Origin of the sequence: Bacillus sp. FJAT-49711 (genome assembly GCF_018343715.1) — a bacterium.
GTDB lineage: Bacteria > Bacillota > Bacilli > Bacillales > Bacillaceae_C > Lederbergia.
The window spans coordinates 576715-634385 of record NZ_JAGYPL010000001.1 but is presented as its reverse complement, the minus strand read 5'-3'; the positions used below and the strand labels follow the sequence as shown (position 1 = coordinate 634385).

58 protein-coding genes, 2 pseudogenes and 1 riboswitch (2 of these 61 only partly in view) are annotated in these 57671 nt (G+C 36.1%); of the genes and pseudogenes, 4 read left to right on the top strand and 56 right to left on the bottom strand.

From position 1 onward, the window contains the following. Positions 1–394: the start of a 4-hydroxy-tetrahydrodipicolinate reductase gene (dapB, locus tag KHA96_RS03230; protein ID WP_213127846.1), read on the bottom strand. It extends 410 nt beyond the left edge of the window; 394 of the gene's 804 nt are visible here — the first part of the coding sequence; the start codon lies at positions 392–394; the stop codon falls past the left edge of the window. 1 nt (position 395) lies between these two features. Continuing rightward, positions 396–734, bottom strand: coding sequence for a nucleotide pyrophosphohydrolase (locus tag KHA96_RS03225; protein WP_213127845.1), 339 nt, complete (start codon positions 732–734; stop codon positions 396–398). Positions 735–883: 149 nt separating this feature from the next. Here KHA96_RS03225 and KHA96_RS03220 point away from each other — a divergent pair, with 149 nt between their 5' ends. Next, positions 884–1759, top strand: coding sequence for a YitT family protein (locus KHA96_RS03220; RefSeq protein ID WP_213127844.1), 876 nt, complete (start codon positions 884–886; stop codon positions 1757–1759). Positions 1760–2106: 347 nt separating this feature from the next. On the opposite strand, the gene purU is transcribed toward KHA96_RS03220, so the two are convergent. The 38 genes and pseudogenes from purU to KHA96_RS03030 all read right to left on the bottom strand — a co-directional run bounded on the left by purU (position 2107) and on the right by KHA96_RS03030 (position 36146). Next, a complete protein-coding gene (purU, locus tag KHA96_RS03215) occupies positions 2107–2997 on the bottom strand; it encodes a formyltetrahydrofolate deformylase (protein WP_213127843.1) in 891 nt (296 codons plus the stop codon). 89 nt (positions 2998–3086) lie between these two features. After that, on the bottom strand, positions 3087–3770 hold the full coding sequence (locus tag KHA96_RS03210) for a zinc metallopeptidase (RefSeq protein ID WP_213127842.1): 684 nt from the start codon (positions 3768–3770) through the stop codon (positions 3087–3089). Positions 3771–3827: 57 nt separating this feature from the next. Next, the gene (gene ypjB, locus KHA96_RS03205) at positions 3828–4616 is read right to left on the bottom strand and encodes a sporulation protein YpjB (RefSeq protein WP_213127841.1); all 789 of its coding nucleotides are present in this window, start codon (positions 4614–4616) and stop codon (positions 3828–3830) included. 64 nt (positions 4617–4680) lie between these two features. Then, positions 4681–5292, bottom strand: coding sequence for a lipoprotein heptaprenylglyceryl N-acetyltransferase LhaT (gene lhaT / locus KHA96_RS03200; protein WP_213127840.1), 612 nt, complete (start codon positions 5290–5292; stop codon positions 4681–4683). 61 nt (positions 5293–5353) lie between these two features. Then, positions 5354–6124, bottom strand: a complete 771-nt coding sequence (locus tag KHA96_RS03195) for a menaquinol-cytochrome c reductase cytochrome b/c subunit (RefSeq protein WP_213127839.1) — start codon at positions 6122–6124, stop codon at positions 5354–5356. A gap of 30 nt (positions 6125–6154) precedes the next feature. Next, on the bottom strand, positions 6155–6829 hold the full coding sequence (qcrB, locus tag KHA96_RS03190) for a menaquinol-cytochrome c reductase cytochrome b subunit (protein WP_213127838.1): 675 nt from the start codon (positions 6827–6829) through the stop codon (positions 6155–6157). 17 nt (positions 6830–6846) lie between these two features. Further along, on the bottom strand, positions 6847–7356 hold the full coding sequence (locus tag KHA96_RS03185; protein WP_213127837.1) for a QcrA and Rieske domain-containing protein: 510 nt from the start codon (positions 7354–7356) through the stop codon (positions 6847–6849). Positions 7357–7500: 144 nt separating this feature from the next. After that, positions 7501–7965 carry a YpiF family protein gene (locus KHA96_RS03180; protein WP_481748202.1) on the bottom strand — a complete coding sequence of 155 codons (465 nt, stop codon included), beginning with the start codon at positions 7963–7965 and terminating at the stop codon, positions 7501–7503. 114 nt (positions 7966–8079) lie between these two features. Next, positions 8080–8625 carry a ReoY family proteolytic degradation factor gene (locus KHA96_RS03175; RefSeq protein WP_213127835.1) on the bottom strand — a complete coding sequence of 182 codons (546 nt, stop codon included), beginning with the start codon at positions 8623–8625 and terminating at the stop codon, positions 8080–8082. A 28-nt stretch (positions 8626–8653) separates the two neighbouring features. Further along, the gene (locus tag KHA96_RS03170) at positions 8654–9913 is read right to left on the bottom strand and encodes a tetratricopeptide repeat protein (protein ID WP_213127834.1); all 1260 of its coding nucleotides are present in this window, start codon (positions 9911–9913) and stop codon (positions 8654–8656) included. 24 nt (positions 9914–9937) lie between these two features. Continuing rightward, on the bottom strand, positions 9938–10822 hold the full coding sequence (locus tag KHA96_RS03165) for a hypothetical protein (RefSeq protein WP_213127833.1): 885 nt from the start codon (positions 10820–10822) through the stop codon (positions 9938–9940). A gap of 81 nt (positions 10823–10903) precedes the next feature. After that, complete coding sequence (gene aroB / locus KHA96_RS03160) at positions 10904–11995, bottom strand: 3-dehydroquinate synthase (protein WP_213127832.1); 1092 nt, start codon at positions 11993–11995, stop codon at positions 10904–10906. Between the two features lie 332 nt (positions 11996–12327). Then, complete coding sequence (locus KHA96_RS03155; RefSeq protein ID WP_213127831.1) at positions 12328–13110, bottom strand: CheR family methyltransferase; 783 nt, start codon at positions 13108–13110, stop codon at positions 12328–12330. Between the two features lie 252 nt (positions 13111–13362). Continuing rightward, positions 13363–13809 (bottom strand): nucleoside-diphosphate kinase, encoded by a 447-nt coding sequence (gene ndk / locus KHA96_RS03150; protein WP_213127830.1) that lies wholly within the window; start codon positions 13807–13809, stop codon positions 13363–13365. A gap of 114 nt (positions 13810–13923) precedes the next feature. Further along, positions 13924–14886, bottom strand: coding sequence for a heptaprenyl diphosphate synthase component II (hepT, locus tag KHA96_RS03145; protein WP_213127829.1), 963 nt, complete (start codon positions 14884–14886; stop codon positions 13924–13926). 18 nt (positions 14887–14904) lie between these two features. Next, positions 14905–15621 carry a demethylmenaquinone methyltransferase gene (locus KHA96_RS03140; protein WP_283248430.1) on the bottom strand — a complete coding sequence of 239 codons (717 nt, stop codon included), beginning with the start codon at positions 15619–15621 and terminating at the stop codon, positions 14905–14907. Continuing rightward, positions 15615–16394, bottom strand: coding sequence for a heptaprenyl diphosphate synthase component 1 (locus KHA96_RS03135; protein ID WP_213127828.1), 780 nt, complete (start codon positions 16392–16394; stop codon positions 15615–15617). Before KHA96_RS03135 ends, KHA96_RS03140 begins: the two co-directional genes overlap by 7 nt. Before the next feature lie 122 nt (positions 16395–16516). Continuing rightward, complete coding sequence (gene mtrB, locus KHA96_RS03130; RefSeq protein WP_213127827.1) at positions 16517–16750, bottom strand: trp RNA-binding attenuation protein MtrB; 234 nt, start codon at positions 16748–16750, stop codon at positions 16517–16519. A gap of 19 nt (positions 16751–16769) precedes the next feature. After that, a complete protein-coding gene (folE, locus tag KHA96_RS03125; protein ID WP_213127826.1) occupies positions 16770–17336 on the bottom strand; it encodes a GTP cyclohydrolase I FolE in 567 nt (188 codons plus the stop codon). Between the two features lie 330 nt (positions 17337–17666). Then, entirely contained in the window at positions 17667–17939 is a 273-nt protein-coding gene (locus KHA96_RS03120; protein ID WP_213127825.1) for an HU family DNA-binding protein, read from the bottom strand. Positions 17940–18218: 279 nt separating this feature from the next. Then, positions 18219–19697, bottom strand: coding sequence for a stage IV sporulation protein A (spoIVA, locus tag KHA96_RS03115; protein ID WP_213127824.1), 1479 nt, complete (start codon positions 19695–19697; stop codon positions 18219–18221). Positions 19698–19853: 156 nt separating this feature from the next. Beyond that, positions 19854–20546: a hypothetical protein gene (locus KHA96_RS03110; RefSeq protein ID WP_481748201.1), complete on the bottom strand. Its 693-nt coding sequence runs from the start codon at positions 20544–20546 to the stop codon at positions 19854–19856. 69 nt (positions 20547–20615) lie between these two features. Beyond that, positions 20616–20816 carry a DUF2768 domain-containing protein gene (locus tag KHA96_RS03105; RefSeq protein ID WP_213127822.1) on the bottom strand — a complete coding sequence of 67 codons (201 nt, stop codon included), beginning with the start codon at positions 20814–20816 and terminating at the stop codon, positions 20616–20618. Positions 20817–21043: 227 nt separating this feature from the next. After that, a complete protein-coding gene (locus tag KHA96_RS03100; protein WP_213127821.1) occupies positions 21044–22099 on the bottom strand; it encodes an NAD(P)H-dependent glycerol-3-phosphate dehydrogenase in 1056 nt (351 codons plus the stop codon). A 15-nt stretch (positions 22100–22114) separates the two neighbouring features. Further along, positions 22115–23425, bottom strand: a complete 1311-nt coding sequence (der, locus tag KHA96_RS03095; RefSeq protein WP_213127820.1) for a ribosome biogenesis GTPase Der — start codon at positions 23423–23425, stop codon at positions 22115–22117. An 83-nt stretch (positions 23426–23508) separates the two neighbouring features. After that, positions 23509–24105, bottom strand: coding sequence for a YphA family membrane protein (locus tag KHA96_RS03090; protein WP_213127819.1), 597 nt, complete (start codon positions 24103–24105; stop codon positions 23509–23511). A gap of 542 nt (positions 24106–24647) precedes the next feature. Beyond that, positions 24648–25674, bottom strand: a pseudogene (locus KHA96_RS03085) (IS110 family RNA-guided transposase). A gap of 844 nt (positions 25675–26518) precedes the next feature. Continuing rightward, on the bottom strand, positions 26519–27652 hold the full coding sequence (rpsA, locus tag KHA96_RS03080) for a 30S ribosomal protein S1 (RefSeq protein ID WP_213127818.1): 1134 nt from the start codon (positions 27650–27652) through the stop codon (positions 26519–26521). 183 nt (positions 27653–27835) lie between these two features. Beyond that, positions 27836–28423, bottom strand: coding sequence for a lysophospholipid acyltransferase family protein (locus KHA96_RS03075; protein WP_213127817.1), 588 nt, complete (start codon positions 28421–28423; stop codon positions 27836–27838). Beyond that, entirely contained in the window at positions 28420–29100 is a 681-nt protein-coding gene (gene cmk / locus KHA96_RS03070) for a (d)CMP kinase (protein WP_213128659.1), read from the bottom strand. Before cmk ends, KHA96_RS03075 begins: the two co-directional genes overlap by 4 nt. A 94-nt stretch (positions 29101–29194) precedes the next feature. After that, positions 29195–29374, bottom strand: coding sequence for a DUF5359 family protein (locus KHA96_RS03065; protein ID WP_213127816.1), 180 nt, complete (start codon positions 29372–29374; stop codon positions 29195–29197). A 65-nt stretch (positions 29375–29439) separates the two neighbouring features. Beyond that, positions 29440–30090 carry a flagellar brake protein gene (locus tag KHA96_RS03060; protein WP_213127815.1) on the bottom strand — a complete coding sequence of 217 codons (651 nt, stop codon included), beginning with the start codon at positions 30088–30090 and terminating at the stop codon, positions 29440–29442. Positions 30091–30191: 101 nt separating this feature from the next. Then, positions 30192–31541, bottom strand: coding sequence for a germination protein YpeB (gene ypeB, locus KHA96_RS03055; RefSeq protein WP_213127814.1), 1350 nt, complete (start codon positions 31539–31541; stop codon positions 30192–30194). Between the two features lie 18 nt (positions 31542–31559). Beyond that, entirely contained in the window at positions 31560–32315 is a 756-nt protein-coding gene (sleB, locus tag KHA96_RS03050; RefSeq protein WP_481748218.1) for a spore cortex-lytic enzyme, read from the bottom strand. Positions 32316–32478: 163 nt separating this feature from the next. Further along, positions 32479–33168 (bottom strand): glutamic-type intramembrane protease PrsW, encoded by a 690-nt coding sequence (gene prsW / locus KHA96_RS03045; protein ID WP_213127812.1) that lies wholly within the window; start codon positions 33166–33168, stop codon positions 32479–32481. Between the two features lie 516 nt (positions 33169–33684). Continuing rightward, the gene (locus tag KHA96_RS03040) at positions 33685–34644 is read right to left on the bottom strand and encodes a YpdA family putative bacillithiol disulfide reductase (protein WP_213127811.1); all 960 of its coding nucleotides are present in this window, start codon (positions 34642–34644) and stop codon (positions 33685–33687) included. A gap of 85 nt (positions 34645–34729) precedes the next feature. Next, on the bottom strand, positions 34730–35302 hold the full coding sequence (locus KHA96_RS03035; RefSeq protein ID WP_213127810.1) for an adaptor protein MecA: 573 nt from the start codon (positions 35300–35302) through the stop codon (positions 34730–34732). An 82-nt stretch (positions 35303–35384) separates the two neighbouring features. Next, positions 35385–36146 carry a metallophosphoesterase gene (locus KHA96_RS03030; RefSeq protein ID WP_249315240.1) on the bottom strand — a complete coding sequence of 254 codons (762 nt, stop codon included), beginning with the start codon at positions 36144–36146 and terminating at the stop codon, positions 35385–35387. A 305-nt stretch (positions 36147–36451) separates the two neighbouring features. Between KHA96_RS03030 and KHA96_RS03025 the strand changes: the two genes are divergently transcribed. After that, positions 36452–38518: a catalase gene (locus KHA96_RS03025; protein WP_213127809.1), complete on the top strand. Its 2067-nt coding sequence runs from the start codon at positions 36452–36454 to the stop codon at positions 38516–38518. Between the two features lie 856 nt (positions 38519–39374). Here the strand turns inward: KHA96_RS03025 and KHA96_RS03020 are convergent. From KHA96_RS03020 to KHA96_RS03000, 5 genes are all read right to left on the bottom strand, one after another. After that, the gene (locus KHA96_RS03020) at positions 39375–39830 is read right to left on the bottom strand and encodes a DUF2663 family protein (RefSeq protein WP_213127808.1); all 456 of its coding nucleotides are present in this window, start codon (positions 39828–39830) and stop codon (positions 39375–39377) included. A gap of 63 nt (positions 39831–39893) precedes the next feature. Further along, positions 39894–40598: a LysM peptidoglycan-binding domain-containing protein gene (locus KHA96_RS03015; RefSeq protein WP_213127807.1), complete on the bottom strand. Its 705-nt coding sequence runs from the start codon at positions 40596–40598 to the stop codon at positions 39894–39896. A gap of 15 nt (positions 40599–40613) precedes the next feature. Next, positions 40614–41201 (bottom strand): CPBP family intramembrane glutamic endopeptidase, encoded by a 588-nt coding sequence (locus KHA96_RS03010; protein ID WP_213127806.1) that lies wholly within the window; start codon positions 41199–41201, stop codon positions 40614–40616. Then, positions 41198–42649 carry a RecQ family ATP-dependent DNA helicase gene (locus KHA96_RS22970; RefSeq protein ID WP_213127805.1) on the bottom strand — a complete coding sequence of 484 codons (1452 nt, stop codon included), beginning with the start codon at positions 42647–42649 and terminating at the stop codon, positions 41198–41200. Before KHA96_RS22970 ends, KHA96_RS03010 begins: the two co-directional genes overlap by 4 nt. Beyond that, positions 42646–43701: a YpbB family protein gene (locus tag KHA96_RS03000; protein WP_213127804.1), complete on the bottom strand. Its 1056-nt coding sequence runs from the start codon at positions 43699–43701 to the stop codon at positions 42646–42648. The genes KHA96_RS22970 and KHA96_RS03000 overlap by 4 nt, the downstream gene beginning before the upstream one ends. A 220-nt stretch (positions 43702–43921) precedes the next feature. Between KHA96_RS03000 and KHA96_RS02995 the strand changes: the two genes are divergently transcribed. Together KHA96_RS02995 and KHA96_RS02990 are read left to right on the top strand one after the other, a co-directional pair. Beyond that, positions 43922–44170, top strand: coding sequence for a ferredoxin (locus KHA96_RS02995; RefSeq protein ID WP_213127803.1), 249 nt, complete (start codon positions 43922–43924; stop codon positions 44168–44170). Between the two features lie 462 nt (positions 44171–44632). After that, positions 44633–45040: pseudogene (locus KHA96_RS02990) on the top strand (GNAT family N-acetyltransferase). Positions 45041–45305: 265 nt separating this feature from the next. Here KHA96_RS02990 and KHA96_RS02985 read toward each other — a convergent pair. The 11 genes from KHA96_RS02985 to KHA96_RS02935 all read right to left on the bottom strand — a co-directional run. After that, positions 45306–45887 carry an ECF transporter S component gene (locus KHA96_RS02985; protein ID WP_213127802.1) on the bottom strand — a complete coding sequence of 194 codons (582 nt, stop codon included), beginning with the start codon at positions 45885–45887 and terminating at the stop codon, positions 45306–45308. A 155-nt stretch (positions 45888–46042) separates the two neighbouring features. Further along, positions 46043–46178, bottom strand: a riboswitch (FMN riboswitch). A gap of 68 nt (positions 46179–46246) precedes the next feature. Further along, entirely contained in the window at positions 46247–47428 is a 1182-nt protein-coding gene (locus KHA96_RS02980) for a GerMN domain-containing protein (protein WP_213127801.1), read from the bottom strand. After that, positions 47415–47954 (bottom strand): RNA polymerase sigma factor SigX, encoded by a 540-nt coding sequence (locus KHA96_RS02975; protein WP_213127800.1) that lies wholly within the window; start codon positions 47952–47954, stop codon positions 47415–47417. The genes KHA96_RS02980 and KHA96_RS02975 overlap by 14 nt, the downstream gene beginning before the upstream one ends. A gap of 201 nt (positions 47955–48155) precedes the next feature. Then, a complete protein-coding gene (locus KHA96_RS02970) occupies positions 48156–49928 on the bottom strand; it encodes an ATP-binding protein (RefSeq protein WP_213127799.1) in 1773 nt (590 codons plus the stop codon). Continuing rightward, on the bottom strand, positions 49925–50641 hold the full coding sequence (locus tag KHA96_RS02965; protein ID WP_213127798.1) for a response regulator transcription factor: 717 nt from the start codon (positions 50639–50641) through the stop codon (positions 49925–49927). The genes KHA96_RS02970 and KHA96_RS02965 overlap by 4 nt, the downstream gene beginning before the upstream one ends. 98 nt (positions 50642–50739) lie before the next feature. Further along, positions 50740–51933: a c-type cytochrome biogenesis protein CcsB gene (gene ccsB, locus KHA96_RS02960; RefSeq protein WP_213127797.1), complete on the bottom strand. Its 1194-nt coding sequence runs from the start codon at positions 51931–51933 to the stop codon at positions 50740–50742. A gap of 74 nt (positions 51934–52007) precedes the next feature. Then, positions 52008–53633, bottom strand: coding sequence for a cytochrome c biogenesis protein ResB (gene resB, locus KHA96_RS02955; RefSeq protein ID WP_213127796.1), 1626 nt, complete (start codon positions 53631–53633; stop codon positions 52008–52010). 16 nt (positions 53634–53649) lie between these two features. Then, positions 53650–54183 carry a thiol-disulfide oxidoreductase ResA gene (gene resA, locus KHA96_RS02950; RefSeq protein WP_213127795.1) on the bottom strand — a complete coding sequence of 178 codons (534 nt, stop codon included), beginning with the start codon at positions 54181–54183 and terminating at the stop codon, positions 53650–53652. A gap of 101 nt (positions 54184–54284) precedes the next feature. Continuing rightward, the gene (locus KHA96_RS02945) at positions 54285–55028 is read right to left on the bottom strand and encodes a pseudouridine synthase (protein ID WP_213127794.1); all 744 of its coding nucleotides are present in this window, start codon (positions 55026–55028) and stop codon (positions 54285–54287) included. A gap of 104 nt (positions 55029–55132) precedes the next feature. Further along, complete coding sequence (locus KHA96_RS02940) at positions 55133–56275, bottom strand: mannitol-1-phosphate 5-dehydrogenase (protein ID WP_213127793.1); 1143 nt, start codon at positions 56273–56275, stop codon at positions 55133–55135. Positions 56276–56288: 13 nt separating this feature from the next. Next, positions 56289–57671, bottom strand: partial view of a PTS mannitol transporter subunit IICBA gene (locus KHA96_RS02935; RefSeq protein WP_213127792.1) — the 3' portion only. 528 nt of this gene lie beyond the right edge of the window; 1383 of the gene's 1911 nt are visible here — the last part of the coding sequence; the start codon falls outside the window, past its right edge; it ends in the stop codon at positions 56289–56291.

Genomic DNA, 57671 nt, shown 5'->3' with positions numbered 1-57671 from the left:
CAATAGCGAAGTTAGGTGCAATAATGCAGCCAATTTCTTTCTCTTCGGCTAATTTTCTTAATTCAGATATCTCTTCATTTGTAAATCCTGTTGTCCCAACTACCGAGCGTATGCCATGTAATAATGCAGTTTTAGTATGTAAATACCCGGTTTCAGGTACAGTTAAGTCTATTAAAACATCAGCGTCAACATTACGAAAGCATTCTTCTACATCTGTATAGATTTTAACATCAAGATTAGAAAAACCTTCAATTTCGGAGAGCAATAATCCATTATTTTTCCGATCCAAAACAGCAACTAATTCAAATTCAGGAGCGTCTTTTACTAAATTGACTGCCTCTCTCCCCATTCTTCCACGCGGTCCAGCAACTACTATTTTTATAGGATTCTCCATATTATTCATCCTCACTTTTTCTCGTCCATCTATCTTTATCTCGAGTATTAAATTTATTCATCACTTGATCATGTGCTTTTTCTAAATCAATATTTAGTGAATTTGCCAAGCAATTTAACACGAACAGCATATCTCCTATTTCTTCCTCAATTGCTTTTTCTTCTTCTGTTGATTTTTTTGGTTTTTCCCCATAATGATGATTAATCTCCCTGGCTAACTCTCCAAGTTCTTCGGTCAATCTGGCAAGCATCGCAAGAGGACTAAAATACCCCTCTTTAAACTGACTAATGTATAAGTCTACTTCTTCTTGCATTTGCTTTATAGTCTTTTGTTCACTCATAATGTATCACCTTTCACCATTATGTTAGCTAATACCTTTTTTATATTCAAATAAAATTGCTTAATGTAGTAATTTTGTACACTTTGTCAAAGATTGGTTATAATGAATTAGCTTCGTACCCAACATAACATCTAATCGGAGGCTAAACAATGAGAGTTGGCATAAAATTTAAAAATGTATTTTTTATTTTAATAGGTGCAGCTATCTTTTCTTTTGGCATCGTACATTTTAATATGCAAAATAATTTAGCAGAGGGCGGATTTACTGGAATTACATTATTACTTTATTTCGTTTTCCATATTGATCCATCCATTTCAAACCTCATGTTGAATGTTCCCCTCTTCTTTGTTGGTTGGAAACTGCTCGGCAGCAAATCTTTTATATATACCATCATTGGAACGCTATCGGTTTCATTATTCTTATTTATTTTTCAAAGATATCAAATTAGTATCCCATTGAATGGTGATTTATTTTTAGCCGCCTTATTTGCCGGAGTTTTTATCGGCATTGGCCTTGGCATTACGTTTCGATATGGAGGAACAACAGGCGGAGTCGATATTATTGCTCGGCTGCTCTTAAAATATAAAGGATTCAGTATGGGTAGAACAATGTTTATGTTTGATGCGATTGTCATCACTGTTTCCCTTTTAACGTATTTAAACCACGTGCAAGCTATGTATACACTCGTAGCCGTTTTTGTCGGTGCGAGAGTCATTGATTTCATGCAGGAAGGATCGTATGCTGCGAGAGGGGCTATGATTATCTCTGAAATGCAGCATGATAAAATCGCTGATGAAATTTTAATGCAAATGGGCAGGGGAGTAACAGTATTGCGTGGCTATGGATCATTTACAAAACAAAATAAAGAAATTCTTTATTGTGTTGTGGCCAGAAACGAAATTGTAAATTTAAAAAGAATAATAAATGCTATTGACCCTTATGCATTTGTCTCAGTAACCGTTGTTCACGATGTAATGGGTGAAGGCTTTACATTAGACGAAAATAAGAGACCATATGATGTATAAATTACCTTTCTCTAATTCTGAATATGTATGTTGATTTTTACTACAGGCGAATGCTTTCCTGGTGGCTCGCGGAAAACTTCCTTGTTGCTGGCCGGTTGTCTAGCTCGTTTTCCTAGCGTCTAGCGAAAGAGCCTTTCCTGCTTGTTCCTTGCCGTGTTTCCTTTATCTCATTGCAGGAAAGGCCTCCCGTTCATACGACGCTGAACAGTCGCCTCCGCTTTTCTATAATCTGCGGGATTTTACCTATCACTCTAATCCTTAGAGGGAAAGGATGTCTTAATGTAATCGCCGGCCAGAAGTCGCCCTCTTCCGCTTCACTCAACTAGTTAAACAATTATTTTCAATTTCTAAAAAACAATCGTCTTATTCCCATCAACAATGACTCTATCCTGTAAATGCCATTTTACAGCTCTTGCTAATACGCTTCTTTCAATATTTCTTCCGATTCTTTTCATATCTTCTACTTGATCACGGTGGTTTACTCTTTCTACACCTTGTTCAATAATCGGTCCTTCATCAAGATCATTGGTCACGTAGTGAGAAGTCGCCCCTATAAGTTTTACACCTCGATTATATGCCCGCTCATAAGGTCTTGCACCTATAAAAGCAGGTAGAAAAGAATGATGAATATTAATAATTTGATTCGGATAATGAGAAACAAAATTAGGAGTCAATATTTGCATATAGCGAGCTAAAATGATTAGTTCAATTTTATGTTCTTTTAGTATAGTTAGCTGTTGCTCCTCTACTTGCTTTCTAATATCTTTATTCGCGGGTATGTAATAGAATGGAATGCCAAGTGATTCAGCCAATTGGTTAGAATCCTCGTAATTACTAATAATACAACCAATATCCATCATTAGATCTCCATTTTGCCATTCCCATAGAAGCTCCATTAAACAATGTAATTCTTTTGAGACAAAGATTGCCGTCTTTTTAATATCACTTACATAGCGAAATTCGAAATCCATTTTAAATTTTGTTGCTATTTCTAAAAAGGATTGCTCCATTTCATTTCGTCTATTATGTAGTTCCGGACAACTGAACTCCATTCTAATAAAAAAGTTTCCTCCATCTGGATCCGCTGAATACTGGCTGGATTCTATAATATTTGCGCCATTATTCATTAAAAATGTTGAAACCGCAGATACAATTCCTGGCTGATCGGGACATTTTATAAGAAGCCTTGCACGGTCCAGATTTTGTTCTCGATATTGATTCAATACTTTATTTGTCATCCATACTTCCCTCTTTAATGTTTTTAGCTATTTTACTTTCTTTTATGGAATATTGCAAAACAAAAACCCGGTAAAGACCGGGTTTTTAATTAATCATTTCTAGTAATATTCGTGAAGATCAATATTAACCTTATTAATTCGAGTACTGCGACAGCTGCAGCGGCTACATATGTCATGGCTGCTGCACTTAATACTTTTCGTGCATCTCGTTCTTCAGCATTGCTTATAAGACCTAGTGAAACAATTTGATCCATTGCTCTAGAAGAAGCATTGAATTCGACAGGCAATGTAACAATTTGGAAAACGACTCCTGCAGCCATTAATATAATACCTATCAGTAAAAAGTTTGGCATTGCAGTAACAAGAATTCCTATCATAATGAAGATCCAAGCAAATTTTGAAGTGAAATTTACGACTGGAACTAACGCATGGCGAAAACGAAGAGCCGCATATCCTTCCTTATCTTGAATCGCATGTCCAACTTCGTGGGCTGCTACTGCCGCACCAGCGACCGAATGTTGGTGATAATTGGATGATGAAAGAAAAACGGTCTTATTCAAAGGATTATAATGATCACTTAAAACCCCTTGTGTTTCCCTAACAGCTACATTACTTAATCCGTTTGCATCTAATATTCTACGAGCAACTTCAGCACCACTCATACCGGCAGAAGTAGGTATTTTTGAGTATTTTGTGTATGCACTTTTCACTTTCATTTGAGCCCATATTGGGATAATAATAATGATCGCCAAATAAATTAAATATCCTCCCATTTTAAACCCCCATATCTAGTTGTTTATATTCTATTTTATTGGATAGTAGGAAATTGGTCAATCATTTGGACCTTTTCGTTTTTGTTTTTGCATTTTTTGACCACGATACTTACGCCAACTAACGTATGACAATGTAGAAATGATGATACCCCCTGTCATAATCATAACCCACCAGATAGAAGGATCAGTATCGTCTTTATTTATTTCAGAAAACAGCTTTTTTAAATCGGTCTCCAGACCTTCCAATTCTTTCATCCACTTTTGCTCAGAAAACGACGTACGATTTTGATCAATAAAGGCAATCCTAGAATCTAGCTTCTGAACCTTCTCAACAGAAACATCAATTTTTATACTTGGTTGAATAACGGAGTAGGTTGATAAAAATTCATTTAATTGACTATTATAAAGACTTTCATCTCCTTCTAATGCAGCACTTTTCACATCATCGAAGGCACTCATAATCGGCCTTTCCATCTGAGACCATAATGGCTGATATTTTGAAATAACGGCATCAGTCGCTAATCGAAATGCGGTTACTTTCTTTACTCTTTCATTTTCATTTAAATTGATGCTAGTTAATGCTTTTTCTGCTTCGTGGTGAGCTGCCGTTATGACTCTAAGTTCGTCCATCGTAAAATGCCGTTCCAATACCCCTTTTTCAGAAAACAGCGATCCAAATCTTTCCATCACTTTTTTAGCCTCTTCATAGCGACCAAACTTTGTCAACTGTAATGTTTCATCAGCAAGCTTATCTAATTCAGTCATAGAAGACTTTGATTCAGCTTGTACAGAAAATCCAAAAATCAAAAGGCAAAGCACTAGAAGGATGATAGATTTCAACTTCATTACTTGTCCCTCCCCATACTACTGATAAAATGTATGTGATATGGGACAAGAATAGACCTAGCAATTACATTTTTCTAGGTCCATATAACTGAAGTTGATTTCCTTGTTTATATTTACGTGAATAATACAATGCGATAGCTATTCCGACGATGCTGAGCCAAAATGTGAAATAGCCGATTTCTTGTACATAGATCTCAAGTCCTGGATATTTAGGATATTGCATAAATACATAATCAATCACATCGTTATGCAATGTCCAAACAGCTGCAATTAGAACATGCCAAAATTTCATTTTATAAAAGGGGGCATATAAAATCCCTTGGACCGCCATCGCAGCATGTGAACAAATCAACATATACCCTTGCCATGGTAGTTCTCCTAATACAGCTAGGGACAATAAATTCATAACCACAGCCCATAAACCATATTTAAATAATGTAATGATTGCAAGCGCTTCAAATAGCGGCCAGTTTGTACGAAGTAAAAACGCTGCAATGACAAATACGAAGAAAAGGCTTGCTGTAGGGCTGTCAGGAACAAATGGTATGTATATAGCAGGAGTGTTTGCTATTTGACTTTCGTACCAATAATATCCATATAATGTGCCTGCTGTATTAATGATCAATAAAAGCCATAAAAACCGGCGATCTGCCAAATATGTATAAATTAAATTCATCGCTCTCTGCCTTCCATATAATGTGGAAAAGCCGGCAATTTGCCGGCTTAAAATAAACTTATTATTTATTTGCTATTTCAGAAACAAAATCTGCAAGCTTATCTAAATCCTCATCGGAACCATCAAAGGCATTTGCGGGCATCTTTTTGTAACCATTTACAGCGATATCCTTAACTTCTTCAGGTGTATGGCCGGTGCCAACTAAGGCTGGTCCAATCCCAGATTTACCTTCCAGATTTTCACCGTGACAACCGATACAGCTCTGAGCGGCATATATCTTATAACCTTCCGCATCCTTATCGACCTCAACGGCTTCTGTAATTTTACCTTGTTGCTCAGCTGCAGCCCAGTCATGCATGTCCACAGCTTGCCAAGTTAAATAGAAAATGGCAGCGAAGGCAAGAAGCATAAAGCCAGTTGCAAAAGGGCGTTTTGATGGGCGGCGTTCAGGTCCACGATCAATAAATGGAGCGAGCATTAACCCACCAAATGCTAGACCAGGAATAATAACTGTTCCAAGTATATTATACGGTCCTGAAGCATATGTGTATTTCAATAATTGATATAAGAATAAGAAATACCAATCTGGTAGTGGAATATATCCAGTATCAGTGGGATCCGCAATACGTTCAAGCGGACTAGGATGTGCAACAGTTAAACATAAAAATCCGATTAGGAAAACGGCACCTACAAGCCATTCTTTTAATAGAAAGTCAGGCCAAAATGCTTCTGTTTTACCGGGATATTCGGAATAATCTTTTGGAATGTTCGGTTTACGCTCAGCAGATACACGTGAGTCGCCAACGAACTTCATTCCTTTTCCACGATGCATTGTGTCCCCTCCTTTTTTTCTAAACTAATTTTACAATGGTCCAGAAATACCTTGTCTCCGGATCATGATAAAGTGAGCACCCATTAATGCCATCAATGCTGCAGGTAGGAAAAACACATGAATAGCGAAGAAACGGGTTAAAGTTTGCGCCCCTACAATCGTTGGATCCCCCGCAATCAATGTTTTCGCATGAATACCTATAAGCGGCACAGATTCAACAATTTCAAGTGTAACCTTTGTTGCAAACAATGCCTTCATGTCCCAAGGGAGTAAATAGCCTGTAAGCCCAAGAGCCAGCATAACAAAAAAGATAAGTACTCCAACAATCCAGTTGAGTTCACGTGGCTTTTTATATGCTCCTTGGAAAAACACACGAAGTGTATGTAAAAACATCATAACAATAACTAGACTTGCACCCCAATGGTGCATACCACGGACAATTTGCCCGAAAGCAACTTGATTTTGAAGATAATATACGGATTCCCAAGCGTTTTTAATGTCAGGTACATAATACATTGTTAAAAACATACCCGACAGTATTTGGATTACAGTAATAAAAAAGGTTAATCCGCCAAAACAGTAAACAAACGCAGAAAAGTGATGGGCAGGGTTAACGTGCTCAGGCACTTCATGGTCTGCGATGTCTCTCCATATCGGCGTAATATCCATACGCTCGTCAATCCAATCGTACATTTTGTTAAGCAAGATTAGTGCCTCCTTTACTATCTTACGAATGGATTTGCTACAGGTGTTCCAAGCATTAAAATGCCGTCTTTTTCTTGCGTTGGATAAGCATCCAATGGTCCCCTAGGCGGAGTGCCCGGTACGTTTTTGCCGTCTTTAGTATAAAGACCCATATGGCAAGGGCAAAAGAACATATCTGGATGCTTTTCGCTTCCTTCCCAACTTACAGTACAACCTAAGTGTTTACAAACTGGTGAAAGAGCGACAATCTCCCCAGCATCATTTTTGTAAACCCAAGCTGTTTGTGTTACTTCCGAACTGTACCATGCATCTTGCTGTTCGTATTTAAAATCAACACGGACTGGATCTGCTGTAATATCGGCAATCTTTTTATCCGTCATTTTAAAATCACCGCTAGCTTGCGCTTTCAACATAGGATCTACAGCGAAACGAAGCATTGGCATCAACATTCCAGCAGCCATAAACCCACCTACTCCAGTGAGTGTGTAGCTTAAAAATTGACGTCTTGTTACAGGATTCTTGCTCATCCTTTTCCCCCCTCTGTCAGTAAGGTAAGTCCATCGGACATTTTATGCACATTATACAAACTAGGACATAATTATGATATATCAATAACGCGCCTTGGTCAATAATATTGAAAGCTAAACATTGTCAACTATGTGGCGAATTGGTTAATCATTTTCAATCTGCCAAGCTTTGATTATATCCTCAATAAGGGATTTAAGTTGATTATCTATGACGGAATGCTTGTAATGCTCATCCATATTCTCAAGTGGAATGGATGGAATATATATCAAAGATCCTAGAAGATCTTTATTTAACGCCTTCCACTTTGGATCGGAAGTTAAATAAAAAACGTATGAAAAACCTGCTTCTTTTGCTCTTTTTGACCAATCAATTAGCTCATCTCTCTTATAATCGGGCTCCTTAAAATATGTAAATGGAGGTAACACAAGAATTCTTCCTTTAAATTGTCTTTCTAAATGGACAGATAGCAGTTGAATAAACTCACCTTGTTCAGCCGCCCGTTTAATGCCGTCATCAAGTGCTACATGCATTAAAGGGATAACGGCGGTATCAATGTATTCTCTTTCTGCATTAAACAAAGTGATATCTTTCGAAGACCAATTCAACATTTACACCTCTTTTACTAATATGTTCTAATTGATATTCTATCATTCATCATAAAAAAAGCATGCACAAAATGCTTTTGTAAAGAAAAAGTCCTCCCAAAAAAGCTGTGGGAGGATTTATGTTGTTCTTAATTCATTTAATTGCTTTGCCAGTTTGGCAAATTCCTTATGATCTCGCATTTCAAGAGCTTGATCAATGGCTTTTAATAACTTTTCTTCATGAAACATTTTAATACTTTTATCTAGTATTTGTTCTGCGTACATTTTATCTTTTTCACTTAAATACACTTTATTTTGAACAAATGGATTATCTTCAAGAACAGCTGCATATTGGTGTGAAAGATTTGAAGACCTAAAGTTTATTTGTATATATATATCTTCGTCGCGATTCAGTCGAATGTCATGAAATGATTTTTCAGCGTCTGTTGTCATAATATTTTCTTTGTAAAAACGAAATGGAACTTCTCTCGTGCAATGAGTCGACATGATTAAACCTCTTGGGCAACATTGAGCATCTTCTACAAAATGAACCTTTTCCATTAGTTGATCGTGACTCATCAAATAATTAAGGATCCAGACCGATTCCCTTCTTTTTAATTGATAGCGATTTAGAAACCAGCGAATAAACTCTTTCTTCTCGTTGACAGATACAGGGGTCTCCATTGTATTTCCCTCCTCTGCAAAAGTTATCTTAATAATCATCCAATCTTTCTAACAAAGAAACCCATTCTTCATTTGCGGGATCAATCGAGGCGAGCAATGAAAAGATTTCGAAAGCAGCCTTTCTATTTCCTTCTTCCATTAAAAAATATCCGTAATCCACTAAAAAATCTTGGTTATTTTTAAAATCATTATATGCAAGTTCATATTCATTTAATGCCTCTCTAAATTGCTCGGTATGCTGATAACTAATAGCGGCATCCCAATGAAATTGAGGATCTGCTCCTCCCCCCTCAAAAAACATTTCCGTAATTTCCAAAACAGATTCATATCTTTCTTGAAGAATTAGCAGCCTATTTAAAGATATTGCAGCCTCAGTAAATTCAGGATCCAATACAAGCGCCTGTCTAAAAAAATGTTCCGCTTTATTTTCGTCCCCAATATTAAGAGATAGTTTACCTGCAAAATAATGTAAATCCTTATTATATTCGTCTAAAGCCAAACCTGCTGCAGCGACCTCCAATGCCTCGTCCATTTCTTCTTCATGTTCAAGACTATGCGCTAAATATAAGTACAGTGAGTGATAATAGGGATCTATTTCACGCAATTGATTAAAGGCTTTAATCGCCACTTTATATTGACCAGATTGATATGCGGTTAACCCATAACCGAATAACTGATCAATATCCTTTTTATTTTCAAGTGATTTCTCATAATATTGTAGTGATTCTTCAAATGCTCCACCAGCACTTAAGGCCTCCGCCATCCTGCTGTATATGTCTATTCCAGCCATTTCCTTTACATTCGCATTAAGTAATTCACTAAAAGATCTAGCAGCTTCCAAAAATCTTCCTTGCGTCATATAAAGTTCTCCAAGGGCATAATCAATTACCGGCTCTGTAGATAATTCCTTTACTTTCAGTAATTTATTTTCACTGACTTCATACAACCCTTGCATCTCATATAAATCTGCTTCCACTAATAAAGAAGCTGGATAATTTGGGTCATCTTCGGAAATTGTTTCTAAGTATTGAAGTGCTTCGTCTTCCATCCCCATTTCAATCAAGAGCTCAGCCAAGCTTAATTTCAACTCTCCTTCATCGGGGTAAAAACGAAGTAATATTTCATAAAGCTCTTTCGCTTCCTCCAAATATCCATACAGTGACAAGCTTTGAGCCAACATATATTTTTCATCGTCTGTCCCGCTAATCTTCACCTTCTTAAATTGTTTTTCAGCTTCTGATAAATTTTGCTCTTCGATGTATTTAAGCATAAGTTCTGCGTTATTCATTTAGCAGTATCCTTTCCCTCTGTTTCAAACAAAAAGTGATGTTTTATTAATAGTTATTTCATCACCATATCCCGGACGAAATATCGCTGTTTCATTTATAAATATAAATTTCCCTTTTTGTACAGCTATAGATGGATCATATTTATTTATGTCCTTTGATACATGTTCAAACTCATTTAATTGTAAATATAGATTATAACTTATTTCGCCGCCTACTTTCAAAATCCCTTTTTTAGGATACAAACCAATTTTTTTTATTATTTCTATTTTTAAAGGTGTATCCGACTGCAGCGGCTGTGATAAATGGGGAAGTTTTTCAGCTTGTAAGATATTGTTCCATTTCTGAGACAATAATTTTCTGCGATAGGTTTTCATGGCTGGAGGAAATGTTGGAATAAAGATGGGATTGTATGGAAAGGATGCATTTTTTATCCACCCCCAAGGAATTTTTTCCAACTCACTCATACGAGTAAATTCTATAAAAATAATTGGTATTTTCATTTGCTTGCACTTAATGATAAGTGCAGGATTTAATATTGTTGCAGGAACTCTTACACCAATCAGAAAATCAATAGGGCTATTAAGAAGTGAAATACGCTTCTTAATCAGCATTTTATCAAAATCTTTTAGTAGAGATATATCAAAATGCGTAATAAGCGTTCCACATCCCTTTTTTAGGAATTGATTAGAAAAATAAACTTTAAATTGTTCGAATGGCAAATCAGGTATGTTAGGAGCAAAATAAATAAAAGAAGGAGTAATAGCAAACGAGCTTGCGTCCATCTTAAGTAATGAAAGGTTTAAGGATTTTGACCCGAAATATCGTATTTCACAATCTCTCACTAGCATCGAAACTTTCTTTCTTTGCCCATTATCTATAGACACTGCATTTTCAATAATATAGTCCATGTCTTCCTACCTTTCGTAAACCTTTTTAAACAATCTATGTAAAAAAGGTAGGAAACATGAAATAATTCTCTTGCGTTTCTTTTATTTTCTTTCTAATTGTGTTGATGAAAGAAAAGTTTTATAAATCTTTTCTAATATTTCCTTATTGAGCTCCCTTACTACAGGTTGGCCAATGGTTTCCAATAACACAAATCTCGGTTTATTAGAAAATGACTTTTTATCCCTCGCCATTCCTGTAAATGCTTTTTCAAACTCAAGATCATTTGGAATTTCCAAGCTATATCCAAGGTTTTTAATCCATAATTCAAATTCAGTAATATTAAAATCTAGATCTAATAACTCCTTGCTTAAGTATAAGGCATATATCATTCCAGTCATAACCGCTTCACCATGTGATATTTTTCCGTATCCCGCTGACGATTCTATAACGTGACCTAATGTATGACCAAAATTTAAGAATGCACGAATTCCCATTTCTCTTTCATCTTTTGACACTACTTCAGCTTTTATTTCAATTCCTCTTTTTAGAAAAAAGATTAAGTCGTCATCTTTTATTGTTTGTAAGTCAGATATATTGGACATCAAAAACGAAAGCAATGCAGCATCGGCAATAAGTGCATGTTTTACTGCTTCGGCAAAACCAGAACGAATTTCTGATTGTGGTAAGGTTTTAAGAAAACGTGTATGATAAATGACCGCCTCGGGCTGATGAAAAGAGCCGATCAAATTTTTTCCAAGTGGATGGTTGATTCCAGTTTTCCCACCAACAGCGCTGTCATGGGCTAAAATTGTTGTCGGTACCTGAATAAAAGGAATCCCCCTCATATAGGTTGCTGCGACAAAGCCTGCTAAATCGCCAACGGCACCGCCGCCCAATGCAATGATGCAAGACTTTCTATCTAGTCCTTGTTCAAGGGCATATGATAAACACGCTTCATATATTGTAAATTGCTTTGCTTTTTCTCCGGATGGAACAATATAAGTAAAACTTTCGTACGGTTGTGGAAGTGCATTTTTTAGTTCTTCCAAATGCAATCGACCTACAATATCATCCGTAATAATAAGAAGTTTTGTATATTGAGCAGTTTGTAAATGTATTGTAAGATTTTCTAAAACATTGATTCCTATGTAAACTGGATAAGATTTTGAAGGTGTTTCAATATCAATTTTCAATTTTTTTCCTCCTACTAATCAGATAGACTCTAGAAATGGTCGGATCGCTAAAAATTTTCTATTTAGATCCGCCTATTCTTAAAAGGGGAATCGCTCAATTTTTCACCTGTAATATTGCTCCCAGACTATTATGAGTAAGTTAAATAATATTCAAAAAATGCGTCTGCCTGCCACCAATAGCTTCCGTTCCAGGCGGACGTGTTCGGGGGTTGAGCATCTGCAGCGGAAATCAACACGCACAACCTGGGTAAACAATAACCATCTTCAATAAAGCTCAACTTTTTGGAAGTCCTTGGAAGTTCAGCAGATTTACACCTTGAAATTCCGAGAATCTACAAAATATTAACTTTGCGATAGAAAAAAGTATCTTCTACCTCTAATTCATATTGTCTTGGATTAAATATTTGTTCAGTACTCCCAACAAAGAGTACCCCGCCATCAGCCAAAGAAGTGGAAAACTTTTTATACAGTTCTTCTTTTGCTTCCTCTGTAAAATAGATTAATACATTTCGACAAACTATTAAATCAAAATTTTGGCCAAATGGATCTCCTAGCAAATTTAACTTTCTGAAATCAACTGTCTTCTTTACTTCTTCGTTGATTTTATAAATATTTCCTTCTTTTTGAAAAAATTTAGAAAGCAAAGAGGAAGGAATTTCTGCTAATGATCGTTCTGAATAAATTCCTGCTTGTGCCGCAGCCAATACTTGCTCATCTATATCCGTTGCCAATATTGATATGTGATTTAGTGGAATGTATTTCGATAATATCATGGAAATTGTATACGGTTCTTCTCCTGTAGAGGAAGCAGCACTCCAAATTTTCAGTTTTTTCTTATTTGCTAAAAGACGAGGAAGAATTTTTTGCTCCAATACTTCCCAACGCTTATGATTACGAAAAAACTCCGTTACATTAATCGTCATTCTATCAAGAAATTCATTCAGTATTTGTGAATCTGCTAATATCCCGGCATAAAACTCTTTAAAAGAGGAAAATCCTTTTTTTTGATATAAGGACGTAAGTCTTCTTTTCATTTGCGCTTCTTTGTATAAAGATAAATCAATACCCGTTTTTTGCTTAATTTGTACAATAAATTGATGATAATCTTGATCCATCGTAATACCCCGTCACTTTCTCTGTATACTATCTGTAATTATAACGTATAAAGCCATATGATTGGGATTGAAAAAGAGCTATCTAATTAATCTCAGTGAGGAAAGAAGATTGTTGATTTTCGTTCCATGCGGACGCGGAAAGCGTAGCCCTGCAGCAGAGATTAACCGTCCATGTTAACAGGAGCAAATCAAATAAAAGAGAGGGCTACCCAAAAGTCAATTGCCGCGACTTTTTGGACAGCCCTTTACGTATTAATATATCCAGCTGTTTATAAGCTTAGAGTATTCAATAAGTTCTTCCTCTTTAAAAAACAATGATATTTCTCTATCTGCACTTTCAGTTGAATCGGATCCATGAATGATATTTTTTCCTACCGTTAAGCCAAAATCTCCCCGAATTGTACCTTGTACGGCATCTTTTGGATTTGTTGTACCCATCATTTGACGTGCTGTATGTATAACATTCTCACCTTGCCAAACCATTGCAAAAACTGGACCTGAAGTAATAAATTCGACTAAACCGTCAAAAAATGGACGCTCTTTATGTTCTCCATAATGTTTTTCAGCTAGTTCTTTTGGAATCGTCATCAATTTAGATCCAACAAGCTGAAAACCTTTTTTTTCAAAGCGCGATACGATTTCGCCAATTAAACCTCTTTGAACGCCATCTGGTTTTACCATTAGAAAAGTTTTTTCCATTGTGATCACTCCTGTGATTATCTCGTGAAAAAGCTCGAAATCCCATGAAAATAATACCATTTTTTCCGTTCGTTAGCAAATTGATTCATATTCTATCATGTTTCATTCGCTTTGTTAGTATTTCCTTTTTCCTATGTAGAGAGCAATGTCTCGAAGTGTCTTTTTAGCTTTTATAGGCGGAAGATCGTCTAAAGCGTTAATAGCTTTTTTTAAATACATTCTGCTTACGGAGTACGCCTTTTCTATGGCTCCCGAATTTTTAATTGCAGAAATAATACCAATCATATCGTCTTTAGTTGTATGTTCATTTACATTCAATATAAGAGATTTTAAGCTTTCGTCTTCCATAGCAAATAGGACTGGCAATGTAATATTTCCTTGCCGCAAATCCTCTCCAGCCGGTTTCCCGAGTTCTTTTTCTGAACCGGTAAAATCGAGTATATCATCTATGATTTGATATGACATGCCGATAAAATAACCAAAACTATATAGCTTTTTATGAGTCTTTTCATCTGCACCAGCTGTAATAGCCCCTAGTTCACAGCTTACGGCAATTAATAAAGCAGTTTTTCTTTTAATACGCCGTAAGTAATCTCTTAAGTTTTGATGGAAACGATACTTATCTTTAATTTGGTCAATTTCTCCCATACAAACCTCGATAATTGCATTTGACAGTATTTGATGGGCCATTGAATTAGAAATGTTTGTCATATATTCAAGAGAACGAGCCAAAATATAATCACCTGTATACATTGCTATACGATTATTCCAAGTATAGTTGATTGTTGGTTGTCCTCTTCTAAGATCGGCATCGTCAATTACATCATCATGTACTAGTGAAGCCATATGTATAAGTTCTAAAGCAACTGCAGTGTTTTTAATAGTATGTATATTATACGTACCAAATTTTGCAGCTAATAAGACAAAAACAGGTCTAATCCTTTTTCCTCCTGCTTTTAAGAGCTGTACTGACGCTTTTTGGAGTAGTCCCATGTCTGATTGAATGGCTAATTCCATTTCTCTTTCGATGATGTCGAAGTCAGCTTTTAAGGTCGAATTAAGTAGTGTTAGTTTCATTTCATTTCCACCCAGGCTTTATTTCTGTTTCATTCCAATATGGGCCGCTGCAACACCACCACTAAAGGATTTGTATATAACATCGACAAATCCCGCTTTCCAGAACATTTGGGCAAGATCTTCCATACCCGGAAAATCACGGGCTGATTCTTGCAGCCATGAATATTCTTTAAAGCTTTTGGCAACTAATTTTCCAAATAAGGGCATGATAAAGCGGAAATATAAATAATAAACTTGTCTATAAACGGGGAGAGTCGGTTGGGAAGTTTCAAGGCAAACAGCCATTCCTCCAGGCTTTAACACTCTATTCATTTCTTTTAATACTTGCATATAGTCTGGTACATTGCGCAATCCAAAGCCAATTGTAACATAGTCAAATGTATTGTCCTCAAACGGAAGTTCCATAGCATTACCTTGTATGAGCTCAATATGATTTAATTGTTCTATTTCTTTTTTTTCCTTTGCTACTTGAAGCATATTATGGCTAAAATCTAAGCCAATTACCTTACCAGTACTACCTACAGCCCGGGCAAGAGCAATAGTCCAATCCCCAGTTCCACAACATAAATCAAGGGCATGCACGCCTTCAGGCACACTCATCTTTTTCATTGTCTCTTTTCGCCACTTTATATGTTGCTGAAAGCTGATAATTGAATTCATTTTATCATAATTTTGATGTATTTTTTCAAACACACTATGTACTCGTTCCTCTTTTGATTGCATCTTTGTCAACATCCTCCAGTTAAAGAACCAGCCAATTCATTCAACCGTAAGTACACGTTTGATGGCAATTCATGCAACTCTTTTTTCATGCCATCAAGCTTCCTCTTTGACTCATTCATAATATTTGTAAGTATTTTTTTCTCATCTTCTGAAGACAGTTCCTTATTATTTTGTAAATAACATTTCGTTAACCCATTTATATAAAGGGAAAACTCCCCATTAATAGACAGCGCCAGTTCCTCACTAATTTTTTTATAAAAAATAAATTCAGTGAAAAAGTTAATATATTTAAATGGTATTTGAAAATGAATGCAAAACTGTTCCAGCAGTCCTGATTCTATTTTTTTTATACTCTCAAGATATGAATCAATACTTTCAACGGTAAAATGAATAATATTAATTTTATGTTCATTAATTGTTTTGATTGCTAACGCTAGAGATTTTATTAGTTCAATATTCCGAAATTCGGACAATAAATTATAATATAGACCACTATAGTAGTCCCCCGCCAGCACCATAAGTTGACGTGCTTTCATTGATATATTAGGATCAGAAACATTCTCATGCGTATTTAATGCTAGGTTTGCAAGCATTGTTGCCATGATGCATGCTTCACGTTCTTCCTCAGATATGCTAATGTCCTGAATAGAATATAACATAAGAAGAATTTGATCTACATCAAAGGCAGGCGGTTCAATATGTTTATGTAAATAAGGATGATAGCACTTTTGCTGCAACTTTGTTTTTATTGAATTCACTTGCAGTTCATAATTACGTACCGCCATAACAAAATCCTCGTTTCTATCTACAAATAAAAGACCGTTCCTATATATGACCCTTTGATTATAACATATTAAAAAAGCGAATTGCGATATAATGGTTTCGGAAGTGGAATATAAGATTTAGGCTATTTTTTATTTTCGCTTTCAATATCACCAAAAGAAGTAATAATACTGGCATTTCCTCTAATTTTGATTGCTGAAGTATGCTCAGTAAATTGGGCAACCATAACCTCACCCGCATCTAATTTTTCTGCATGATGAAATCTAGTATCTGACCCTCTCGTTAATCCAATAACATTTACTCCATCTTCTAATGCTTTAATAATTATAAAATCAGACTGCCCACGCCCATTGCTCATTTTTTCACCTCATGGAATATTAATTTTTTATTAAGGAGAGCACTTCCGCCCGCGCTTGACCATCAGTGGCCAGTATTCCTCTAACCGCAGATGTTATGGTTTTGGCACCTGGTTTTTTTATTCCTCTCATTGTCATGCACATATGTTCTGCCTCTATAACGACCATAACTCCTTGTGGTTCGAGTTTTTTTATCATTACATCAGCAATAGTGGATGTAATTCGTTCTTGTAATTGCGGTCTAGCCGCTACTGTTTCCACAGCTCTTGCAAGTTTGCTCAAGCCAGCTACCCTTCCATTTTGAGGTATATAGGCTACATGAGCCTTACCGAAAAATGGTACTAAATGGTGTTCACACATTGAGTAAAAAGGGATATCTTTAACGAGTACTAGTTCCTCATGATCTTCCCCAAAAATCGTATCAAAATAATCTTCAGGATTTTTGCCTAAACCAGAAAAAACCTCTTCATACATTTTTGCTACGCGTTTCGGTGTATCTAGTAAGCCTTCCCGATTCGGATCTTCACCTATCGCTTCAATTATCATTCGAACTGCTTCTTCAATTTGCGAGCGATTTACTTCAGCCATACCCGTTCCTCCTACAATAGTTAAACCATCTATTCTTTTGTATTCCCATATTAGCATAAATACATTAATAATTAAGGCTCTTTTCTCGAACATTGTTGCTATTTTATATAGATTTTAATGATATCAATGGATTCAAACTTTCAAAATTCGTAATTCCGCAGAGAAAAGAGCTGCCAACTCCATTAGTAGCACTAAACTTTCATTTTAAGTGTAAAAGCCGGTTTTTGGGCTTTTACAAAAACAATAATTTTTATGAAAACAGCCATAATTAAAAAGGAACTGCCGTAATGTTAAGGCAGTTCCATTTGTTACGCTAAAGAATGTATGTAATTATTTAACTGCATCTTTAAGCGCTTTACCTGGTTTGAACGCTGGAACTTTGCTTGCAGCGATTTCGATTTCTTGACCAGTTTGAGGATTGCGTCCTTTACGAGCAGCACGCTCACGTACTTCAAAGTTACCAAAACCGATTAAAGCTACTTTATCACCGTTTGCCAAAGCATTCTGGATGGATTGGAAAACAGCATCAACAGCTTTAGTAGCATCCTTTTTAGAAAGTTCTGCTGATTCAGCAACAGAATTGATTAGTTCAGTTTTGTTCATACCATTCACCTCCTCCCAATAAAGAGAGATCTTGTTCCGCAACTGCTATTACATTTGTGAACAATTTTTAAGATTTCTAAACATAGAATTGTTAGAAACCGTTTGGATTACTGGTAAATAAGGGATTTATCAGCAATTCTGTTTTAAAGATTATCATATATATTTTATGTTAGCAAGAATAAAAGGCTTAAAATATGGAAAAGATGCCGAATATCGTCGCATTCGGCATCTTTTTACTATAATCTGTTAAATTTTTGATGTTAACTTATCATTTAGCTATTAAAGAATTATCGCTATTAATCCTCCAGAGCCTTCATTGATAATTCTTTCAAGTGTTTCTTTTAGTTTATATCTTGCGTTTTCTGGCATCATTGCGATTTTAGCTTGGATGCCCTCCCTTACTAAGGAGCTCAAGCTTCTGCCAAAAATATCTGAATTCCAGATTGATAGTGGATCATCTTCAAAATCTTGCATGAGATAACGTACGAGCTCCTCACTTTGTTTTTCAGTTCCAATGATTGGAGCAAACTCAGATTCAACATCTACTTTTATCATATGAATGGAAGGCGCCATTGCTTTTAATCTGACGCCAAATCGTGCACCCTGCCTTATTATTTCGGGCTCATCGAGGCTCATATCTGCTAATGAAGGTGCTGCAATTCCATAGCCTGTTTGCCTAACCATCGCAAGTGCATCAGATACTTGGTCATATTCTCTTTTTGCGTCAGCGAAATCCTGCATGAGTTCAAGCAGGTGGTCTTTGCCGCGCACTTCAACACCGACGACTTCCTTAAGTACATTATCATATAAATCATCTGGAGCAAATAAATCAATTTCTGCAATTCCTTGCCCCATATCTACTCCTGCCAAACCTGCATTTTCAATAAAGTCAAACTCATAAAACTGCTGAACAACTCTATCTACATCTCGTAATCTCTTAATATCTTTTACTGTTTCTTTCACTGCCTCTTGATAGTTGTTTCGGAGCCAGTGGTTCTCCTTTAAAACCATTACCCAGCTAGGTAAGTTTACATTCACTTCTAGTACTGGGAATTCGTATAAGGCTTCACGAAGTACACTCATTACATCCGCTTCTCTCATACTCTCAACAGACATGGCAAGTACAGGGATATCGTATTTTGCTTCAAGTTGCTTGCGTAGATTGTCAGTCTCTGCATGATGTGGGCGTGAAGAGTTTATAACCATAATAAATGGTTTGCCAACCTCTTTTAATTCTTCTATTACTCTCTCCTCGGCATCAACATAGTCAATACGGGGTATTTCACCGATCGTTCCGTCTGTCGTAATAACCACTCCAAGCACCGAATGCTCTTGAATGACTTTTCTCGTTCCTATTTCCGCAGCCTCGTGAAAGGATATTGGTTCATCATACCATGGTGTGTGGATCATTCTAGGGCCATTTTCATCCTCATATCCTTTAGCACCTGGTACCGTATAGCCTACACAATCAACAAGCCTCACATTCACTTCAAGGCCTTCTTCCACTTGAACCGCAACAGCTTGATTAGGTACAAATTTTGGTTCAGTCGTCATGATCGTTCTACCTGCAGCACTTTGTGGAAGTTCATCTTGTGCTCGTGCTCTATCTGCTTCACTCTTGATGTTTGGAAGTACAGCCAGTTCCATAAATTTTTTAATAAATGTGGATTTACCTGTTCTAACAGCGCCAACTACACCTAAATAAATATCTCCGCCTGTTCTCTCAGCAATATCTTTGAAAATGTCCACCTTTTCCAAGAGGTTCCCTCCTATCATTGAGTTCAAGGGACTTAACATCCTATAAACGATTGGACAATAGATGTTTACGATGTTGTCCGATTCTAATATGACCATATTAAGAAGTAAATAAAAAATCCTTCTTCCACATTATATTGAGTGAAAGAAGGAATATTCCTATTTTTCCATGTAAATCGGCTCGTTGTTTTTATCTACTGTGTACGTAAGTGAATAGGCGGGAACGAATAATGAATTGTCTGTAAGAATACTTGTAATATCCTCACCTTCCTGATAACTTTTTCCACTTTCTTTCAAAGCCAGGTTAAGGTCACTTATATAGTCAACAAATATCTCCCCTTCTAAATTAATCACTAGAGGCAAATTATGATTTGTAAAAGGAGAAATGATATAAGGCTCGCTTTTGTACCCTAGTTTTTTATAGTCAAGCGTGTAGACATGATTAGCTATCGCTTCTTTAAAAGGTGGATATCCTTGAGTTTTAATTCTCAAATTCACTTCGCTTATTTTTTCCGCGATACGTAAATCAAACACCTTTACAGTCGGTTTCGTTTCAACGTCTATTAAAACGTATTGAAATACACCCCCACTTTCATAAGCATTTCCAGGAGGAGATGCCAGGAACCGGGGAGCCAGCTTAGAAAATTCTATTGGATATTTTATGTAAATAGGAGTATCATTTTCTCTTGTTTTGATAGGCAGAAGTCCGTCATTCGTTTCCTTATATTGATCAACAGCCGTCTGTACAGCCTTTATTTGATCTTCATAAGGAATTCGATTCTCAACTCTTTTTTCTTGAGGATATAGACATCCACTTAATAAAATTGAAGCAAGCATTATTATAATACTCATTATTAATCTCATTTAATAGCTTCATCCCTTCAGCATCTATCATGTTGATCATTTGTGAGCGTATGAAACTCAGCTTGTAGGACCTGTTAAAACAATGAAAAGCACAATAAGTCCACCAATGATCATAAAAAGCCATGCTGTTATAGAAGTGACTATTTTTAATATTTTATTATTCAATTTATAACGACTTATATAAATTGTGAACATTGCTAAAGCTAACAGAAACATACCTATAATAGATATCCACATTTTTTGCATTGATGGCGACATATTAACTCCTCCACTACTTAAATGACACATTACGTGATATTATATCATGTTTGATTTATTAATAAGTTTAAATGAGTTACAAAATCAGCAACAAAAAAAGATGAAGCAACGGGAGACCCTTTGCTTCATAGATGACAAACCAATACCCATTCCACCTGTTTAAGCAATTTACTTCAAAGCATTATATGCACTTAAAAAAGATTAGCATCATCTTTTGCCTAGTCATCTCATAGTTGTTCCATTTGTTCACTTAATATATCGACAAGATCTTCCATTTCATTAGTCTTTAACCTTGCCATTAATTGTTCTCCAGCTTCTTTTGCGTTTACATTATTAAATAATATTTGATAAAGAATTTCTGTAATCGGCATGCTGCAGTTATATTTTTGTGCTAATTGATGCGCTGCTTTTGTCGTCCTTACGCCTTCTACAACCATCCCCATATTATTCAGGACATCTTCTAATTTTTGTCCTTTTCCCAGCATATTACCTGCTCTCCAGTTCCTGGAATGCACACTTGTACATGTTACAATTAAATCTCCAATTCCAGCCAACCCTGAAAACGTTAATGGATTTGCACCCATTTTTGTCCCTAAGCGAGATATTTCCGCCAAACCTCTCGTTATGAGAGCCGCCTTTGCATTATCTCCATATCCTAAGCCATCAGAAATTCCTGCTGCTAAAGCGATGATATTTTTAAGGGCACCGCCTATTTCAACTCCAATTAAATCTGGATTTGTATAGACGCGAAAATGTTGATTCATAAATAAATCTTGTATTTTTTCCGCTGCAGCCATATTATTTGATGACACCGCAACTGTTGTGGGATGTCTCAAACTCACTTCCTCAGCATGGCTTGGCCCCGAAAGTACAACAATATCTTTAAGAATCCTTTTCGGTATTTCCTCGTCAATCATTTCTGAAATACGCAGCAAACTATCAGGTTCAATCCCTTTACTTACATGCACGAAAGTAAGTGGCTGCATTTGAAATTTAATGATCTCCCTTAATGTTTCCCTTATCGCTTTAGAGGGTACGGCTAATACGACAGTTTCTATCCCATTTAAGGCTTCTTCAAGCGATGTATATGCGGTAATCAAATCAGGAAGATTAATCTCTGGCAAGTATTTTTGATTCGTATGTTTCCCATTGATTTCGTCTTTTTGCACGCCATTTCGAGTCCATAATTGAATATGATGGCCATTATCTGCCAGTACAAGCGCCAAGGCTGTACCCCAGCTTCCCGCTCCAATAACCGCTACTCTTTCTTTTCCATTATTCAAGATTTGTTCACCCACTTATTTTCTTTGTCTTGTAAGGATCTTAATTGGCGTTCCTTCGAATCCGAATGCTTCTCTTATTCTGTTTTGTAAAAATCTCTCGTATGAAAAATGCATGATTTCCGGATCATTTACAAATACAACAAATGTTGGAGGTTTTATTCCAACTTGTGTTACATAAAGAATTTTTAATTTCCGACCTTTGTCTGATGGCGTAGGATTCATCGCTATCGCATCAGCAATCACATCGTTTAGTACACTTGATTGCACGCGCATTGAATGATTTTCACTAGCCATTTTTATAGCTGGAAACAAATTTGTCAAGCGTTTTCGTGTCTTTGCGGATACGAATACTATAGGAGCATAATCTAAAAACAAGAAATGAGCTCTTATCTTTTCTTCAAATTCATTCATTGTTTTTTCATCTTTTTCAACAGCATCCCACTTATTCACAACAATGATTACAGCTCTTCCGGCTTCATGCGCATACCCAGCAATTTTTTTATCCTGCTCCAAAATTCCTTCTTCTCCATTTAAAACAACAAGAACAACGTCAGAGCGATCGATCGCTTTTAAAGCTCTTAAAACACTATATTTTTCAGTGTTTTCATATACTTTTCCTTTTTTACGCATTCCCGCAGTGTCAATGATTGTAAACTTTTGGTCCTCAAACTCATAAGAAGAATCTATTGCATCTCTCGTTGTACCTGCAATATTACTTACTATTACTCTATCCTCACCTAGCATTGCATTTACAATTGAAGATTTCCCAACATTCGGTCTTCCGATTAAACTAAATTTGATAACATCTTCTTCTAACATTTCGTCATTGGTTTCGGGAAAATTTTTGACTACTTCATCAAGTAAATCTCCTAACCCAAGACCATGTGATCCTGAAATTGGGAAAGGTTCATTGAAGCCTAGCGAATAGAAATCATAAATATCTGCACGCATTTCGGGATTATCCACTTTGTTCACTGCCAGAACGACTGGTTTTTTAGATCGAAACAGGATTTTAGCTACTTCCTCATCTGCAGAAGTAACGCCTTCCCTGCTATTGACAATAAAAATGATCACATCTGCCTCAGCAATGGCTATCTCTGCTTGTAATCGTATTTCTTCCAAAAACGGAGCATCTCCTATTTCAATGCCGCCTGTATCAATTATATGAAATTCATGAGAAAGCCAATCACCTGTACCATAGATTCGGTCTCTCGTTACTCCTGGAGTATCTTCTACTATTGATATACGTTCTCCTACAATTCGATTAAAAATTGTTGATTTCCCTACGTTAGGACGACCTACAATCGCCACTGTCGGTTTAGACATTTCATCCACTCACTTTAAGTTAATCTTTAAGTTATACTGAGAAATCGTACCATAGAATCTTCAGAAAAGGTAATGAAAACTATTTAATGGGAAATTTTTTTATTTCCCTTCATTCTTGGAATAGTAGTAGCATTGGAAATAAAGTGGAATAATAAGTTGGAAAAGATAATGATAGATATAATATCTAAATATTCCATCGATCCAATTAAATAAGGCATATCCCACTTACTTAAATATGAAGCAAATACAATATCTCCTTGAAGTGTACCGAGACATATTAGAAGGATCCGAGTAAGAATCGATGATGAATATAAAACATAGCCAAATATAAATAATGTAAATGAGATAAGCACCACTCTATCCATAAACATCCATATAGGATCGTACATTTCAAATAAAAGAAAACCAGCATAACCTAACATTAAGGTAAAAACAGAAAATAATAAGTGAAGCTGCTTTTTAAATGATAGTTTTGATGCTAAGAAGTAACAGATGATTAAAATCAGAATTGAAGGTCCACTTATATGAAAAAAATAAAATCTGATTGAAAAGGACTTTAATATAATAAAAAGTAGTGCAAAAAGTGCTATTGGCCATCTATAAGTTGACTTTTTATCCATCATAAACGTTGAGTAAATCCATATCATCCATGCAATAAGTAAAAATATCATTCCTGGCATTTCATCACCTCCGCTAACAGTATAGGGAAGGTGGTGAAAATTTAATCAGACAATTTAAAAAACCTCCCGATTTATACTGGAGGCACAGAAAAAGTTCTTCTAAGAAAGGTATTCTATGAAATACTGATGATTTCCACTACAGGCGGACGCTTTCTTACCTGTAGTCAAGTATTTTTCCTAACTTATTTTGTTGGGAAATGAAATTTAAGAACGGATAATTATCAATAGGCTGTTTGCGCAAACTTTGTTGCTTTTAACTAAGTAATGCGGAAGCTTGATTTCCGCTACAGTTGCTCGCTTTCCGCGGGGCGGGCGGTGAGCCTCCTCGGCGTAAACGCCTGTGGGGTCTCACCTGTCCCACTAATCCCGCAGGAGTCTCGCACTTTCGCTCCAATCAACCTTCAACAGGTTTTGCTTAAAAGCAACAATCTCCTGGAAAAGAACCAATAAATAAAAATACGTATGCCAAATAGACTTATCGAAAATCTGTTTTTTCACAATGTCTTTTGTGCTATAGTGAGATTATCCTGTTACTAACTTGCTTAAGACAATTCGTAGTTATACAGGATGCCGTGTTGAATAAGGTGAAATGCGACTTTCAGGAACTTATTCACACATGCTATTACGGCAACCTTATGATGCTTGTTCTGAGGTTGCTTTTTTAATTGATCATAATAATCTACAATCCGATTCTGTGACCTTTTTCGTTGGGAGATCATCGTCATTATCATGAAAAACAGGAGTTTCCGCAGCCTTCTATTCCCGCGTTTATTAATCCGATCTTGATGCTGAAGCTTTCCGGATTGATACCGTTGAATATCAATTCCCGCATACGCATTCACTTGTTTATGATTTTTAAAACGGTGAATATCCCCTAATTCAGCGATAATCTTGACGGCAGTCTGTGCTCCGATTCCCGGAAAAGATTTAAGTACTTGGAAATCGATCCGATCCCTGGAGAGATCCACCATTTTCGAGTTGCTTGTTTAACTTGATCACGTATTTCCTCCTTTGATAGGCCTCGCAAATAATCAGGGTGCGGATAAAGCTGTACAATATTTAAAAATTGGATTGAGCTCTTCGAGAATACTTTTTCAAGCAGAGGAAAACTTAGCTGTAAGAAAGCGTGTAAACGATTGGAATAATGCCGGATCTCTTTCTCTAAATCATCATAGTAGCGGCCTAGCGCCCTCATCTGTTCAAAATATTCTTCTTGTACGTAAGTCTCATATCGTTCAGCTTTAAAATGAGATTTGGCCAATTCATGGGCATCACTAATGTCTGTCTTATTTCTACGCATTGAGGTAGCCATTTGTAATTTAGCCTGTAAAGGATTAATTCGGCTGTAAGGATAGTTTTGTGCCTGAAGAAAACTTTCAAGTCCTTGCGAATAGACGCCAGTAGCCTCGAAAACAATCTGAGGTACTTCTCCATCTAGTTCCCTGAGTGATTCTATACGTTTTTTTAATGATTCAAAGCCGCACCTTCATATTGACAATGTTGATTGCAGTCATACACAACCATCGTACTCTTCCCCATACTTACATCAAAAGCAATCACAAGTCCCATCTTTCATTCTCCTAAAATCAACATTCATAGAAGTCTTCACATTGCCTTATCGATTCCACTTTCTTATACACGATCTCGAGGATCCAACATACTAAACTGATTCAAATAAGGGTGTGAAGTAAGTCGGTTTCCTTATACGGATTCAAAGATCCCAGCGTCCGCACGACTTTCCTTCACTCCTACTATAAAAAATAGTAGCACAAACCACGGCCTCGGTCTGTACAACTAATCTTAGTATGTTTCCGCTCCAATCAACTACAACTGCTACAAATCAGGATATATCTTCCAGCATACGACCTAAAATCAAATATAAAACTGCAGTTTCCTAAAAGTTTAGTTAAAGATACACATCGCGATATAAAATCCCTTAGTATGTAATTAAAAAATTTATCACCCAACTACTCACTTTTTTTCTAAAGAGTGAAAAGGCATAGTAAGCTAAAAAGGTATTATACCTTTTTACTTTGGCTAAGTTACAGCCAATCCTTAATTTTAACAGCGTTGATTGGAGTGGAAGGCGCGTAGACTCCTGCGGGAGTACGGAAAAGAGGAGACCCCACAGGCGCTTGCGCCGAGGAGGCTCCCCGTACCTTGTCTAGCTGCACGCGCCAGCCCCTTGAGGTCAAATAACCTGAGGCAAAGAAGTCAAAGTACGACTTTTTTGCCTCAGAATTTGCTTGTCGGGGCTGATTAGGTGCCTTCCGCTTTTCGATGTCCGCGGAAAGCGAAGCGCCTGGAGCGCAAATCAACAACCACATTTAAAATTGTATTTCATTTTAAGGGAGCTTTTTCAGTGCCCTCTTAATATACGAGGGCTTTTCTTTCGGCAAGCTCTAGCGTCTGTTTATTTAAAGCCTTTCAACTTATCGCCAATCATATCACTTAGTTGGAATCCTTTTGATTCTTCAGGTAGTTCATAGTCTTTTGATTGATATTCTTGATCTTCAAGTTCCTTCATACTTAAGGATAGTCGTTGGTCCTTCTCATTTACTTCCAGCACTTTTACTTTAACGGTTTGACCTTCCTGAAGTACTTCGTGAGGTGTCCCGATATGTTTATGTGAAATTTGTGAAATATGAACAAGTCCTTCTACCCCTGGGAAAACCTCTACAAAGGCTCCAAAGGAAACTAAACGTTTTACGGTTCCTTCTAATATCGTTCCTCTTGGTGCTTTTTCGACAATATTTGACCAAGGTCCTGGAAGTGTTTCTTTAATTGAAAGTGAAATTCTTTCATTATCACGATCAACTGATAAAACCTTCACTTGAACTTTGTCTCCTTCTTTAACAACATCAGATGGCTTGTCGATATGCTCATGTGAAAGTTGAGAAATGTGTACAAGTCCGTCAACGCCGCCAATGTCTACAAAAGCTCCGAAATCCGTAAGTCTTTGAATGGTACCTTCTATTACTTGACCGGCGTCTAATTTTTCAAGAACCTCTTGTTTTTCGCGTCCTTTTTCTTCTTCTACTACAATACGATGCGAAAGAATTAATCGGTTTTTTTCTTTATCTAATTCAACAATTTTAAAAGAAAGGGTTTTCCCTTGGTAATCTGAGAAATCTTCTACATAATGATCTTCTACCATTGATGCTGGAACAAATCCTCGTACACCTAAATCTACTACTAAACCGCCTTTTACGATCTCATTAACTTCAGCGTCGAATACCTCACTATTTTGGAATCGCTTTTCAAGGGTTTCCCAAGCATTCTCAGCATCAACTTTACGCTTTGAAAGTACGAGGAGCTCTTCTTCCACTTTAGTTACAATTAGATCTAATACTTCACCTTCGTGGACCACGTCAGATGCTTTCTCAACATGAAGGCTTGAAAGTTCACTTATTGGAATAATTCCATCAAGCTTGCTCCCTTCCAGATCGACCAAGACCTGTTTTTCTTCAATCTTAGTTACCGTCCCTTTTACGCGGTCTCCTTCAGAGAAACTTTTCACTTCAATATTATTCATATCCTCCGTCATATGTACTCCTCCTATCCTGCATTTAAAAACTATAAGGATTTACAAAGGCAACATGAAAAATCCTCACATAATTCTAAAAAATCATCTCGTAATAAACTTCTTATAAATGACTTATTTTGTCAAGCGAAAGAGTTTACTGTTTTGTATAAAATTCAGTTTTGTCTATCAAATTAAAGACATTTCTTACGCGTTTCTATCGGTTTCTATTAATTTCCTAATCTCTGACATGATTACATCCGTGGCAATTTCTGCTGATACTTTATTTTCTCTCATTTCTGTAAAATCAATTGGACGTCCATAAATAACCTTTAACTTTTTAAATGGTTTGTAAGGACCAATGATGGCACAAGGAACGACGTAAGCGTCTGATCTTAGCGCGAAAAACCCCGCCCCCGCAAATCCTTTTCCAACTTCTCCAGTTTTGTTTCTCGTTCCTTCCGGAAAAAGTCCAACCACTTTACCTTCTTTTAAATATTTTAAACCTGTTCTTAACGCCTCTCTATCACTAAGTCCTCTTTTGACAGGAAATGCTTGAATATTTTCCATTAGCTTCTTACCTAATGGATGTTTAAATAATTCCGCTTTTGCCATGAAATAGATTGGTCGCGGAGCAGTTATTCCAACGACCGGGGGATCCAAGTTATCTATATGGTTGGCACAAATTAAAACACCGCCGTTTTTAGGAAAATGTTCAGTGCCACTTATCTGAATTCTGTATATAGGTTTTAAAACAAAATTAACAACTGCTCTCGCAAATGTATAAAAACTCACGGTCTTTCAATCCTTTCTTCTGCCAAAGCTAATATTGTATCAGCTACTTCTTCGATTGATAATGAAGATGTGTCAATTTCTATTGCATCCTCCGCTTTTACTAGAGGTGAGATCTCTCTTTCAGAATCTTGTTTGTCACGAAGGATGATTTCCTCTTTTAACTTTTCTAAATTAGAAAGAAAACCTTTTTGTACATTTTCGAGGTGACGCCTCTCAGCCCTGATGTCTACACTTGCCAGTAAAAATATTTTCAACTCTGCATTTGGCAAAACTTTTGTTCCTATATCCCTGCCATCCATTACAACTCCGCCATCTTGACCAAACATTTGTTGACGTAAAACCATTTCTTCACGTACTTCTTTATAAGATGCAATCGTTGACACTGTTTTTGTTACTTCTTCACCACGAACTTGTTGGGTAACATCTTGTCCGTCCAAAAAAATAAGTTGTCCATTTGCGGATGGTTTTAACTCAATCGTAGTATGCAGCAATAAACTGGAAATTTCTGCTGCATCGTTTATATCATAATTTTTTACAATTGCTTTATACGTCAAAGCCCTATACATGGCTCCTGTATCAACATAAATATAGGATAGTTTTTCTGCAATCATTTTTGCTACAGTGCTTTTTCCCGCCGCTGCTGGACCATCTATGGCTATACTAATTTTCTTCATTATTTTCACCTGCTTCTTCATCTTCCTACTCTATATTACCATATTAACGATTGAGACAAGTCTATTAAAAATAAAAAAATGAAGACAAGCATTGTCCTCACTCCTTTAAGTTAAACACGTTTAATTTAGGTTGTTCTTCGATGCCTGCTGTGCCCTCGTATAAAATTAGTTTATTTGAGTATTTAAGGAATCCCATTTCATGAAAGCCTTGAACAAGGATCAAGATAAGAAGATGAATCAAGACGAGTTTTAGTAAAATGCGTTCCATGGCATTCATGCTGCCACCCCGTTTTCTTCTTATTCTTGCTCAAAAAAACTGGCTATATACCTATTAACTATTATTTAATTTGTAATTCCTCTTTTTCGATATTCAAGCTGTTTTTCAAAGCAAAAGCGCATTAATTGCTGTTGTTCTTTATTTTTCACATTAAGAAATTGGATAGATACTAATTGGCGTTTATTTTTATCAAAAGCTCTAATGATTCTGCAATCAAGATTTAAGTATAAGTATTCCCCTGACTGCATTCTTAAAACTATACAAATCCTTGCTAATTCTCCCCTATGTATGATAACGTTTTTCGGTAAAATAACGGCACAGCCCCCAGCACTAAAATCCTCAGTGACAGTTGGATAAACTTCTTCTGATTCAAGCAGCTGCAATGAAACATCAATCGCGGCATTAATTCGGACGAATTGTCTTCTTTGCACTTTCAATAAGTTTTCTTCATCTGGAAAGGTGAGTACGAGTAAAGGAATTTGTTTTTTTACCCTGCCAATGATTTTTGTTTTAAATAAATATGCACCTGATTCTTCATCGACGAAGCTAGCATACATTTTTGTATCAGTTCTTAAAAAGATTGTCTTATTGCTTGTTACCCCGAGAGGATACGAAATATATACTTTGTTTTCATCAAAATCAGCAATTTTTGCTTTATATTTTTCTTCATTTTGATTATCCGTTTCCAAAATTAACTCCATTCCAACTTTTATCATGAATGCCACACCCCGTAGTATTAATAAGCAATTAATACCATTATCTCACGTATAAGAAAAAAAATATAGGCAGAATGCAGAGTTTCCGCCTATATTAAATGTTAAATTGTCTCTTCATAAATCGGTTCAGCATTTTTGAGTTTTTCTACTTTTTCTTCAATACCTTTGTCGGCGTTAATATAAATCCGGTACGTATCATTGTCCATTGTTCCAATAAACTCATAACATAAAACATCTTCTCCAAGTTCATTTGTTATAATCGCAAGCCGATCCTCCATTACTTTTACATTAGTATTTAAATAGCCGCGAGCATCTTTAAGCGTCATCTTTGGCTTAGAAATTTTTCTATTTTTATGTCCTCTTAAATAATCATTGGCAGCAAATCCAATAATTTGTCCATTATCCAGCGCAACTTTTACTTTTATAGATTCTGGATAGATTCTTACTCCATCTTGATTCGTTACGTACGTAAATAAACCGATTGTATCATATTGCATACTTTCCGCTGCCTCTAGCTTCTCATAACCGTGCGTTCTTAAAAAGTCATTTGCTTTCGTCATGGCATCATTTAAACTTAATTTTTGAGTTCCGATATCTCGATGATTAATAAGCCAAATTGGATATCCACCTTTTTTTGTAAGATCTAAACTGACCCCATCTCCCTTTCCATTATCAAGATTGACACTATAAAATTCGTATTCCGCGCCTTTTCCATTTTCAACGACTTTTGATTCATTTACCGCATTCATCCCTGAAAACTTTTTGGCAAGAGCAAGTGCCTCATCTTTAGATATTGTTTTTCCTTTTATCTGATCAAAATTTTGATCCTTTTTTTGAAAAGCAACAATAGTAGGATCTTGCAAGTTCTCTTCATCATATCCTTTTGCTCGTTTATCCACCGTCTTAAAGCCATCAATAATAGTGTTATCAGCGTTTTCTTTTCCCGTTGAAAGAGCTAATTCAACGTCCATCCATCGCAAATTATTTTTTAAGACTAAATGTTGAACTTTCCGAAGTTCATTGCGAATATCGTTACTTTGGCTATACATCTTTTTTAATAATGTATATTCATTTTTTGAAAGAGGCTCTTTATCCAAGTCTCTTACAGCAGTCTTGTAGCTAAAATTACCAATATTCGTTAAAAAGTCTTCCGTTTTATTAAATGGCAATAGTGTTAAGGGAAGCTGGCCAACTTGACCACGTGCATCAGATGTAATTCGCCATACATCTGCAAGAGCTGGAGATAAAGATTTTTTTGAGTTCATGGCCAAAGCTGTTCCAATTTTTTCATGAAGAACATCCATCTGATAAGAAAGATCATGGAAGGCTCTTTGATAATTATTTTCAGCATTAATTAATATAGCATTTTTTTCCTGATGCTCTTGATATCCCCAATAGGCGGTACCTGCTATTCCAATCGTTAATACTACAATTAATATATTTCTTATCATAAAATGCCACGTTCCTTTCTACATACAAAATATATGTTGTCCGATTCGTTTGATTTGTGGCCTTGTCCATATCCATGCGCTAGTTGCCGTATCTGGATTAAAATAATATAAAGCACTGTTAGTAGGATCCCAGCCGTTGATAGCATCCAAGACAGCTCGTTTTGATGTTTCATTAGGCGTCAGCCATATTTGACCATCTGCTACTGCTGTAAATGCACCAGGCTCGAAGATTACACCCGCTACCGTATTTGGAAAAGATGCGCTGTTTACACGATTTAATATGACAGCAGCCACCGCCACCTGGCCTTCATATGGTTCTCCTCTTGCTTCTCCGTGTACAGCATTTGCCATTAAATTAATATCATTTTGGGAGAAACCTGTAGGTGTGTTGGCCGCTGTTGGCTTTGGTGTTTGAGAACTTGTATTATTACTTGGCCCTGTTTGTTTTGATAAATCAGTTCCGCCATAATGAGTGAAAGTTTTACCTTTATTTATTTGATTTTGAACAAATTGTTTATCATATTTGGAGGCTTTCACCAGTTTTGCTTTTGTTTCTGCCCCTGCTAAACCATCCACTTCCATACCAAATTCATATTGAAAATTTCTCAATGCCCAGTATGTTCCCCATCCAAAGACTCCGTCAATTTTCCCATTATAAAAACCGATATATTGGAGTCTGGCCTGAAGTTCAATGACATCCTCACCAACTGCCCCTTTTTGAATGACTTGATTAGTAAAGGCATTTGAATCATTTACATTTGTCGTTGAGAACATTATGGTACAAAGGAATAAAAGGAAAGTAAGTCTTGCCACTTTGTAATATTTCATATTCATTTCCTCCAACTATAAATTTCATAAGCTTAGTTTCCGAATATAGGAGGTTTTTATGCAAATTTCATTACGATAAATGACAATAAAAAAACACCATAATCATTTTTTAGATTACAGCGCTTTTTTCTTTCTCTTTTTCAAAATGAAATTTTTGTGTAAGTAAATGAGCATGCTTCACTTTTCTTAAGCCGAAAAACCAAAGTAATAACATAAAAGGAAGGATATAATATAACCACTTCGTGCCAGAGAGAAGAATATAGTCATATAAACCATGTAAAATAAATGGCACAAAAAAAGAAGCAATCAGCCATTGTTTACTTTTTCCATTTATATTGAACTTTGCTTTGCCAAAATAATATCCCATAAAGACTCCAAACAAAGCGTGGCTTGATACAGGGAACATAGCACGTCCGAAAGCAAATTCAATTCCATTTGCAATTAAATACAATATATTTTCAACGGTGGCAAAGCCTAGGGACAAACTAGCCGCATATACAATTCCATCGTAAGGTTCATTAAAATCACCAAGTTCATACACTGCAAAAAGAATAATAAACCACTTAAAAAACTCTTCCAATAAGGAGGCAGATAAAAAAGAATGCAAAAATCCGTTTCCGAATATACCCTCTTTTGCAAGGACATATTGAAGAAACATTATTGGAAAGGTTAATAGGGCGCCAAATAAAAAAACTTTAAATACGCTTAATACTGGTTCTTGCTCAAATTGGTCACGTAAATACAAATAGCTGATAAGAGCTAATCCCGGAGCAATTCCAGCAGATAACACGCCTAACATAATATTATCCTCTCTTCTTATCCTTTCCTTAATGGTAACATGGAAAGGATGGGAAGAAAATGCTTATTCAATTTATTAAAATAAAGTTTACCAATTTCCGTATTGACAGAAAGCTTTTCGATAACACATACACCTTTTATACTGAAATCTACATTATTTTATTTATGTCAAATGTAGATTCAGCTAACCTAAAACGTATTGTATAATTACTCACTGATAATTAGTTGTTGATTTCTGCCCCAAACACTTGCTTTCTCGAAGACAGCCAGTGAGTGAATGGTCTCATCTAGCCTGTTTCTCACCTCTTTCGCTTTTTTAACTCGAATATATAATAGCATCAAAAAAGACGACCCTATTCGAAAATAAATATTGGGTCGCCTTTGTTATCCTTACCTCCCCGTACCGCCTGCGGAAAATGAAGCGCCCGGAGCGCAAATCAACTAATATGTTTTAAACTGATTTTTAGTGAAATTGATCTTTTTCAGGTTCCTTCAAACAGTAGGATGTTCCTTCAGCCTATTTTGTTTGTATTGCTTGTGCTATAAGTCCACCATGATGACGGCCGTTTTCAATAAAGATTTCATTCGCATCATTGCCGGCTGCTATTACGCCAGCAATGTATAAGTTTTCAATATTAGTTTCCATTGTCTCGGGATTAAACAATGGCTTTCCTGTTTCATGCTCTATTTCCACACCTATTTTACTAATAAAATCATGATCAGGATGATAACCTGTCATTGCAAAAACAAAATCATTTTTAATTTCATATTTTATAGAATCTACATCATAAATAACAGTTTCCGGTTTTATTTCTATGACACACGCATTAAAAATCATATTAATTTCATTATTTCTAACTAATGCTTGAAATTCAGGAATAATCCATGGCTTTACACTAGGAGAATAATCGTTCCCCCGATATAAGCAAGTCACTTTCGCACCTGCCTTATGCAATTCCAATGCGGCATCTACTGCTGAATTTTTTCCACCGATAACGACTACATCTGTATCAAAATATGGGTGACCTTCTTTAAAATAGTGAAACACCTTATGTAATTCCTCGCCAGGTATTCCTAAATAGTTAGGATGATCGTAATATCCTGTAGCAATAATGACATAATCTGCTTCATAATTGCGCGCACTCGTTTCTATTTTGAATACATCATTATCCTTCGCTACACTTTTTACTGTTTCAAATCGATTAATCCTTAAATCCTTTATCTTTGCCACTTCACGATAATATGTAAGAGCCTGGTTTCTCTTAGGCTTCCTTTCAACTGTAATGAATGGCACCTCTCCTATAGACAGCTTTTCACTCGAACTAAAAAACGTTTGGTGAGTAGGATAATTATATAGTGCATTCACAATATTCCCTTTTTCTATAATTAATGGGTTCATGCCGATATTCTTCATTGCAATGGCTGCAGCTAATCCACATGGACCTCCTCCAACAATAATACAATCCTCTCGTTGCATATGACTACTCTCCTTATTTTTAACCATTAAAAATCTCCCATCTTTCATGATAGGAGATTTCTAAATATCGTGCAAAGATTATGTTTCAAAAGTAATGATGTAATGTTTGAATAGCATTATTTTTTATAATGGCTCTTCCATAGTCCTCTATCAATTCAATTGATATTTGGGCAAGATCTCCGAATTCTTCGCATATTGCGTATAATGTTTCATGGCGAATTCCCTCTTTAGTAATTGTTAAATAGTAATTTGTTTTAAGGTAATATAAGGAACTTTGTCCTGTCTCAATATTATGATGCGAAAGACTTTTAGCTAGTAAGATACAATTTTCTATATCATCAAATGTGACGACAATAAATTTATCATTTATCCAATTATGTTTTTTCTTGCTTTCAGTTGACGTCTCTTTTATATCTTCTTCATCTAATGTTAAAATCAGCACTAATTCCTTTGATGTCAGCGAATATATATCAATTGATACAGCTCCATATGTGTCTAGCTCATACATACGACTTGCCTCGTCGAGCATCTCGTCAAACAAAGAATCCCATATGAATGTGTCTTTCACCATTTCCTCTTGCAAAAAACCTTTGCGCGTCAACTCTTCAAATGTAATGGAATACTTTATTTGATTAGGTGATATGCGCTCCAATCTCATGAAACCGCCCCCTGAATGTTGCTCTTACCCCATTGTATGAAGGAGGTGAAGGATGGTTCATAAGAATGGCTGATCACCATTTTCACTTTTTTATTGTAATTAGATGAGTTTCCGCTTCGGCCCCTAGTCTTAGTGGAAGCATAGTAGTTCCATAGCCATTACTATTAAGAAGCGTTGTTCCTCTCACTTTCCTTGTTCCGCCTTTTCTATAGGGTCCCACTCCAAAAATACGAATTTGTCCTCCATGAGTATGTCCGGTTAATACAAGTTTAATGTTTTGAGTATTTGGAACCATATGCAAAGTTTCCGGGTTATGACAGATTAAAATTTGAAATGAATCGGCTTCAACTTGCTCCATAAAAATATCAAGAGGCGGCAATTCTTGAGTGAAGTCGTCTAAACCAATTAATGCAATTTTTTTATCTTTTTTCCTGAAGTAAAAAACGTCATTTTTAAGCTCTTTTACCCCGGACTGTTTTAAAGTCCAACTTAGTTGATCAGGATTTATTTCATAATCATTATTTCCCCAAACAAAAAATACAGGAGCAATCCTCATAAGCTTTTGAAGATTTTCAGTTACCCTCGAGAGCGGCACACCTTTTTCAGCTAAATCTCCGCCAATGATGATGATATCAACTTTCCCTTTTATCTTTTCTAAAATTGCATTACTAATCGTTCGTCTATGGATATCAGAGATAAAAAATATATGAAGTTCCCCTATACCGCTTGGGAAACTTTGGAATTCAAATGTTTCAGATTTAACATCATCTTTAAATGCTTCACGATACATATACATGAGCAGAATTACCGCAAATAAACCAAATGCGATAATAAAATACTCCATACCATCACCTTTTCCCTATGGAATACCAAAATTATATCACGAAATATAAAGAAGAACATTCAATCAGTGGCCCCCTTGTTTTGTGTAGGTGGCTAAAGTAAGGTTAAAAATTTTATCTGATCAAGCGATAAAAGAATTCTAGCCGCTAATAAGTATGCTGTAATGTTGGAGCCTTATTTTTATTGGTGGAGGCATTGCAATTAGTAGACAAATCGTTCTAGCACCTTAAAAAAAGCATAGGTATATAAGTAGTGTTACAAGTATATTACTTAAATTTGAAATATATAAGTTAAGGTGGGTGCCAAATGGATAAAGATAATTCTTCTTCAAGAAACAAAAAATCCATTAGCGAAAATGCTAAACAGGAGCAATTGGATCAGTATCGTGTACAAAACACTGGTAAGCCAATGACAACTCAGGAAGGGAAAAAGAGATCACAAGATCAAGATCAATTAAAAGCTGGTGTCCGAGGTCCAACGCTGCGACAAGATTATGAGTTTTTTGAAAAAATGTCACATTTTGTTCATGAAGAGATACCGGAAAGAGTAGTCCATGCAAGAGGTTACAGTGCACACGGAGAGTTTGAATGCTATCAGTCAATGAAACATGTGACAAAAGCTGGATTCTTACAGGAGGCGGGAAAAAAGACACCCGTAACTGTCCGTTTTTCTACTGTACAAGGAGCTAAAGGCTCCTACGATACAGCAAGGGATTTACGTTGTAAAGGCGTCAAAATGTATACAGAAGAAGGAAATTATGATCTGACGACGATCGCCATGCCTGTATTAATCAATCAAGATGCTATGAAGTTTCCAGATGCATTGCATGCATACCAATCTAAACAGGATGATGATATACCAACCGCTAGCGGAGCACACGATAGATTTTGGGATTATGTAGCCAATAATCCTGAAGCATTTCATATGGTTCTGTGGATCATGTCTGATCGGGGCATTTTAAGAAGTTACCGAATGATGGAATCATGGTCCATTAATACGTACTTATTTGTGAATGACCAAGGAGTAGCAACCTTTATGAGGTATGTTTGGAAACCTGTACTGGGTGTCCATTCTCTTCTTCAAGATGAGGCGTTAAAGATTGGTGGACTCGATCCAGATTTCCACCGGCGAGATCTGAGACAGGCGATTGACCAAGGTGCTTACCCTGAATATGAATTAGGCGTCCAGCTTATTCCAATGGAGGATGAATTCAAATACGACTTTGATGTGCTAGACCCAGCAAAGTTTTGGCCGGAAGAGCTCGTTCCCGTTCAACTTATCGGTAAGATGACATTAAATAGAAATATTGATAATTATTTTACGGAGTCGGAACAAGTCGCATTTAACCCTGCAAATGTCGTTCCTGGAATTGATTTTTCCAACGATCCTGTTTTGCAGGGTAGGTTAATGGCGTATAGAGATGCACAACAACATCGACTTGGCAGCGCCAATTACGTTGAGTTGCCAATTAATCAGCCGCTCTGCCCATATCATAATAATCAACGGCGCGGCTATATGAGGCAGCGCATCGATGTTGATAAGGTAAATTATCACCAAAACTCACTATTAAATAACACGCCATACACGGTGCCACCCGAAGAAGGCGGCTATGAAGATTATCCGGCAAAAGTAGATGGCTACAAAATTAGAGCTAGAAGTGATTCGTTCAAGGATTACTATTCACAACCTCGAATCTTTTGGAACAGTTTGACCCCCATTGAAAAGCAGCATACTATCGAGGGATTGAGCTATCAAGTCGGAAGTGTAAAAAGCGATTCTGTCCGACAGCAAGTTGTTGATTTAATTGTCAATGTTGACCAAGAGCTTGCTTATATCGTTGCCGATAATATTGGTGTCAATCGCCCAAGCGGAACTAATGTACCTGTTTCTACAAGTTATCCATCTCTCAGCCAAGCTAATACACCTCGATATGCATATACCCAAAAAGTAGGGGTGCTGATTGGCAATGGTTTTAACGGTCAGGAGGTAACAAATGTGATTAACTTCCTTCAAAAAAATGGAGTATTTATTGATATTATCAGTGAAAAACTTGGTACCGTTACTGGGAGCGACGGGACAAAAATTAAAGTAAATAAGACGTTTCTTACATCTAGCCCTTATTTGGTTGACTCTATTTATGTCGTGGGAGGAACTACTCAATATCCAGCAAAATTCATGCAGGACGTTTCGGACTTTGTACGAGAAGCTTACAGACACTTTAAACCAATTGGTATTGCTTCAACTGGGCAGTCTTATATTCAAACATCGAAAAATAATAACCTGGCCGGTGTCGTATTTGCTGCAAATAGCCCAAATTTCGAAAAAGAATTTATCACCGCTATCGCTGAGCAGCGTTTTTGGAATAGAACATAACTTATTATTTTTATGGAAAGAGCTTCGAAAGGGAAAATGCTCTTTCCATAATCTTTATATAAGAAAGGAGGCAAGTGATTTATTTAACAAACTCCTTAATACGAGGATCACATATACAAAGGTTATCCATAACATGTGGGCAACTATCCCCTATAGTATTAACAAGCCATATGATAAAATGTATTGCTGCCTCTTCATACGTATATTCCCCTAATTTACTCTCTAAAAAAATATAGGATCTTCCCAAAAAAGGGCACTGTTTCATTGTTCTCCTACATATATATTCATTTTTTAAATGGTGCTTTTATTCTAGTAATCCTAATAGAATATTTTCGCGAATGGAAATGAATCCATTTATGCATAGTTGATTCATTTTTTGCAGTCTTTCATTCCGTTTTCTATTCCAATCTATGGATCCATGGAATAACCGCATCCCTTTTAACCTTTCTTGGACGACTTAAACTAAGTTTCCTTTTGATCCGACAGAAAGGTTTTATTATTGCTTTCACCTATAAATTCTGGCTTATTTGTCCCTTGAGTTCCGTACTAGCACGATGAGACATTTAACCTTATCCATCTTGCGCCCAATCCTATACCCCATTCTTTTTCATTGACACGGATAATTCAGTTCAGAGTGCAATTGGATATTTATTAACTACTTGTTCAATTAACCAAAGATCTATTTTTACAAACATCTTCTTATTAGTTGTTTAGTTCCTACATAATCATGCGATAAATGGGATAAAAAGAACAAAAAAAGAAACAATAAATGACTCTTTATAAGCTATACTTGATCAGCTTAATTAGGGTCTTATTGTTTCAATTCCGCTAGATTTTACGTAATAAAAGAGGGATCTTATTTACTTTGATGATATAAATTAATATCATACTTTTTTTTCATCTGCTCAAAAACCCGATGACGTTGATTCCATTTATCTCCCTTCCATAGATCCTTACTCTTATCGATAATTTCACATCTTAATGCATGATATTCCTTTTCTGTTTTCTCTTTTTTTTCAAAAATTACTTTTACAGAGCCAAACAAAGTAAAAGCTATAAAAAAAAGGGTAAGAAAATGGTTCTTTTTTACAAGTATAAAAAAAGTGTCAAGGACGGAGTTCGTACTTGTTTCTATCGTTGCTTTATAAAAAAGGGAAAAGACAAAAAAACCAAACAAAAATGCAATGGAAAGCAATAGAAAATGAATATTTTTATAGCGATTATATTTAATCCTTTTATCAATTAAGTTTTGCAGCATTTGTTTTGTCGTTTGATCCGTGTGATCCCCTAAATCCACTAAAAATGCTTCCATCTTCTCACCTTCCGACATCTAGTCCATATTTAATAATATGAACTAGATTATCGTAGTATGACCTTATGGAAGTGGTATTTTTAGCGATTGACCTACCACGATTTCGTTATTAGTTATCCCATTAGCCTCTTTAATTTTTTCAATTCCAGCCTGGCTTTTATAATATTGCATGGAAATTCTAAAAAGGGTCTCCCCTTTTTGAACAGTATGGTAAATAATTTTAGCTTCTTCTACTTTTTCTTCTGTTTTTTCATTTTGTTCAGGTTGGTTTACAGTTTCTTTTGACACTCCCGTTTTCTGTTCTGTATCCTTTTTCTCAGTTTTTACCTTGTCATTTTCCTGTTCTTTTTTTATAGTTTCCTTTTCTTTTTCCTTTTCCTGCTCTTGCTTTTTTTCATCCTTTTTTTCATCCTTTTTTTCATCTTCTATGACAGGTGTATTGGATGAATCCTTATGATCAACCGAAGTTTCTACACTATTATCTTCTTCATAAGAAATTTCCTCACCCACACCGTTTGCCGAAGAAGACCCTGGGTTTTTTTCTTTATTAAATAAATAAACTGCATACGTACCTGGGAGCAATAAAAGTATGACAAGCAGTATAAGAGGGATCGAAAGTCTTATTTTCTTTTGTTTCGTCTGCTCATCGCCATCATTACTTTTCTTTTTTTCTTTTCGACCTTTCTGTCCATGTACTTCCATCCGCGACGGTAGTTTTCCTGGAAGCCCGTCTACATCACGATTTATTTCTTTTTTGTTATTTGACATATTAATCCCTTCTCCTTAATCATTATGGACGGAATTACGACTCATTTTTATTCCTAGTAAAAAATCAATTGTAAAATGCATAAAGATGACCGGTAAAATTTGTTGACCTGACCATTCATATAGTAGTCCAATCCAAATGCTTAACAAGCAGACATTTAGAAATAAATACCAGTTTGTTAAATAGCGAAAATGAACAAGCGCAAAAATGATGCTGGCAGCCCAAAAGCCAAAATGAGTTTGAATTGCTCCACGAAAAAGTAGTTCTTCTGCAAAAGCAATAAGAATTGATAGTAAAGCGACTTTCCAAGCTGACATTTTAGAAAAAATCTTTTCATTAATGCCACCATCATCATAATATTCAGGAGGCACTTTTTTCATTAATAATAAATCAATAGATACAACGACTAGAGCACTAACTACTCCTGCAACAATCCAAATAGTATCCCATATAAATAAGTTAAAAAAATTAGAAATATGAGAGGATAATATCCAAATTAATATAACGGCCAATAAAATAATAAATGCTTGTGTCAAAAGTAAATGAAAAATTAATTCCTTCCCTGTTAAGCTTTTAGCAATTTCTGCTTGTCTGTTTTTTTTCATGATGATCCGCTTTCTAAAAGCAATAATTGTTGCAATCTTTTCTTCCATGAAGGATATAAAGTTTTTTGTTCTATTTGAGTTGTTTCGTGAAATTCAGAAAGATTGATTCTACATATATCACAGCAATTTAATGGATTTTGGAGCAGCTTTTCATTGAAATAGTTCATTGCATGATTTCTTCTGCATTCATTAGAATGTACCCACGAAAGCATTTGCCGAAGTTTCTTATATTTAATAGAATATCTATCTTGTTTTATGGATTTTACCCGATCTGCATCAATACTAGACGAATAATAATACTGTAAAAAGCGCAATTGCGTTTCACTTAACATGAGCTTTTCAACCATTTGTTCATTGTCTTTGCCAATGGATGTATAAAATGCATCAATTTGCTCATCCGTTGGAAGCTCATTTTCTATTAGTTGAATTTGCAGGGCTTCATCCCCCTTGCAATATAGCATAATGGCAATGCTTTGACCGTTATCTCTCCCAGCTCTTCCTATTTCTTGTAAAAAAGCTTCCATTTGACTAGGCATATGATAATGGATGATAAAGCGAATATTATTCTTGTTAATCCCCATTCCAAATGCACTTGTAGCACAAATAACATTGATTTGCCCGTATAAAAATTGTTGTTGTATTAATATTCGCTGCTCTTGATCCATCCCACCATGATAGGCTGCTGTGTCTTGAAAACCATTATGACGTAAATATTCAGCCGTTTCTTCCGCAAGACGTTTACTAGAGAAATAAACGATGCCAGGTTTTTTAAAATATCGAATTAGCTCAATTAGTTTTTGTTTTTTTTCCAATTGATTTTCCAGTTCTTGAACGACTAAACTAATATTTGGCCGATCTACAGAGTAAATAAATTCTTTTATGTTTATTAAATGTAAATATTGCTTAATATCTTCACGAACTTCTTTCGTTGCAGTGGCTGTTAACGCTAAAACAGGGGCATTTCCTAATTTTGCTCGAATCTTTCCTAGGTTTAAATAATCTGGTCGAAAATCATGTCCCCACTGTGAAATGCAATGGGCTTCATCAATAACGAACAAAGAAATATTAATTTGCTGAAGTTTTTTAATAATATATTCCAAACTTAGCATTTCGGGTGAAATATAAATAAACCTATAGTGAGACAAATCTTTTATGATCCTATTTTTCTCTTTAAAATTCAAAAAAGAATTTAATGCAACTGCATTCTTTTCTCCAATCATTCGAAGTTGATCAACTTGATCCTGCATTAATGATATTAATGGAGAGACAATAAGCACGGTTCCTTTTAATATATACCCCGGCAACTGATAACAAAGAGACTTTCCTGTCCCAGTTGGAAGCATTGCCAATACATCTGACTGATCCAATACAGCATCAATAATCTCTTCCTGTCCTTCTTTAAAGGATGTAAATCCAAAAATATTATTTAGAACTTCAAATTTATTCACATTTTTTCACCTGCTTTAGCTAGTACTAGGCGAATTTGAAAATAAGAACTATCCTGCATTTTTTCTTTTATTGGTTTTAGCTTTTTTTGACTAAGCCCTTCAGCAACTTCTAATATCGCTTTTGCCTGACTTCGTTCAATAAATGGATCAATTGAAAAGTGGGGATCCAGCAAAGCAATTTCAATAATATGGTCTTCCACTGTACCTTCTTTAATATTTCTCATTTCTGCAATTTGTGAAATATTAAAATCTTGTTGCAGAAGTTTATATGTGCGAATGGTAGAATTTGTAAGCGGTAATTGTTTATAAATATCTGACGTGAACGTAAAGAGGAGCGAATATTTATTTTTTTGGCTAATGATCGTTTGTATTAAATAGTGCAACCCATTTAAAAATCGAAAATAGGCTTCTATTTCTTCTAAGCCATAATGTTCGGAAATTTGTTTTTGAGTTAAACCAATCATTTCATTACCGCTGAGTCTAGCGACAATCAAATAAGGGTCTTCCGGAAAATCCGTTGAAAAGATGACGTGCAACTCTTCATATAAATCTTTTGAAATTTGCAGCCGATTCCCTCGATACTTTCCGAAAAAGTCTTTAAGCCAAGACAATACCTCTTCATCACGTTGAACTGGAAAATATCGATTTACTGAATGATTCATATGTGATATCGCTTGAACGAAAAGGGTGAATCTTTTCCAAAATTGAATGGACGTATCTTGAAATTTCCATCCGTGTATATAGTCAAAACTTTTTCTCTTTTGTAAGAAATGGGAATAGGCTCTATTTCCTTCATCCGTTACTATACATTTCGATGTCCCTTCTAAAAAGGCTATATATGATTTCTTTTGAAGCTCCCCGATATAAGTATCAAATTGCTGTCTTCTTAATCCTGGTAAAGTTTTAAACAGATGGGATAATCGGTATAGATGAGCGTCTTGTATCGTCTGGGATGATTTCTTGCCTGCAAGTAAATGATAAATTGAATAAATGGTTCGATCTCCATTTATCGCATCTAAACATCTTAATATCAAAGCATGCAAAAAAGTCACAATAACCGCTTCCTTTACAACTTTCTAGTCTCTATATTTTACCATGTATTCTTTTTTTCGACTATGTCTACATTAATATGATTATATTCGACAGAATCCAAAACAATAGTCTTACCGTCGTATATGTTGAAAAGTATTCTCAATAGACTTAAAATAATAAGTGCAGTGAAACTTTTTTTTCAGGGAATTTTTATATAGATGAGGATTAGGAGGTCATCTCGTGCCGAAGTATACGATTGTGGATAAGGATACTTGCATAGCGTGTGGAGCATGTGGAGCTGCAGCGCCTGATATATATGATTATGATGATGAAGGTCTAGCTTATGTTGTTCTTGATGATAATCAAGGGACAGCAGAAGTTCCGGAAATATTAGAGGATGATATGATAGATGCATTTGAAGGGTGTCCAACCGATTCCATTAAAGTCGCTGATGCCCCCTTTGATGGTGATCCTTTAAAGTATGAATAAGAAAAAAGGAGATGCGAGAACGCATAACGGGTTCCGTTACCTTTCGCAAACATTAAAAATGCAACTTAAAATGAGTGCCAAATTTCATACTAATTTGGCACTCTTTTTTTATTGATGCAAAGCAATTTGTACCGAATTTAGCTTAAAATTTGTATAGGTAAATGCATCGCAATTTGTAAGTGGTACAATGGCTATTGTACCCCTGCAATGTAACCCACATTTTGATTTACAAATCGTCTTACAAAAAATGTGAAGATTGGATGTTAAGTCTAAATATAATCGGATAATTATGATAAGGTGAAATAAAGTTTGTGAAAAATCTACTCAAGCTAACGGATGAGGTTATTAAAGGAAAATAGTGCTGATAAAAAGAAATATATTCTTATTGGTTATTGAAGTAATATAGTGTTAATCCTTCCTCAGATTTAATTTGTAAGTGATACAAAATTAGGAGGTATTTATGTGATAAAAAAGATAGGTTATACGACACAGCCACCTAGAAATTTTGGACAATTATTGAATTTATATGAATCGTTAGGATGGAATTCACTTAAATTAACCGTTAATGACTTAGAACGAATGTGTAAACAGAGCTGGTAAGCAGTATATGCTTTTGATGAACAAAAATTAGTAGGAATGGGTCGTGTTATTTCTGATGACGTCATTACGGCAATTATATATGGAGTATGTGTACTGCCCAGTTATCAGTCCCAAGGAATTGGTAAAGAAATATTGAACCGAATAATCAATCACTGTGAGCAGAAAAAAGTAATTCCCCAACTTATGTGTGTAGAAAGCTTGGAGTCATATTATAAGGATTTAGGTTTTAAGAAATTTTCCATTGGAATGACAAAAGATATAAATAGGTAATATTCTTTTGTTGTCTATTTTTACTAGGTAACTTTATTTTGAAACGTGAATATGAGGCAATGCACTTCAACTAACGCGGGATTTAGTTTAATATTATTCGGAATTAATATAGTAGCCCAAGTTCATAAGAACTGGGCTATTTTTAATAAACAAAAAGCACCGCAAAATACGGTGCAAATTGATATACATTTTACTTGAATATTAGCTGTACATTGACGTTTTGCGATAGGAAACAGAACCCGTTAGAAAACGCATCTACCTTTATTTATACATTTTTAATTGTCATATGCTTATTTAGCCTGCTGCCTAAACGGCTGTATAGCAAGAGAAATACTACAGTTATAATGATGCCCTTCACAACGTTGAATGGAAGTATTGATATTACGACCATTTTGCGAAGTGCGGCATTGCTCATTGGCTCCCAACCAAGCAATACTATATAAGCGGGCAGAAGAACGAAATAATTAAAGACACTCATGAAAATAGCCATAAACAATGTGCCGACAATAAGTGAAACCATTAAGCCCCACTTTGCCTTTAATACTTTAAAAACATAATACGTTGGTAGAACAAAAAGTATGCCAGCGAGAAAATTAGCAATATGACCAATTGGTATTCCAGTAGCACTGCTTGAGATAAAGTAATCTAATATGTTTTTAAATAATTCCACGAGAATAGCCGCCACCGGGCCAAACATTAACGCAGCAATGATTGCAGGGATATCACTGAAGTCTACGGTTAAGTATGGTGGAAATGGTGGGATTGGAAATTTAATCAGCATTAAAATAAACGATAAGCTGCTGAGCATACCAATTGTGACAAAAGATTTTACACTTAACTTTTTCATTTTCCTCTCTCCTTAGAGATTCATCCCTCGTTGAAGAAAGGTATGCCAATAAGGTATGCTCCAATTAAAAACCCCCAAAGAAAGTATCTTTGAGGGAGAATGATTAGGCATGCTTTAATAAGTGTTCAAAACCTGCATTTTGAACACACGGCACCCTTCATCTTCTCCCATCCAGACTATACTGTCGGCTTTGGAATCACACCAAATCCTGCCTCATTAAAGGCTCGCGGGCTTGTAGGCTTATGCCTCATTACCGCCGGTGGGGAATTGCACCCCGCCCCGAAGATGAATCGTATTTTATTTTACAATTTCATTATACACTATATGTCGTTGTATGTGAAGGTTAATACAAGCTTTGATTAACGTTTAATTAGATTAGGTGCAACAGGAACTTTTACAGGCTGATCAAATTGAAAACTTTCCCATTGCGAGGGTTCGATATTTTCAAATTGAACCTCCGCTTTCCCAAATTCTTTTGCAGTTAATAAAATGCCTTCAATTAACTGCATATTTTTCAGCTGGTCCCCTTGATCCAGTTCAACTTGCTTGTTAAATTTTATCGTTACATCTGAAGTATCTTCTTTTACGATTTCAGGCGTTAGTTCATCTGGTATGACAGATTGATAATTGTCGTTCGGCTTCGTTTTCATGTATGTTAAGGCATCTGCAAGGCTATCGGGATTCGCATCTGCTGGTACGAGATACTCTGAGTCTTTAGAAATCGGATATAGAAAATACGCTTTCCTTAAGCTCTCTTTAACTTCAACATCTTGAACGACTCCAAGATGAGGAAGTTCCACAGGCTCTTCATTTTCATTCACAAATTTAACAACATTAATATTTTGTGTCTGCAATAAATATTGAACTATATACGTTAATTGGCGCTCATTTGTTTCAAAAAATAGACGATTTTCAGGGCTGATGGTGACCTTAGCTTCATTTCTTTCTTCATTAAGTTCCATCGCATCCAATAAAGGAGCAAAATCCGAGAAACCATACTCCGACACATTAAATGATTTAGCCACTTCTTGAAATTGAGCTAACCAATCATCGTCTGAACTTTTATGCTCCATTAATGCTACAGGTATGGCAATGGCATCTTTACTGACAACTACTCCAAACGTATACACTTCATTTTCAAGTGTATTCTCTTCATATACAGCCGTTTTTAAACTAGTGTCGTTATCAATCGCATCTTCTTTATACATCGTTATTTCTGCATCTGCCTCATTCATACCCCTTTCCATTTTAGCAGAACTATTTTCCATCATGCCGCCTGAATCCGCAGATTCTTTCACCTCAGAATGCGAACTAAAGTAATCAACAGGAGATTGTTGGAAAATGAGAGGAAAGACAAGTAAGAATAATAAAAGTCCAGCGATACCCGTTAGCGCAGGCACAAAAATAGGTTTCTTTTGTTTTTTATACATGCCGTGTTTTATATTACGATAAATCTCATCCATTGATCGTTTATCTTCAATTGTTGGCAGCTGCTTAAATAGTCGTATCACTTTTTCATCTTCTCTGTCAGATTGACGCATGATGATCGTCCTCCTTTCTCCGTTCACTTTCCATCTTTACCTTTATCGATTTTAATGCTCTATGTTGGGTCGTTTTAACTTTACTTTCACTCCAATTTAAGGCTTCTGCTGTCTCAGCGATAGTAAGACCGTTTAAATAACGCATAATTAAAACGATGCGATGATTCGTTGCACACGTATCAAGACATTCCTTCAAAATTTTTACTTCTTCATTTTGTATGACAGTATCTTCAGGGAGCGTTTTTGAATCTTTTATTTCTCTACGCTCCCAATCGAATTTATCAAATAAGCGATCCTTCCAGCCCTTTTGCTTTCGGAAATGATCGATCGCTACATTTTTGGCAATGGAAAAAAGCCAAGTTTTCTCGGAGCTTTTCCCTTCAAATTTATCGTATGATTTCAAGACTCGGATATAAACTTCCTGTACCAAATCCTCAGCTTCCACCCGGTTTTTAACCATATAATAAAGAAATTGAAATAAGTCTTGATGGTATTTCGTATATATTTCATGAAACACGGAGTTCATACTTTCTCCTCCCCGTTATTGGATTAGTCGTTTTTTCGATTAAAAAGTTACATCTAGATTATTACAAATATATTAAAATGTTTATTAAGTATTATTATTTTCCCATATAAAAACGGATTGAACAACCTTGATAAGATTATCCAACCCGTTTTTTCTGTTTCTCGTGAAACAAGATTATATAACAACTTTCTACATATACGTCTAAATTTCCGGAATAAAGAAGGAAAAAGTCGTCCCATTTCCTAATTTACTTTGTACAGTTATATGTCCATTATGTGCATCAATAATATTTTTGGCAATGGCTAATCCTAGACCGGTTCCAGCCCTTCCCCTTGTACGAGCTTTATCTGCTTTGTAAAACCGTTCAAAAACAAATGGAAGATCATCTTCTGGTATACCTGATCCATTATCTTGAACTGAAATTGTAATGCCTTTAGCTGTCCGTGTTTGAGTAATTACAATGGAGCCATTTTCCTGCGTATGTCGAATCGCATTGTCTATTAAATTGGTTAATACTTGTTCAATTCTATCCGGGTCTATATGGAATGACTCTCCATTTGACTCAAGATTACTTTGAAGATCGACTTTGTGCTCTCTCGCTACTCCTCCGAACTTGTTCATAATGCGATGAATAAATTTTTCTATATTAATATCTTCATATTTAAGAGCGATATGCCCCGCTTCCATCCTTGCCAAATCTAATAATTCATTGACTAACCGTCCAATGCGCAAGGATTCATCATAAATAATTTTTGCCAGTTCTTTTTTCTCTTCCTCTGTTTCGGCCATATCGTCAATAATCGCTTCACTATAACCTTGAAGCATGGATATTGGGGTTCTTAGTTCATGCGAAACATTCGCTACAAAATCAATACGCAGTTTATCGAGTCGTCTCTCTTCCGTCATATCACGAATGACCGCAACCGCTCCCCTGACACTTTCCTGATTTTGCGTATAAAGAGGACTCACAATGATGACGTAATACCGTCCCTGTAAAATAAGTTCTCCTGTTTGTTCCGTTTCCGTCTTAATCGCTTGAGAAAGCAGATTTGCTAATTCAGGGGGCACTGTGTTTGATTCATCTTCACTTTCATAATGCCATTGCTGCAAAAAACGTTCTGCCGGTGGGTTCGTTATCAAAATAGATCCCCCCTGGCTAAAAGTCATAACACCATCAGCCATACTACTCAATATACTTTTAAGTTGTTCTTTTTCTTGGCTGAGAACACTCATATTAATTTTAAGACGTTTTCCCATTTGGTTAAATGCAATCGCCAGTTCTCCAATTTCATCATGGCTTAAGAATGGGACCTTCGTATCAAATTTACCTTTTGATACTTCAAAAGCTGCTTCTTTCATTTTTCTTAATGGTGATGTAATTCTTGTAGATAAGAAAAAAGCAAAAAAGGTCGTTAATACTATGGCGATCCCTGCCGCAAGAAGAATAAGTCTCGTTGTTTTTTGCGTTGTTTCTTTCAAGACGGCTAAAGATTGGTAAATAAATATTGCACCTTTTTGTTCATTAATGCTTAATGGTACAGCAGCTACTATTAAATTCTCATACCGGCTTCCTTTCAAATCTAAATCAGAAAGTGCCATTTCTTTCGTTACTTGTTTTCGTTCATTAAAAACTCTAACCAAATCTTTATCCTTTAGAAATGTATCTACAGGAATCATGCCTTTATATGAGCCATAGGGTGAAAATAAAAAATCTTCTTTGTTATAGGCAATCGCTACTCCCAACGGCTCGTCCAATATTTCAAATACAATTTCTTCCCCAAGCCCATCGTTTGCGTGCGCTTCAAGAATTCGTGATATTTTTGTTGCTTGTTCGGTCAATCCTTGCTCAATTTGACTTACATGATATTTTTGAAAAAATTCGAGAAGAAGCATGGTTAAGATGATTAATACAAATGAAACTAGGAGAAGAATTGTCATCCATAGTTTCCCTACAACACTACGCCATAATCTCATTCATTACCTGCCTCAAATTTATAACCTACTCCCCAAACCGTCACAATCATCCCTGCTGCTTTTTCTGATACTCGATTTAATTTTTCACGTAGTCTTTTTACATGTGTATCTACCGTTCTTAAATCTCCAAAAAATTCATATTGCCAAACTTCTTTCAATAAATGCTCACGATCAAATACTTTATCTGGAGCTTTCGCCAAGAAGTGCAGCAATTCATATTCCTTTGGAGTTAAGTTTACTTCATTCCCATCTGCCATAACACGATGGGCGTCATGGTCGATTGATAAATGTGGATATACAATGATGTCTCGTGCTGAAGCACCTGATTGTGAAAATTCCGTTTGAGCTGTTCTTCTTAGCAATGCCTTGACTCTCAAAACAACTTCCCTTGGGCTAAATGGTTTTACAATATAATCATCTGTTCCAGCTTCAAACCCTTGTATCCGATTCGTTTCTTCCCCTTTTGCGGTCAACATAATAACGGGTGTAGCTTTTTGTTCGCGCAACTCGTTACATACTTCTATTCCGTCTTTTCCAGGCATCATTAGATCAAGAAGAATGCAGCTATAGTCATTTTGCAAGGCCATTTCCAACGCATCGTCACCATTAGAAGCTTCATCGATTTCATAGTTTTCCCGTTCTAAATACATTCTAAGCAGTCTTCTAATACGATCCTCATCATCTACTACAAGAACTTTAACCTTTTGTTCCATTTACAATCCCCCTATGAAAAAACAGATTTTATATATATCATATTATAAAAGGGACCCCACTTAAAGAGTAGGGTCCATACATGCTGATTAAACGTTCGTTATGCAGCGTATGAATGTAATCCTGCTAGGATTAAGTTAACTGCGATAAGGTTAAACATGATAATCGCAAAACCAATAACTGCGAGCCATGCGGATTTTTCTCCATGCCAACCTCTTGATAGGCGTAAATGGAGGAATGCTGCATAAAACAAGAAAGTAATAAGTGCCCATACTTCCTTAGGATCCCAACCCCAAAAACGCGTCCAGGCAATTTGAGCCCAAATCATCGCAAATATAAGTCCACCTAAAGCAAAAACTGGAAATCCTATTAATACAGAGCGATATCCTACTTCATCAATTAAATCTAAATTCACTTTTTTCACGAGTGGCTTTAGCAATGTGCTAATACGTTTCCTAGCAACAAGACGAATTATCCAGTAAATAGCCGTGCCTGCTAAAAGAGTCCATATCATAGAGTTTAAACGCTTTGCATCAATGATAGCCGGCATAAAAATCTTCGGTGCTAATTTATTCTCTGTTATTAGCTCTCCTTCATGAGGCCCTACAAGTGCCGGCATGGCATAAGACTGAACTTTTTCATTTCCTGCTTTATCAATCCAATTAAATTCAGCTTTGTATTCTGCGACTGAAAAGGTAGTTGTAACAAGCATAAAACCAACAACTAATACAAGCGAATACATGATCATTTCCAGCCAATAAGATCGTTTTCCTTTTTCTTCAGTATTGATTGATTTAAGCAAATAAATAAGACCAGCTACAAAGCTTAACGATAATATAGCCTGCCCAATAGCAGCTGTCGTAACATGAATATATAGCCAATGACTATTCAGCGATGGAATAAGCGGGCTAATATCGCTGGGAAACATGCTTCCATAAGCGATTAAGAGCATGGAAACAACCAGTGCAAAAATACCTAGCGCATTTAATTTATACATAAAATAAATAATGACAAATGCACCAACTAACATCATTCCAAAAAACGTTGTAAATTCAAACATATTGCTGACAGGTGCGTGCCCTCCCGCAATCCATCGTAAAATAAAATACCCTAATTGGGAAACAAAACCAATGATTGTAATAGTGATGGCAATTTTAGACCATTTATTTGGCCCGGCATTTTTATCACGATTTCTATTTTCTCGGATTCCTCCTCCAAAAAATAGTGTCGCAATTAAGTATAAAATAAAAGCCGTTTCTAATAAATTACCGCTTAATTGTACGAGATTATTCATTTATATTCCTACTTTCCAACAAATTTTTCACAAACATAGTTCCTCGTACAGGACGTGAATATTTTTCGATGAGATTAAGCTTTTTGATCATTTTGGTCATGGGGTTCTGGTACGACTGTATCTTTAACAATAATTCCGATTTCTTTTTTCAGGCCATACCAATTCTTATTTGTATGGGCCGCAATTAAGATATCTCCTTTTATCTTTTGCAGCCAAATACGGCGGTGATTCCAATAAGACCCTTGAATGACTCCGATCATGAAAATGGCCCCGCCAATTCCGAGAATCCACAATGTCAAATCTTTCCTCACGATTAGAGCAGTAGCATTTTGTGTTGAAATATCTTTAAATGCCAATTTATATTCTGTTTCGCCTAATGGTTCTACTGTTTGTCTAATTGCTGTAAAACTTTTTTCTCCCTCAGGATGCTCTGGAGAAATCATATTAAATAAAAATGCCGGGTTGTTCGGAGTCTGTGAATCTGTTTGCGGTTCACCGTCTTCACCAAATCCAGTAAAATCAGGATAATACCCGATCAATTCCACTTTATAACCATTGCCTAAATCATATTCTTCTTGTGGATCAAATAAATCGATTGTCACTTCTCCTTTAATATCTTCATCTGCTTTTTTTAAGAAATTAAAGGTCATCGTTTTAAATTCATTCAGTTTATAATCAATTTGATATACGGCATAGTTGTCAAACTTTAAAGGTTCATTTACTCGGATTTTTGCGTCTTTTCTTTTTATAAGATTTTCAGTATCACCAATTGTACCTTCAGGGCTTCGTTCATAGAGGGTAACATCTGATTCGAAGCTTTTTACGACTGTTCCGACTCGATCAAGAGCAGCGCCATATACTTGTTTTTCCGTTTCCTTATCGTATAATTCCATTGTAAATTTTTTATTTTCCAAAACGTATTGTTTATTTGTTCCCGGAATTGTTTTTATTTCTCCATCGCGCAGCCATAACTCTTCATCCACATACATACCTGGAACAAACCTAAGCATTCCTCCGATAAGGAATATGATAAGCCCAATATGATTTACGTACGGACCCCAACGAGTAAAGCGACCTTTTTCGGCAAGGATATTACCATTTTCTTCGCGGATTTTGTATCTTTTTTCTTTTAAACGTTGTTTGATTATTTCGAAGTCTTGACTTGATTGATTTGTTCCTTCAACACGATTATATAATCTTTGCCTTTTTAAAAAGCCTTCATGTCTTCCAACTCGTTGATTTTTCAAAGCTCTGTATAAAGGAACGAATCTATCAATACTGCAAATTACAAGTGAGACTCCAATAGATGCGATAAGCAATAAATACCACCAAGAACTATATAAATCATGCAACCCTAATATATAATATATTGTTCCAAGTATTCCATATTGATCGGAGTAATATGTAGCTGGATCTACGTTCGGCGGTATGTACATTACTTGTGGTAAAAGTGTACCAAGGGATGAAGCGATTAGTGTGATAACGATGAGCCAAATCCCAACTTTAACAGATGAAAAAAAATTCCAAGTTTTATCGATTATACTTCTATTATATGTTTGCGATCTACGGGCACTTCCTTCGTAGCGCATATCATGCAAGGCTTCTTTTTGCGCCTCTTCTGTAAGTGCGCGTCCGCATGCTTCACATAAAATAGTACCAACCGGATTTATATGGCCACATTCGCATTTTACTTCTTTCATGATTAAGCTCTCCTACTTAAGGCTTGATGCTCTCCATCATAGCTATTATTTTTTCCTCAGGCAGTTCTCCTTCGATTATTTCGGTAATTTTCCCATCTGGATCAATTAAAATCGTTGCTGGTAAATTGTATATATCATAAGCTCCCATAACATCTTTATTGGAATCTTTTAAGATTGGAAAAGTCAATTCATGCTTTTCCACAAACTTTTTAATTGAAAATTCTGGTTGTCCAACGTTTACCGCAAGAATTTCAACACCTTGGCTCTTAAAAGCCTGATATTGGTTATCCATATAAGGCATTTCCCGTTCACAAGGCTTACACCAAGTAGCCCAGAAATTCAAAAAAACCCCTTGTCCTTTATAATCAGAGAGCTTATGCTTATTGCCCTCCATATCAGTAAGAACGAAGTCAGGTGCATGATCGCCGACAGCAATTTTCTCATGCTTATCTTTCGTAAAATTCGCGTACAATGTATATACGACTGCGGCAGCTAGAATGACCAATATACCCGTTCTTAGCATGTGCCTTCTTTTTTTCTTTTCCGTCATTTGAATCTTCTAACCTCCCCAGCCTATTGCCAGACTTACCTTTTATTATATCATTTAGAATAGAGTGTATTAGGGCATGTTTTGAAGGTTATGTGAAATTTTCAATTGATACGATGCCAGCCTTTTCCTGTTTCTGCAAGTGTCCTAAGCTGTTTAACCTCATGTGGAGTCAATTCCCTAAATTCACCGGCGTTTAATCCACGTAAATGCAACGTACCATATTGTTCACGTTTTAGTTTTAAAACGGGATGGCCGATTGCCTCCATCATTCTCCTTACTTGGCGGTTCCTGCCTTCATGAATAATAATCTCTATAATAGAAGTGCTTTTTCGCTTATCCAATGATAGTAATTTTACTTTTGCTGGTGCAGTCTTCCCATCTTCAAGTTGAATTCCACGCTCTAACTTTTTTAGCGATTCTTTTAAAGGTATCCCTTTCACTTTCGCAATATATACTTTTTGAACTCCATAACGAGGGTGAGCAAGCAAATTAGTAAATTCTCCATCATTTGAAAGAATTAAAAGTCCCGAAGTATCGTAATCAAGCCTTCCAATTGGGTAAATCCTTTCTTCCACTTGCGGAAAAAAATCCGTTACTACTTTCCTGCCTTTATCATCCTTTACAGCAGAAATGACTCCTCGGGGTTTATAGAATAAGAAGTATTTCTTTTCTTCTTGAACAAGAGGAACTTCATTTACCTCAATTTTATCTGAAGGTGATACTTTAGTTCCAAGCTCCTTAATGATTTGACCATTTACTTTTACCTTTCCTTGCTGAATCAATTCCTCGGCTTTCCTCCGGGATGCAACTCCTGCGTATGCAATGACTTTTTGTAGTCGTTCCACGATCATTCTCCTCATAATATAAATTAAAGTTATCCGAATCTTCATTCAAGAAGACATTACAAAGGAAAGGAGCAAACCTTATGATTGTTTTGCTCCTTTCACTATTAATTCTTTATAGCTTCATAATGACGGACAATCTCTTCAGTTAATTTACTCGTTTCACTTAGTCCGCTCACTTCTTTTAATACATAGGTAACTCCGTGCTCTTGAATCATCTCTTGTAATTTTACCGCTTCTTCATCCTCTTTGTAATCAAAAAGTAATGCGGTAGCAATTGCTTTTGCAAGCTGTGTATAAGAAAGACCAGCTTTTTCCGCCTCGACTGCAGGTCTAATAAATCGATCACTTGAACCAAGTTTTCGCAGCGGTGAGCGCCCTACCCTCGTTACATCATCATGCAAGTAAGCATTTTTAAAACGGTCAATAATTTTGTTAATATATTGCTCATGCTCTCCTGGATCCAAGTGATATTGTTTAATTAAATAATCTCCAGTTTCTTTTAATGTTGCTTGTACATGTGCAAGAATTCTTTCATCGGCTACAGCCTCATCAATCGTCGCCTTCTTCTCAAGGTATCCTATATAGGCAATCGCAGCATGGCCAGTATTAACCGTAAAAAGTTTTCTCTCAATAAAAGGTGCCAAATTAGGAACAACTTTCATACCTTCAACTGGTGGAATCTCATCTGATGTTTCCACAATCCATTCGAAATAAGGCTCGACAAGTACATCAAGCGACCCTTGATTATGCTGAATTGGCACAATCCGATCTACAGCGGAGTTATAGAAAGAAATTCTGTTAAGGATTTTATCCTTTGTTTCATCATCTACATGCTCCAGTATATATCCTTTTAAAAGGTCCGTCGCCGAGATTTGATTTTCACAAGCGATCACGTATAATTTTTCGTCTGTTTTCTCGATTCGCTTCATAAGGCCTTTTGCAATTAATGGCGCAATTCTAGGTAAGATATTCGGTCCAATTGCAGTCGTTACATATGTTGCTTGTACAATTGTATTAATAACTTCCTCTTCTTGTGTCATGTTATTAAAACCCGATACGTTATGAACTGTTACTGCTTCCTGCTCATCGGTTGCTAACTTCACTTCGTACTGCTTTTCCTCGTTTAGTTTCCGAATGATTTCGTCCGCGATGTCAATAAATGTAACATGATAGCCTGACTGTGAAAAAAGCGCACCAATAAACCCTCGTCCAATGTTGCCCGCACCAAAATGTACTACTTGTTTCATTCGTATCAGTCCTTTATTCACTTTTTATATCAAACATATCCATTATTTCACGAGCGGTTTTAGCTGCTACTAATTTTTCAATATTATCCATATCTGAACAAGTCACGGCAATGCCCGATAATATTTCCAGGTGTGTACCGTCTTTTCCTGCAATACCAAAAATTAACCTTACTTTTTGACCATCAAAATCAACGCCATTCGGAACTTGAATGACCGTAAATCCAGATTTAATGACATCCTTCTTCGCTTCCTCCGTACCGTGCGGGATTGCTACATCATTTCCCATATAGGTCGAAGTCATTTCATCCCGAACAATCATCGCTTCAATATAGCTCTCTTTTACGTATCCAGCATTTACTAAGGCCTGTCCAGCAAATCGTATGGCGTCTTCCTTATTGGCAAACTCTTTATTGAGAAAGACGTTTTCCTCAAGCAGCAAATCATTTTCGGATTCATGTACTTCTTGTTCTTCTGCTGCATCTACTTCCTCTATAACCTCGTCGGAAGCATTATTTTGAGGATTTTTTAGCTCATCAATTAATTTTTCATATTCAGGACTTGATAAGAAATTATCAACTGAAACATGATATGCATTTGGAACTTTACTTTGTGCTCTTGGAGTCAGCTCATCCTGTGTGATAACAATTTGTGCATCGGCAGGAAGATTGCTGATCGCTGTATTTGTTACCGCTATGTTTAGACCCGACTCCTTTACTTTTTTCCGTAAGAGCGAGGCCCCCATCGCGCTTGAACCCATCCCTGCATCACAGGCAAAATAGATTTTCTCCACTTTTTCAGGGACTTTTCCATTATTTGTCGCTAGCACACCTGCAACAGAGCTCTTTTTCCCTTTCATCTCTTGCATTTTTCTTGTAGCTTCCTCAATATCATTTTCTGTTTGTTTACTCGTTTTTAACACGAAAGAAGAGATAAGGAAGGAAACAACCGCAGCAACGATAATGCCCGCATAGTTAGCTATAAATGCACTTGCATGATGAGGAGTTACTGCTGTTATCGCAAGGATACTGCCCGGTGATGAAGGAGCAAATAAACCTCCGTCTAAAAGAACAAGTGTAAATACACCGCTCATCCCACCTAAGATGACCGCAAAAAACAACATTGGCCGCATCAATATATAGGGAAAATAAATTTCATGAATTCCTCCAAGGAATTGGATAATTGCCGCTCCAGGAGCAGATCTTTTCGCATTCCCTTTTCCAAAAATACTATACGCTAGAAGGACGCCAAGTCCTGGTCCTGGGTTTGCTTCAAGAAGCAGTAGGACAGAATGCCCCATTTGCTTTGCTTGCTCTAAGCCGATCGGTGTTAATATCCCGTGGTTAATGGCATTATTTAAAAATAGAATTTTACCAGGTTCAATTAATATGCTCGTTAA

What these genes read in the sequence shown, in the direction of transcription:
- KHA96_RS03195 (WP_213127839.1), bottom strand. Translation starts at nt 6,124, where the DNA reads ATGCATCGTGGAAAAGGAATGAAGTTCGTTGGCGACTCACGTGTATCT.
- KHA96_RS03090 (WP_213127819.1), bottom strand. Translation starts at nt 24,105, where the DNA reads ATGCCAGGAATGATATTTTTACTTATTGCATGGATGATATGGATTTAC.
- ccsB (WP_213127797.1), bottom strand. Translation starts at nt 51,933, where the DNA reads ATGAATAATCTCGTACAATTAAGCGGTAATTTATTAGAAACGGCTTTT.
- KHA96_RS03175 (WP_213127835.1), bottom strand. Translation starts at nt 8,625, where the DNA reads ATGGAGACCCCTGTATCTGTCAACGAGAAGAAAGAGTTTATTCGCTGG.
- KHA96_RS02940 (WP_213127793.1), bottom strand. Translation starts at nt 56,275, where the DNA reads ATGAAACAAGTAGTACATTTTGGTGCGGGCAACATTGGACGAGGGTTT.
- KHA96_RS03220 (WP_213127844.1), top strand. Translation starts at nt 884, where the DNA reads ATGAGAGTTGGCATAAAATTTAAAAATGTATTTTTTATTTTAATAGGT.
- KHA96_RS03025 (WP_213127809.1), top strand. Translation starts at nt 36,452, where the DNA reads ATGGATAAAGATAATTCTTCTTCAAGAAACAAAAAATCCATTAGCGAA.
- ypeB (WP_213127814.1), bottom strand. Translation starts at nt 31,541, where the DNA reads ATGATAAGAAATATATTAATTGTAGTATTAACGATTGGAATAGCAGGT.
- KHA96_RS03110 (WP_481748201.1), bottom strand. Translation starts at nt 20,546, where the DNA reads ATGAGTATTATAATAATGCTTGCTTCAATTTTATTAAGTGGATGTCTA.
- KHA96_RS03225 (WP_213127845.1), bottom strand. Translation starts at nt 734, where the DNA reads ATGAGTGAACAAAAGACTATAAAGCAAATGCAAGAAGAAGTAGACTTA.
- KHA96_RS02975 (WP_213127800.1), bottom strand. Translation starts at nt 47,954, where the DNA reads ATGAACTCCGTGTTTCATGAAATATATACGAAATACCATCAAGACTTA.
- mtrB (WP_213127827.1), bottom strand. Translation starts at nt 16,750, where the DNA reads ATGAGCAATGGGCGTGGGCAGTCTGATTTTATAATTATTAAAGCATTA.
- KHA96_RS03010 (WP_213127806.1), bottom strand. Translation starts at nt 41,201, where the DNA reads ATGAAAAAAAACAGACAAGCAGAAATTGCTAAAAGCTTAACAGGGAAG.
- KHA96_RS03020 (WP_213127808.1), bottom strand. Translation starts at nt 39,830, where the DNA reads ATGGAAGCATTTTTAGTGGATTTAGGGGATCACACGGATCAAACGACA.
- ypjB (WP_213127841.1), bottom strand. Translation starts at nt 4,616, where the DNA reads ATGAAGTTGAAATCTATCATCCTTCTAGTGCTTTGCCTTTTGATTTTT.
- KHA96_RS03035 (WP_213127810.1), bottom strand. Translation starts at nt 35,302, where the DNA reads ATGAGATTGGAGCGCATATCACCTAATCAAATAAAGTATTCCATTACA.
- KHA96_RS02980 (WP_213127801.1), bottom strand. Translation starts at nt 47,428, where the DNA reads ATGCGTCAATCTGACAGAGAAGATGAAAAAGTGATACGACTATTTAAG.
- KHA96_RS03135 (WP_213127828.1), bottom strand. Translation starts at nt 16,394, where the DNA reads ATGGCGGTACGTAATTATGAACTGCAAGTGAATTCAATAAAAACAAAG.
- KHA96_RS03030 (WP_249315240.1), bottom strand. Translation starts at nt 36,146, where the DNA reads ATGGAGTATTTTATTATCGCATTTGGTTTATTTGCGGTAATTCTGCTC.
- KHA96_RS02970 (WP_213127799.1), bottom strand. Translation starts at nt 49,928, where the DNA reads ATGAGATTATGGCGTAGTGTTGTAGGGAAACTATGGATGACAATTCTT.
- KHA96_RS03015 (WP_213127807.1), bottom strand. Translation starts at nt 40,598, where the DNA reads ATGTCAAATAACAAAAAAGAAATAAATCGTGATGTAGACGGGCTTCCA.
- resB (WP_213127796.1), bottom strand. Translation starts at nt 53,633, where the DNA reads ATGAAAGAAGTAAAATGCGAATGTGGCCATATAAATCCGGTTGGTACT.
- rpsA (WP_213127818.1), bottom strand. Translation starts at nt 27,652, where the DNA reads ATGACGGAGGATATGAATAATATTGAAGTGAAAAGTTTCTCTGAAGGA.
- KHA96_RS03120 (WP_213127825.1), bottom strand. Translation starts at nt 17,939, where the DNA reads ATGAACAAAACTGAACTAATCAATTCTGTTGCTGAATCAGCAGAACTT.
- ndk (WP_213127830.1), bottom strand. Translation starts at nt 13,809, where the DNA reads ATGGAAAAAACTTTTCTAATGGTAAAACCAGATGGCGTTCAAAGAGGT.
- hepT (WP_213127829.1), bottom strand. Translation starts at nt 14,886, where the DNA reads ATGAAACTAACACTACTTAATTCGACCTTAAAAGCTGACTTCGACATC.
- purU (WP_213127843.1), bottom strand. Translation starts at nt 2,997, where the DNA reads ATGACAAATAAAGTATTGAATCAATATCGAGAACAAAATCTGGACCGT.
- KHA96_RS02965 (WP_213127798.1), bottom strand. Translation starts at nt 50,641, where the DNA reads ATGGAACAAAAGGTTAAAGTTCTTGTAGTAGATGATGAGGATCGTATT.
- KHA96_RS03155 (WP_213127831.1), bottom strand. Translation starts at nt 13,110, where the DNA reads ATGGATCAAGATTATCATCAATTTATTGTACAAATTAAGCAAAAAACG.
- KHA96_RS03170 (WP_213127834.1), bottom strand. Translation starts at nt 9,913, where the DNA reads ATGAATAACGCAGAACTTATGCTTAAATACATCGAAGAGCAAAATTTA.
- sleB (WP_481748218.1), bottom strand. Translation starts at nt 32,315, where the DNA reads ATGTTCTCAACGACAAATGTAAATGATTCAAATGCCTTTACTAATCAA.
- KHA96_RS03065 (WP_213127816.1), bottom strand. Translation starts at nt 29,374, where the DNA reads ATGAATGCCATGGAACGCATTTTACTAAAACTCGTCTTGATTCATCTT.
- prsW (WP_213127812.1), bottom strand. Translation starts at nt 33,168, where the DNA reads ATGTTAGGCGTGTTATCTGCTGGAATTGCTCCGGGATTAGCTCTTATC.
- folE (WP_213127826.1), bottom strand. Translation starts at nt 17,336, where the DNA reads ATGGCTGAAGTAAATCGCTCGCAAATTGAAGAAGCAGTTCGAATGATA.
- KHA96_RS03210 (WP_213127842.1), bottom strand. Translation starts at nt 3,770, where the DNA reads ATGGGAGGATATTTAATTTATTTGGCGATCATTATTATTATCCCAATA.
- resA (WP_213127795.1), bottom strand. Translation starts at nt 54,183, where the DNA reads ATGACGGAAAAGAAAAAAAGAAGGCACATGCTAAGAACGGGTATATTG.
- KHA96_RS03040 (WP_213127811.1), bottom strand. Translation starts at nt 34,644, where the DNA reads ATGCAACGAGAGGATTGTATTATTGTTGGAGGAGGTCCATGTGGATTA.
- KHA96_RS02985 (WP_213127802.1), bottom strand. Translation starts at nt 45,887, where the DNA reads ATGAAAAAGTTAAGTGTAAAATCTTTTGTCACAATTGGTATGCTCAGC.
- KHA96_RS03060 (WP_213127815.1), bottom strand. Translation starts at nt 30,090, where the DNA reads ATGATAAAAGTTGGAATGGAGTTAATTTTGGAAACGGATAATCAAAAT.
- KHA96_RS03180 (WP_481748202.1), bottom strand. Translation starts at nt 7,965, where the DNA reads ATGTTGAATTGGTCTTCGAAAGATATCACTTTGTTTAATGCAGAAAGA.
- lhaT (WP_213127840.1), bottom strand. Translation starts at nt 5,292, where the DNA reads ATGAATTTAATTTATACATATTTGGCAGATCGCCGGTTTTTATGGCTT.
- KHA96_RS03185 (WP_213127837.1), bottom strand. Translation starts at nt 7,356, where the DNA reads ATGAGCAAGAATCCTGTAACAAGACGTCAATTTTTAAGCTACACACTC.
- KHA96_RS03105 (WP_213127822.1), bottom strand. Translation starts at nt 20,816, where the DNA reads ATGTCGCCATCAATGCAAAAAATGTGGATATCTATTATAGGTATGTTT.
- KHA96_RS03140 (WP_283248430.1), bottom strand. Translation starts at nt 15,621, where the DNA reads ATGTTGACAAAGATGCAATCAAAAGAGGAACGAGTACATAGTGTGTTT.
- der (WP_213127820.1), bottom strand. Translation starts at nt 23,425, where the DNA reads ATGTCTAAACCGACAGTGGCGATTGTAGGTCGTCCTAACGTAGGGAAA.
- KHA96_RS03165 (WP_213127833.1), bottom strand. Translation starts at nt 10,822, where the DNA reads ATGGACTATATTATTGAAAATGCAGTGTCTATAGATAATGGGCAAAGA.